This is a genomic window from Streptomyces panaciradicis (assembly GCF_023516615.1).
GTDB lineage: Bacteria > Actinomycetota > Actinomycetes > Streptomycetales > Streptomycetaceae > Streptomyces > Streptomyces panaciradicis.
On sequence record NZ_JAMGBF010000034.1, the window covers coordinates 1 to 55,290 of the forward strand.

The 55,290-nt window shown below is 72.6% G+C and carries 53 protein-coding genes, 1 tRNA gene and 2 pseudogenes (1 of these 56 only partly in view); 24 read left to right on the top strand and 32 right to left on the bottom strand.

Going from position 1 to position 55,290, the window contains the following annotated elements; genetic code table 11:
* The first annotated feature begins 196 nt into the window (after positions 1-196).
* Complete coding sequence (locus M8J74_RS13845; protein WP_249836676.1) at positions 197-934, top strand: TerD family protein; 738 nt, start codon at positions 197-199, stop codon at positions 932-934.
* Between the two features lie 21 nt (positions 935-955).
* On the opposite strand, the gene M8J74_RS13850 is transcribed toward M8J74_RS13845, so the two are convergent.
* Entirely contained in the window at positions 956-1,762 is an 807-nt protein-coding gene (locus M8J74_RS13850; protein ID WP_249836677.1) for a TerD family protein, read from the bottom strand.
* A 210-nt stretch (positions 1,763-1,972) separates the two neighbouring features.
* On the opposite strand from M8J74_RS13850, the gene M8J74_RS13855 reads away from it, so the two are divergent.
* From M8J74_RS13855 to M8J74_RS13865, 3 genes are read left to right on the top strand one after another with little or no spacing between them, the layout of a single operon-like run.
* Entirely contained in the window at positions 1,973-3,145 is a 1,173-nt protein-coding gene (locus M8J74_RS13855; protein ID WP_249836678.1) for an HpcH/HpaI aldolase/citrate lyase family protein, read from the top strand.
* A gap of 20 nt (positions 3,146-3,165) precedes the next feature.
* Positions 3,166-5,724 (top strand): phosphoribosyltransferase, encoded by a 2,559-nt coding sequence (locus M8J74_RS13860; protein ID WP_249836679.1) that lies wholly within the window; start codon positions 3,166-3,168, stop codon positions 5,722-5,724.
* Positions 5,724-6,539 (top strand): HAD family hydrolase, encoded by an 816-nt coding sequence (locus M8J74_RS13865; protein ID WP_249836680.1) that lies wholly within the window; start codon positions 5,724-5,726, stop codon positions 6,537-6,539. The genes M8J74_RS13860 and M8J74_RS13865 overlap by 1 nt, the downstream gene beginning before the upstream one ends.
* A 24-nt stretch (positions 6,540-6,563) precedes the next feature.
* Here M8J74_RS13865 and M8J74_RS13870 read toward each other — a convergent pair whose 3' ends face one another.
* Positions 6,564-6,779, bottom strand: a complete 216-nt coding sequence (locus M8J74_RS13870; protein WP_058925552.1) for an FmdB family zinc ribbon protein — start codon at positions 6,777-6,779, stop codon at positions 6,564-6,566.
* 150 nt (positions 6,780-6,929) lie between these two features.
* Here M8J74_RS13870 and M8J74_RS13875 point away from each other — a divergent pair, with 150 nt between their 5' ends.
* On the top strand, positions 6,930-8,981 hold the full coding sequence (locus M8J74_RS13875) for a transglycosylase domain-containing protein (protein WP_372500174.1): 2,052 nt from the start codon (positions 6,930-6,932) through the stop codon (positions 8,979-8,981).
* 47 nt (positions 8,982-9,028) lie between these two features.
* Positions 9,029-10,321: a polysaccharide deacetylase family protein gene (locus M8J74_RS13880; RefSeq protein WP_249836681.1), complete on the top strand. Its 1,293-nt coding sequence runs from the start codon at positions 9,029-9,031 to the stop codon at positions 10,319-10,321.
* Between the two features lie 43 nt (positions 10,322-10,364).
* Here the strand turns inward: M8J74_RS13880 and M8J74_RS13885 are convergent, their stop codons facing one another.
* A complete protein-coding gene (locus M8J74_RS13885; protein WP_249836682.1) occupies positions 10,365-11,744 on the bottom strand; it encodes a coiled-coil domain-containing protein in 1,380 nt (459 codons plus the stop codon).
* 81 nt (positions 11,745-11,825) lie between these two features.
* The gene (locus tag M8J74_RS13890; RefSeq protein WP_249836683.1) at positions 11,826-12,596 is read right to left on the bottom strand and encodes a DUF4097 family beta strand repeat-containing protein; all 771 of its coding nucleotides are present in this window, start codon (positions 12,594-12,596) and stop codon (positions 11,826-11,828) included.
* 176 nt (positions 12,597-12,772) lie between these two features.
* On the opposite strand from M8J74_RS13890, the gene M8J74_RS13895 reads away from it, so the two are divergent.
* Positions 12,773-12,844 (top strand) — tRNA-Val (locus tag M8J74_RS13895).
* Between the two features lie 42 nt (positions 12,845-12,886).
* On the opposite strand, the gene M8J74_RS13900 is transcribed toward M8J74_RS13895, so the two are convergent.
* Complete coding sequence (locus M8J74_RS13900) at positions 12,887-13,213, bottom strand: DUF8825 domain-containing protein (protein ID WP_249836684.1); 327 nt, start codon at positions 13,211-13,213, stop codon at positions 12,887-12,889.
* Positions 13,214-13,339: 126 nt separating this feature from the next.
* On the opposite strand from M8J74_RS13900, the gene M8J74_RS13905 reads away from it, so the two are divergent.
* A complete protein-coding gene (locus M8J74_RS13905) occupies positions 13,340-14,254 on the top strand; it encodes an aminoglycoside phosphotransferase family protein (RefSeq protein ID WP_249836685.1) in 915 nt (304 codons plus the stop codon).
* An 87-nt stretch (positions 14,255-14,341) separates the two neighbouring features.
* Entirely contained in the window at positions 14,342-14,815 is a 474-nt protein-coding gene (locus M8J74_RS13910) for a carboxymuconolactone decarboxylase family protein (RefSeq protein ID WP_249836686.1), read from the top strand.
* A 10-nt stretch (positions 14,816-14,825) separates the two neighbouring features.
* Here the strand turns inward: M8J74_RS13910 and M8J74_RS13915 are convergent, their stop codons facing one another.
* Positions 14,826-15,728: a ketopantoate reductase family protein gene (locus M8J74_RS13915; protein WP_249836687.1), complete on the bottom strand. Its 903-nt coding sequence runs from the start codon at positions 15,726-15,728 to the stop codon at positions 14,826-14,828.
* Between the two features lie 94 nt (positions 15,729-15,822).
* On the opposite strand from M8J74_RS13915, the gene M8J74_RS13920 reads away from it, so the two are divergent.
* Positions 15,823-16,047 (top strand): DUF2277 domain-containing protein, encoded by a 225-nt coding sequence (locus M8J74_RS13920; RefSeq protein WP_249836688.1) that lies wholly within the window; start codon positions 15,823-15,825, stop codon positions 16,045-16,047.
* 21 nt (positions 16,048-16,068) lie between these two features.
* Here the strand turns inward: M8J74_RS13920 and M8J74_RS13925 are convergent, their stop codons facing one another.
* The 4 genes from M8J74_RS13925 to M8J74_RS13940 all read right to left on the bottom strand — a co-directional run bounded on the left by M8J74_RS13925 (position 16,069) and on the right by M8J74_RS13940 (position 19,958).
* Positions 16,069-16,680, bottom strand: coding sequence for a DedA family protein (locus tag M8J74_RS13925; RefSeq protein WP_249836689.1), 612 nt, complete (start codon positions 16,678-16,680; stop codon positions 16,069-16,071).
* Positions 16,681-16,855: 175 nt separating this feature from the next.
* Positions 16,856-17,308 carry a DoxX family protein gene (locus M8J74_RS13930; protein ID WP_249836690.1) on the bottom strand — a complete coding sequence of 151 codons (453 nt, stop codon included), beginning with the start codon at positions 17,306-17,308 and terminating at the stop codon, positions 16,856-16,858.
* A 268-nt stretch (positions 17,309-17,576) separates the two neighbouring features.
* Positions 17,577-19,205, bottom strand: a complete 1,629-nt coding sequence (locus tag M8J74_RS13935; RefSeq protein ID WP_249836691.1) for an alkaline phosphatase D family protein — start codon at positions 19,203-19,205, stop codon at positions 17,577-17,579.
* A 108-nt stretch (positions 19,206-19,313) separates the two neighbouring features.
* Positions 19,314-19,958 carry an HNH endonuclease family protein gene (locus M8J74_RS13940; protein ID WP_058925564.1) on the bottom strand — a complete coding sequence of 215 codons (645 nt, stop codon included), beginning with the start codon at positions 19,956-19,958 and terminating at the stop codon, positions 19,314-19,316.
* A gap of 390 nt (positions 19,959-20,348) precedes the next feature.
* On the opposite strand from M8J74_RS13940, the gene M8J74_RS13945 reads away from it, so the two are divergent.
* Together M8J74_RS13945 and M8J74_RS13950 are read left to right on the top strand one after the other, a co-directional pair.
* The gene (locus M8J74_RS13945; protein WP_058925565.1) at positions 20,349-20,930 is read left to right on the top strand and encodes a TMEM165/GDT1 family protein; all 582 of its coding nucleotides are present in this window, start codon (positions 20,349-20,351) and stop codon (positions 20,928-20,930) included.
* Positions 20,931-21,100: 170 nt separating this feature from the next.
* Positions 21,101-21,769, top strand: coding sequence for an HAD-IA family hydrolase (locus M8J74_RS13950; RefSeq protein WP_249836692.1), 669 nt, complete (start codon positions 21,101-21,103; stop codon positions 21,767-21,769).
* Between the two features lie 624 nt (positions 21,770-22,393).
* Here the strand turns inward: M8J74_RS13950 and M8J74_RS13955 are convergent.
* Positions 22,394-23,314 carry a peptidoglycan-binding domain-containing protein gene (locus tag M8J74_RS13955; RefSeq protein WP_249836693.1) on the bottom strand — a complete coding sequence of 307 codons (921 nt, stop codon included), beginning with the start codon at positions 23,312-23,314 and terminating at the stop codon, positions 22,394-22,396.
* Positions 23,315-23,493: 179 nt separating this feature from the next.
* On the opposite strand from M8J74_RS13955, the gene M8J74_RS13960 reads away from it, so the two are divergent.
* Positions 23,494-25,539 (top strand): MDR family MFS transporter, encoded by a 2,046-nt coding sequence (locus M8J74_RS13960; RefSeq protein ID WP_249836694.1) that lies wholly within the window; start codon positions 23,494-23,496, stop codon positions 25,537-25,539.
* Positions 25,540-25,552: 13 nt separating this feature from the next.
* Here M8J74_RS13960 and M8J74_RS13965 read toward each other — a convergent pair whose 3' ends face one another.
* Positions 25,553-26,080 (bottom strand): GNAT family N-acetyltransferase, encoded by a 528-nt coding sequence (locus M8J74_RS13965; RefSeq protein ID WP_249836695.1) that lies wholly within the window; start codon positions 26,078-26,080, stop codon positions 25,553-25,555.
* A gap of 10 nt (positions 26,081-26,090) precedes the next feature.
* Positions 26,091-26,717 carry a dihydrofolate reductase family protein gene (locus M8J74_RS13970; RefSeq protein WP_249836696.1) on the bottom strand — a complete coding sequence of 209 codons (627 nt, stop codon included), beginning with the start codon at positions 26,715-26,717 and terminating at the stop codon, positions 26,091-26,093.
* Positions 26,718-26,887: 170 nt separating this feature from the next.
* Here M8J74_RS13970 and M8J74_RS13975 point away from each other — a divergent pair, with 170 nt between their 5' ends.
* Complete coding sequence (locus tag M8J74_RS13975; protein WP_249836697.1) at positions 26,888-27,586, top strand: hypothetical protein; 699 nt, start codon at positions 26,888-26,890, stop codon at positions 27,584-27,586.
* A 5-nt stretch (positions 27,587-27,591) separates the two neighbouring features.
* A complete protein-coding gene (locus M8J74_RS44825) occupies positions 27,592-28,425 on the top strand; it encodes a hypothetical protein (protein WP_308406047.1) in 834 nt (277 codons plus the stop codon).
* Between the two features lie 35 nt (positions 28,426-28,460).
* Here the strand turns inward: M8J74_RS44825 and M8J74_RS13990 are convergent, their stop codons facing one another.
* Entirely contained in the window at positions 28,461-28,889 is a 429-nt protein-coding gene (locus M8J74_RS13990) for a DnaJ family domain-containing protein (RefSeq protein WP_249836698.1), read from the bottom strand.
* An 80-nt stretch (positions 28,890-28,969) separates the two neighbouring features.
* Between M8J74_RS13990 and M8J74_RS13995 the strand changes: the two genes are divergently transcribed.
* Positions 28,970-29,362 carry an FHA domain-containing protein gene (locus tag M8J74_RS13995; protein ID WP_249836699.1) on the top strand — a complete coding sequence of 131 codons (393 nt, stop codon included), beginning with the start codon at positions 28,970-28,972 and terminating at the stop codon, positions 29,360-29,362.
* A gap of 34 nt (positions 29,363-29,396) precedes the next feature.
* On the opposite strand, the gene M8J74_RS14000 is transcribed toward M8J74_RS13995, so the two are convergent.
* Together M8J74_RS14000 and proP are read right to left on the bottom strand one after the other, a co-directional pair.
* A complete protein-coding gene (locus tag M8J74_RS14000) occupies positions 29,397-30,065 on the bottom strand; it encodes an O-methyltransferase (protein WP_249836700.1) in 669 nt (222 codons plus the stop codon).
* Positions 30,066-30,116: 51 nt separating this feature from the next.
* Positions 30,117-31,478, bottom strand: a complete 1,362-nt coding sequence (gene proP / locus M8J74_RS14005; RefSeq protein ID WP_249836701.1) for a glycine betaine/L-proline transporter ProP — start codon at positions 31,476-31,478, stop codon at positions 30,117-30,119.
* A 343-nt stretch (positions 31,479-31,821) separates the two neighbouring features.
* Here proP and M8J74_RS14010 point away from each other — a divergent pair, with 343 nt between their 5' ends.
* Positions 31,822-33,873 carry a bifunctional glycosyltransferase 87/phosphatase PAP2 family protein gene (locus M8J74_RS14010; protein ID WP_249836702.1) on the top strand — a complete coding sequence of 684 codons (2,052 nt, stop codon included), beginning with the start codon at positions 31,822-31,824 and terminating at the stop codon, positions 33,871-33,873.
* Between the two features lie 84 nt (positions 33,874-33,957).
* On the opposite strand, the gene M8J74_RS14015 is transcribed toward M8J74_RS14010, so the two are convergent.
* Entirely contained in the window at positions 33,958-35,193 is a 1,236-nt protein-coding gene (locus tag M8J74_RS14015; RefSeq protein WP_249836703.1) for a cytochrome P450, read from the bottom strand.
* Positions 35,194-35,426: 233 nt separating this feature from the next.
* On the opposite strand from M8J74_RS14015, the gene M8J74_RS14020 reads away from it, so the two are divergent.
* Complete coding sequence (locus M8J74_RS14020) at positions 35,427-36,596, top strand: steroid 3-ketoacyl-CoA thiolase (RefSeq protein WP_249836704.1); 1,170 nt, start codon at positions 35,427-35,429, stop codon at positions 36,594-36,596.
* Between the two features lie 43 nt (positions 36,597-36,639).
* Positions 36,640-36,879: a hypothetical protein gene (locus M8J74_RS14025; RefSeq protein WP_249836705.1), complete on the top strand. Its 240-nt coding sequence runs from the start codon at positions 36,640-36,642 to the stop codon at positions 36,877-36,879.
* 19 nt (positions 36,880-36,898) lie between these two features.
* On the opposite strand, the gene M8J74_RS14030 is transcribed toward M8J74_RS14025, so the two are convergent.
* Positions 36,899-37,576, bottom strand: coding sequence for a YoaK family protein (locus M8J74_RS14030; RefSeq protein ID WP_249836706.1), 678 nt, complete (start codon positions 37,574-37,576; stop codon positions 36,899-36,901).
* A 604-nt stretch (positions 37,577-38,180) separates the two neighbouring features.
* Between M8J74_RS14030 and M8J74_RS14035 the strand changes: the two are divergent.
* A pseudogene (locus M8J74_RS14035) lies at positions 38,181-39,311 on the top strand (alpha/beta hydrolase family protein); the annotation flags it as partial.
* Here M8J74_RS14035 and M8J74_RS14040 read toward each other — a convergent pair.
* The 11 genes and pseudogenes from M8J74_RS14040 to M8J74_RS14090 all read right to left on the bottom strand — a co-directional run bounded on the left by M8J74_RS14040 (position 39,280) and on the right by M8J74_RS14090 (position 49,880).
* On the bottom strand, positions 39,280-39,741 hold the full coding sequence (locus tag M8J74_RS14040; protein ID WP_249836707.1) for an iron chaperone: 462 nt from the start codon (positions 39,739-39,741) through the stop codon (positions 39,280-39,282). The pseudogene M8J74_RS14035 and the gene M8J74_RS14040 overlap by 32 nt on opposite strands.
* A 173-nt stretch (positions 39,742-39,914) precedes the next feature.
* Positions 39,915-40,334 (bottom strand): aggregation-promoting factor C-terminal-like domain-containing protein, encoded by a 420-nt coding sequence (locus M8J74_RS14045; protein WP_249836779.1) that lies wholly within the window; start codon positions 40,332-40,334, stop codon positions 39,915-39,917.
* A gap of 303 nt (positions 40,335-40,637) precedes the next feature.
* Positions 40,638-41,519, bottom strand: a complete 882-nt coding sequence (locus tag M8J74_RS14050; protein ID WP_249836780.1) for an ECF transporter S component — start codon at positions 41,517-41,519, stop codon at positions 40,638-40,640.
* Between the two features lie 248 nt (positions 41,520-41,767).
* Entirely contained in the window at positions 41,768-43,477 is a 1,710-nt protein-coding gene (locus tag M8J74_RS14055) for an ABC transporter ATP-binding protein (protein WP_249836708.1), read from the bottom strand.
* Entirely contained in the window at positions 43,474-44,628 is a 1,155-nt protein-coding gene (locus M8J74_RS14060) for a CbiQ family ECF transporter T component (protein WP_249836709.1), read from the bottom strand. The genes M8J74_RS14055 and M8J74_RS14060 overlap by 4 nt, the downstream gene beginning before the upstream one ends.
* Entirely contained in the window at positions 44,621-45,244 is a 624-nt protein-coding gene (locus tag M8J74_RS14065; RefSeq protein WP_249836710.1) for an SCO2322 family protein, read from the bottom strand. The genes M8J74_RS14060 and M8J74_RS14065 overlap by 8 nt, the downstream gene beginning before the upstream one ends.
* A complete protein-coding gene (locus tag M8J74_RS14070) occupies positions 45,241-46,482 on the bottom strand; it encodes an SCO2321 family membrane protein (RefSeq protein ID WP_249836711.1) in 1,242 nt (413 codons plus the stop codon). The genes M8J74_RS14065 and M8J74_RS14070 overlap by 4 nt, the downstream gene beginning before the upstream one ends.
* A 252-nt stretch (positions 46,483-46,734) precedes the next feature.
* Positions 46,735-47,739: a PP2C family protein-serine/threonine phosphatase gene (locus tag M8J74_RS14075; RefSeq protein WP_249836712.1), complete on the bottom strand. Its 1,005-nt coding sequence runs from the start codon at positions 47,737-47,739 to the stop codon at positions 46,735-46,737.
* Between the two features lie 248 nt (positions 47,740-47,987).
* Positions 47,988-48,365 (bottom strand): RidA family protein, encoded by a 378-nt coding sequence (locus M8J74_RS14080; RefSeq protein ID WP_372500180.1) that lies wholly within the window; start codon positions 48,363-48,365, stop codon positions 47,988-47,990.
* Positions 48,363-48,794 (bottom strand): annotated as a pseudogene (locus tag M8J74_RS14085) (nuclear transport factor 2 family protein); the annotation flags it as partial. The gene M8J74_RS14080 and the pseudogene M8J74_RS14085, both read right to left, overlap by 3 nt.
* 54 nt (positions 48,795-48,848) lie before the next feature.
* Entirely contained in the window at positions 48,849-49,880 is a 1,032-nt protein-coding gene (locus M8J74_RS14090; RefSeq protein WP_249836713.1) for a Strvi_7410 family MBL fold metallo-hydrolase, read from the bottom strand.
* Positions 49,881-49,965: 85 nt separating this feature from the next.
* Between M8J74_RS14090 and M8J74_RS14095 the strand changes: the two genes are divergently transcribed.
* The 3 genes from M8J74_RS14095 to M8J74_RS14105 are packed head-to-tail and all read left to right on the top strand — an operon-like array spanning position 49,966 to position 52,580.
* Entirely contained in the window at positions 49,966-51,423 is a 1,458-nt protein-coding gene (locus tag M8J74_RS14095; protein ID WP_249836714.1) for an aldehyde dehydrogenase, read from the top strand.
* A 6-nt stretch (positions 51,424-51,429) separates the two neighbouring features.
* Positions 51,430-51,663, top strand: a complete 234-nt coding sequence (locus M8J74_RS14100) for a ferredoxin (RefSeq protein ID WP_058925597.1) — start codon at positions 51,430-51,432, stop codon at positions 51,661-51,663.
* Between the two features lie 53 nt (positions 51,664-51,716).
* Positions 51,717-52,580, top strand: a complete 864-nt coding sequence (locus M8J74_RS14105; protein WP_249836715.1) for a tetratricopeptide repeat protein — start codon at positions 51,717-51,719, stop codon at positions 52,578-52,580.
* Between the two features lie 95 nt (positions 52,581-52,675).
* Here M8J74_RS14105 and M8J74_RS14110 read toward each other — a convergent pair whose 3' ends face one another.
* Positions 52,676-53,641 (bottom strand): LLM class flavin-dependent oxidoreductase, encoded by a 966-nt coding sequence (locus tag M8J74_RS14110; RefSeq protein ID WP_249836716.1) that lies wholly within the window; start codon positions 53,639-53,641, stop codon positions 52,676-52,678.
* A gap of 87 nt (positions 53,642-53,728) precedes the next feature.
* Between M8J74_RS14110 and M8J74_RS14115 the strand changes: the two genes are divergently transcribed.
* The gene (locus M8J74_RS14115) at positions 53,729-54,484 is read left to right on the top strand and encodes a helix-turn-helix domain-containing protein (RefSeq protein ID WP_249836717.1); all 756 of its coding nucleotides are present in this window, start codon (positions 53,729-53,731) and stop codon (positions 54,482-54,484) included.
* Here M8J74_RS14115 and M8J74_RS14120 read toward each other — a convergent pair.
* Positions 54,463-54,885, bottom strand: a complete 423-nt coding sequence (locus M8J74_RS14120) for a hypothetical protein (protein ID WP_249836718.1) — start codon at positions 54,883-54,885, stop codon at positions 54,463-54,465. The two genes, M8J74_RS14115 and M8J74_RS14120, sit on opposite strands and share 22 nt — an antisense overlap.
* A gap of 107 nt (positions 54,886-54,992) precedes the next feature.
* Positions 54,993-55,290: the 3' end of a TetR family transcriptional regulator gene (locus M8J74_RS14125; RefSeq protein ID WP_249836719.1), read on the bottom strand. 332 nt of this gene lie beyond the right edge of the window; only the last 298 of its 630 coding nucleotides appear in the window; its start codon lies beyond the right edge, outside the window; its stop codon occupies positions 54,993-54,995.

Below are 55,290 nucleotides of genomic sequence, written 5' to 3' on the forward strand. Positions count from 1 at the left end.
CCGCCGCAACCGCGCACTCGCGGAAGCGGAGGGAAAAGCCGAGGGCTCGGACGACAAGACTGAGGTCTCGTCCGGAGTGTGACGCGCCCTCGGGCGAGGAACGCTTTCAGCGGGGCGGCCGGTTGCCGGCCGCCCCGTCGGTCATGTCGGCCGGCCTCGGTGCGGCCGGTCGTTCCAGGGGAGACGTGGGGGCGGAATGGGATTCTTCGACGGCCTGCTGGGATCGCGCACGGCGGACTTCGACTCCGGCAGCGCGGCCACGAACTCCATCGAGCTGACCAAACGGCACCACCAGGTCTCCCTCACCAAGCAGGGAGCGGCGACCGGGCATCTGCGGGTCAACCTGAGCTGGCGGATGCGCACCTCCGACATAGGCGGCTCGCAGCGGGAGTCCCTGCTGCGGCACCCCTTCAAGGCGCTCAAGCCGCCGGAGGTCATGGGCCACAGCCAGAGCATGGTCAACGTCGACCTCGACCTGGGCTGCCTGTACGAGCTGACCGACGGCGCCAAGGGGGTCGTCCAGCCCCTCGGCGGCTACCTCGGCGACGTCAACGCCCCCCCGTACGTCAAGCTCAGCGGCGACGACCGGTTCGGGTCGGGCTCCGGCGAGGACATGTACATCAACCTCGACCACCGGGACGCCCTCAAGCGGCTGCTGGTGTTCGTGTACATCTACGACCAGACCCCGGCGTTCGACCGCACGCACGCGATCGTCACGCTCTACCCGAGCAACGGGCCCCGCATCGAGATCCACCTCGACGAGCGCCACCCGCAGGCCCGCTCGTGCGCGGTGGTGATGATCGAGAACGTCAAGGGCGAGCTCGTCGTCCGGCGCGAGGTGAAGTTCGTCTACGGGTTCCAGGCCGAGCTGGACCGCCTGTACGGGTGGGGCCTGCAGTGGGGGCGCGGCTACAAGGCGAAGGCCGAGCGCTGAGCGCCCCCGGTGGCGTTCCGCCTACCGCCCGATGAACTGCGGGCCCTGCGGCGGGAGCCGGAAGTCCGGGTTCGGGAGCGTGGTGACCTGGGGCGGATAGCCGTAGCCGGTCTGCGCGCCCGCCGTCGCCGGCGCGGGCTGCGGGTAGCCGTACGCCGGCTGGGTCGCGGGAGCCGGCTGCGGATAGCCGTAGGCCGGCTGGGACGGGACCGCCGTGGGCTGCTCCGGAGGCAGCGGCTGGGCGGGGGAGGTGGCCGCCGGCTGGGGCTGCGCGGTCTCCGGCTCCGACTCGTCGACCGAGATGCCGTAGTCCGTGGCCAGGCCCTTCAGGCCGTCCGCGTAGCCCTCACCGAGGGCGCGGAACTTCCACGTGTCGTCGCGGCGGTAGAGCTCGCCGCAGATCAGGGCCGTCTCACCGCCCGTCTCGGGCTTGATGTCGAAGGAGATCAGCGGCTCGCCGTCGGCGGTCCGGGCGTCGTACAGCAGGATGCGCAGCCCCGGGACGCGGCCGAAGGGGACGTCCTCCGCCGATGCGACCAGAAGAATCCGGCTGACATCGCTCTCGACTCCGGCGAGATCTGTCTGGATCGTGTCGGTGGGGCCGTCGGCGAGCCGCTTCTTGCCGAGCCACCAGATCTTCCCGGAGGGGTGCCGGGGCTGGTTGTAGAAGACGAAGTCCTCGTCGGAGCGCACACGACCGTCGGGACCGAGGAGCAGCGCCGAGGCGTCGACGTCCGGGACCCCCTGCCCGGGCGTCCAGCGCAGCACCGCCCGCACCGTGGTGGTCTCGAGCGGGACGTTCGACCCCTTCAGCATCGCGTGCGTCATGCGGTCATCCTGCCCTCTCGGTCCTGGTCACGACAACGCGGGGTGCGGGTCCCCGCGGGGCGTGCCGGTCATGTGCAAAATCGCCGTCGACATGGCCGAGTTACCAGAAGTTCATGCTCCACGGGAACCCCTGACACGGGTTTGTACGTACTATTACCGGCCACCTGTTTACCCAATCCACATCCTTGTCCGGCGTCACGGGGGAGTTCCATGCGTCATTTCGGGCACATCGCCCCGGAGGTGCGCGGGCGCCTCTTCCACCAGGAGCCGTGCGAGTTCGACACGGACTCCCCGGCCCGCACGCTCTCCGCGGCCCTCGGCGCCACGCTGTACAGCCCGGCCACCCGCCCGCGGCTCGCCGACGACATCGTCAAGCAGGCGGGCCTCGGCGTGGTCTCCATGGTGCTGTGCCTGGAGGACTCCATCGACGACGCGGACGTGGTGGCGGGCGAGGAGAATCTCGTACGCCAGTTCGCCGAGCTGGACGCGCGGGCCGCCGCGGGCGCCGGCCTGCCGCTGCTGTTCATCCGGGTGCGCACGCCGGAGCAGATCGCCGACCTGGTGCGGCGCCTCGGTGCGACGGTCCGGCTGCTGTCCGGGTTCGTCTTCCCGAAGTTCACCGAGGAGCGCGGCATCCCCTTCCTGGAGGCCCTCGCCGGCGCCGAGGCCGCGAGCGGGCGGCGGCTGTTCGGCATGCCGGTGCTGGAGACGCCGGAGCTGATGTACCGCGAGACGCGCGTGGACGCCCTGGAGAGCATCGCCCGCTCCGTGGAGAAGTACCGCGACCGCGTCCTCGCGCTGCGCCTGGGCGTGACCGACTTCTGCTCCTCCTACGGCCTGCGCCGGGCCCCCGACATGACCGCCTACGACGTCCAGATCATCGCCTCCGTGATCGCCGACGTGGTCAACATGCTCGGCCGGGCCGACGGCACCGGGTTCACCGTGACCGGGCCGGTGTGGGAGTACTTCCGCGTCCCGGAGCGCATGTTCAAGCCGCTGCTGCGCACCAGCCCCTTTCTGGAGGGGCAGGCCGTCGAACTGCGCGAGAGACTGATCGAGCACGCCATGGACGGTCTGCTGCGGGAGATCTCGCTCGACCAGGCCAACGGCCTGCTGGGCAAGACCTGCATCCACCCCACCCATGTCCTGCCGGTGCACGCGCTGTCCGTGGTCAGCCACGAGGAGTTCAGCGACGCCGCGGACATCCTGCGGCCCGAGCGGGGCGGCGGGGGAGTGCTCAGGTCGTCGTACACGAACAAGATGAACGAGGTGAAGCCGCACCGCGCCTGGGCCGAGCGGACCATGCTGCGGGCCGAGGTCTTCGGCGTCGCGCGCGAGGACGTCAGTTTCGTGGATCTGCTCGCCGCCGGCATACCCGGCTGAACCTCACCGACCAGGGAATCATGATCAACGCAGTGAACGACGGGCAGTGGTCCGGGACCTGGGTCGCCGAGCGGCTCGGGGTCGAACTCATGGGCGACGACGAGCTCACCGGGCTGCTGGGGCTGGCGCTGCGCCGCAACCCCAAGCGGGCCCATCTGCTCGTCTCCAACGTGCTCGGCAAGCACGTACCGCAGTCGCCCTCGGTGGTGTACGGCTACGGATTCGCCCTCGGGCGCCGGGTGCGGGAGCTGCTGGGCGCCGAGGAGGCGGGCGAGGCGGTGGTCCTCGGGTACGCGGAGACGGCGACGGGGCTGGGCCACTCCGTGGCGGACGGCATCGGCTCCGCCCCCTACCTGCACTCCACCCGCCGACCGGTGGCGGGCGTGGCGGCGGCGGGCGGCTTCGAGGAGTCCCACTCCCACGCCACCTCGCACCTCCTCCTGCCGGAGGACCCCGCGCTGCTGGCGGGGGACGGCCCCCTGGTCCTGGTCGACGACGAGTTCTCCACCGGCAACACGGTGCTCAACACCGTGCGGGATCTGCATGCCCGGTACCCGCGGCTCCGGTACGTCGTGGTCGCCCTGGTCGACATGCGGTCGGCGGCGGACGCGGGGCGGCTGGAGGCGTTCGCCGCGGAGATAGGCGCCAGGGTGGACCTGGTGGCGGCGGCGTCGGGGACGGTGCGGTTGCCGGAGGGGGTGCTGGAGAAGGGGCAGGCCCTTGTCGCGCGGTACGAGGCGGAGGGTGCGGCTGGGGGTACGGCGGGGGGTATTACGTCGACTGCGGGCGCGTCGGGGCTGGTCGCGCAGTTCCCCGCGCCCCTTGAGGGGCGCCCCGCTGAACGCCGTGAAGGGGCGCGGGGAACTGCGCGACCAGCCCCCACCCACCCGCACCCGGCCGTCAACCGAGTGGACCTCTTGTGGCCCCGTGACCTCCCCGACGGCGGCCGGCACGGGTTCACGCCCGCCCACCGGACCCGGCTCGACGCCGCACTCCCCGCCATGGCCGCCCGCCTCGCAGAGGCACTCCCACCCGGCGCCCGGCGCGTGCACGTCCTCGGGTTCGAGGAGCTGATGTACGCCCCCCTGCGCCTGGCCCGCGAGCTGGAACAGGTCGCCCAGGGCGTCGAGGTCCGCTACTCCACCACCACCCGCTCACCCGTCCTCGCCGTCGACGACCCCGGTTACGCGATACGCAGCCGGATCACCTTCCCCGCCCACGACGACCCGGCCGACGGCCCCGGCGAGCGCTACGCCTACAACGTCGCCGGCGCCGGCTTCGACGCGGTCGTCGCCGTGGTCGACTCGGCCGCGGACACCCCCGCACTGCACGCTCCCGACGGTCTGCTGGCCCAGCTCGCCGCCCACACCCCGCACGTACTGCTCGCGGTCGTGCCCTCGTACGTCCCCGAAAGGCCCTCCATGCTGCCCGAGCCCCTCCGCGGCCCCGCCTTCTCCTCGTACGCCCCCGAGGAGGTCGGCTGGCTGCTGCAGGACCTCTCGGAGGTGACGCTGGAGGCGCCGACCGAGGAGCGGGAGGAGGCCATTCAGAGCGGTGGCGCGCACTACGCGGAGTCGCTGCCGGTCGAGTACCAGCCCAGCGAGCAGTACCAGGAGCTGTTCCACGCGGCGCTGGAGTCGGCCGCCACCCGGATCGCGCAGGCCGTCGGCGCCGTCACCGAGCTCGTGCTCGCCGAACGCTCACCCCGCCCGGTCCTCGTCTCGCTCGCCCGCGCCGGCACCCCCGTCGGTGTGCTGATGCGCCGCTGGGCGCAGTTCCGGCACGGCCTCGACCTGCCGCACTACGCCGTCTCGATCGTCCGCGGCCGAGGCATCGACGCCAACGCCCTGCGCTGGCTGGCCGCCCACCACGACCCCGCCGACGTCGTGTTCGTCGACGGCTGGACCGGCAAGGGCGCCATCACCCGCGAACTCGCCGACGCCATCGAGGAGTTCGAGGCGTCCGACGGCATCACCGGCTTCGACCCGGAGATCGCGGTGCTCGCCGACCCGGGCTCGTGCGTACGGACGTACGGCACCCGGGAAGACTTCCTGATCCCCTCCGCCTGCCTCAACTCGACCGTCTCCGGCCTGATCTCCCGCACGGTCCTGCGCGCCGACCTGGTCGGCCCGCACGACTTCCACGGCGCCAAGTTCTACCGCGAACTCGCCGGCGCGGACGTCTCCGTGGACTTCCTCGACGCCGTCTCCGCCTGCTTCCCCGAGGTCACGGAGGCCGTCGACGCCCAGGCGAAGGAACTGCTGTCCGCCGACCGCGCGCCGACCTGGGAGGGCTGGGCGGCCGTGGAGCGGATCAGCGAGGAGTACGGCATCCACGACGTGAACCTCGTCAAGCCCGGCGTCGGCGAGACCACGCGGGTGCTGCTGCGCCGGGTGCCGTGGAAGATCCTGGCGCGGGCCGGGGCGGGCGCCGACCTGGACCACGTACGGCTGCTGGCCGGGCAGCGGGGGGTTCCCGTCGAGGAGGTCGGCGAACTGCCGTACACCTGCGTGGGGTTGATCCACCCCCGCTTCACCCGTGGTGCGACGGGCGCCGACGGCAAGGCGGTGAACGTCTGATGCCGGTGCTGGTGGCGAGCGACCTCGACCGTACGCTGATCTACTCCCCGGCGGCCCTCGCGCTGACCATGCCGGACGCACGGGCGCCCCGGCTGCTGTGCGTGGAGGTGCACGAGAGTAGACCGCTGTCGTTCATGACGGAGACGGCGGCCGCGCTGCTGACCGACCTCGGGGACGCGGCGGTGTTCGTGCCGACGACGACCCGGACCCGCAAGCAGTACCTGCGCATCAACCTGCCGGGCCCGGCGCCGAAGTACGCGATCTGCGCCAACGGCGGCCACCTGATGGTGGACGGCGTGTCCGACCTGGACTGGCACGCCCGCGTCACGGCCCGGCTCGCGGACGAGTGCGCGCCGCTGGACGAGGTGCGCGAGCACCTGCTGGTCAGTGCCGACCCGCTCTGGGTGCGCAAGCACCGCGTCGCGGAGGACCTCTTCGCCTACCTGGTCGTCGAGCGCGAGCTGCTGCCGGAGGAGTGGGTCAAGGACCTCGCGGTCTGGGCGGAGAACCGCGGCTGGACGGTGTCGTTGCAGGGGCGGAAGATCTACGCCGTCCCCAAGCCGCTGACGAAGAGCGCGGCGATGCGCGAGGTCGCCCGGCGCACCGGCGCGGAGCTGACGCTGGCCGCGGGCGACTCCCTGCTGGACGCCGACCTGCTGCTCGCGGCGGACCGGGGCTGGCGCCCGGGCCACGGCGAACTCGCGGAGGCGGCGTGGACGGCCCCGCAGATCGCGGCACTGCCCGAACGCGGCGTCCTGGCGGGGGAGCGCATCCTGCGGGAGTTCCTGAGGGCGACGCGCGGTGCGGAGTCCTGAGCGGCGCACCGCGCCTGGGGGCGGCTAGCCGCAGCACCCTCCGCCGCAGCATCCGCCCCCGCCGCCGGCGCCCTTGGACGCCGGTGCCGACGCCGTCCCGCCCACGGCCACGGTCGACAGCAGCTTCACCGTGTCGTCGTGGCCCGCGGGACAGGCGGCGGGGTCGGAGGAGCGGGCCATCGGCCGGCTGACTTCGAAGGTGTCGCCGCAGGTGCGGCAGCGGTAGTCATAGCGGGGCATGCCGAAAGGTTAGCGCTGGTTCCAGCTGGTTCCATATCCCGGGTGTGACTCAACTCTCAAGTCCACCATGTGCCCCTGTGGTCGATATGTGCTCGTTATTAACACAATCGCATGTGGAGAAGATGCGAAGATCATTGATATTTTTCGCCCGTGACCGGGACAGCGCAGCACAGTGGCCGGCCGGGTGACCACCGTCGGCCGCGCCGCCGCCGAGCCGCGCCCAAAAGCACCCCCTGGACGGAACTGGGCGAGCGCCTCCAGCCCGCCCTGCCCTTCCTGCGCCGGCTGCGCCCCGCCTACCCCCGCCCCGGCCGCATGGGCTGGCAGCGCTGGCTGCCCTCCTGGCGCCAGTGGCTCGGCGGCTTCCTCGGAGCCATCGGCCTGACCAGCCTCTTCCTGGTCATCGCCTACGCCGCCACGGACATACCCAAGAACCTCAACTCCTACGCCACCCAGCAGGACAACGTCTTCTACTGGTCCGACGGCACCCCCATGGCCCGCACCGGCTGGGTGCGCCGGCAGGCCATGCCGCTGAAGGACATACCCGAGGACGTCCGCTGGGCCGTGCTCGCCGCCGAGAACGAGAGCTTCTACTCCGACCCCGGCATCTCCCTCAAGGGCATCACCCGCGCCCTCTACCGCACCATCGGCAAGGGCGACACCGAGGGCGGCTCCACCATCACCCAGCAGTACGTCAAGAACGTGTACCTGACGCAGAACCAGACCGTCAGCCGCAAGTTCACCGAGGCGATGATCGCCCTCAAGCTCGACAACCGCATGAGCAAGGACCAGATCCTCGAGGGCTACCTCAACACCAGCTGGTTCGGCCGCGGCACCTACGGCATCCAGCGCGCCGCCCAGGCGTACTACGGCACCGACGTCTCCCACCTCAACGCCAGCCAGGGCGCCTTCCTCGCCTCGCTGCTCAAGGGCGCCGGCCTCTACGACCCCACCCTCTCCCCGGCCAACCACAAGCGGGCCGTGGAGCGCTGGTCGTGGATCCTCGACCGCATGGTCAAGATCGGCAAGCTGTCCCCGGCCGAACGCGCCACGTACAAGACGTTCCCCGAACCCCTCAAGACCGCCCGCGTCTACGACACCGGCAAGCAGAGCGACTACCTCGTCGAACTCGCCCAGCAGTACGCCAAGAAGTCCGCGAACATCTCGGACAAGCAGTTCGACCTCGGCGGCTACCAGATCTACACCACCTTCGACCGCAAGCGGGAGACCCGGCTCACCGACGCCGTCACCAAGGCCCGCAAGGAGGCGAAGAAGCAGGACCCCAAGGCCGCCAAGACCGTCCACTACGGCGCCGCCTCCGTCGCCACCGACGGACGGATACTGGCCGTCTACGGCGGCCCCGACCACCGTACGCAGGGCTACAACGAGTCCAACGCCACCACCGTCCCCGCCGGTTCGGCGTTCGTGCCCTTCGTCTACGCCGCCGGCCTGGAACACGGCATCCGCAAGACCCGCACCGGACCGACCACGACCGTCAGCCCGGAGACCGTCTACGACGGCGACGACGGCGCCGTCGTCACCACGCCCGAGGGGCCGTACTGGGACCGCAGCGGCAAACGCGTCCTCGCCCACAACGACGACGGCAAGTCCTACGGCCAGATCTCCCTCGGCAACGCCCTCGCCCAGGGCGTGAACGCGCCCTTCACCCAACTCGGCATGGACACCGGCCTGGACAAGGTGCGCCAGACCGCCGTGGCCGCCGGACTGCTCTCCTCCAGCCTCGGCGCCCAGGTGCCCGCGCTGGCCACGGGCAGCTCCACGCCCAGCGCCATCCGCATGGCCAGCGGATACGCCACCTTCGCCGCCGACGGCATGCACACCGAGCCGTACTCCGTCCGCCGCATCACCAAGAACGGCTCCAGGGTCCCCCTCGCCACGCCCACCGCCCACCGCGCGATCGGCGCCGAAGTCGCCAAGGACGTCTCCGCCGCGCTGACCAGCTCCCTGCTGCGCACCCACCCCACCGTCCCCGCGGTCCGGGCGGGCGGCATGGCCGGAATCGCCTCCGACGACAAGGCGGCCTGGTACACAGGCAACACCGACACCCTGTCCACCGCCGTCGTCGTCTACCGCATGGACCTCACCAAGTCCCTGGAGCCGCTCCCGCTCAAGGGCATCGCCGGCAGACCCACCGGCAGCGTCCCCTTCGCCGTGTGGTCCGGTGCCATGGGCTTCGACTGATCACCGAAGCCCGTACCACCGCCACTCCCCAGCAGAATGAGCACCGCATGAGCCGCACCGTGCAAGGAGCAAAAGCCAAGGGCCGCCGACGCAAAGAGCGCGCCCCGCGCCGCCCCGCCCGCCCCGAGGTCCTCACCCTCGCCGCCTTCCTCGTGGTGGCCTCCCTGGTCGCGGGCGCCCTCGCGCTCACCCGTCAGGACCACCCGCAGCCCGCCGCCTCCTCGCAGCGCTCCGCGAAGGCCAGGCCGAAGGCCGAACCCTCCTGGGACGGCAAGACCAAGGTCCTCGGCGACGGCTCCACCTCCTACACCGGACCGCAGAGCGGCCAGCTCAAGCCCGTCCCGCTCAAGCCCGGGGAGAAGCCGCCCCAGTTCGTCGTCTTCTCCTGGGACGGCGCCCTGGAGGGCAGCGACCACCTCTTCTCCCACTACCGCGAGCTGGCCGAGCAGTACGACGCCCACATGACCTTCTTCCTCACCGGCATCTACCTGCTGCCCAAGGAGAAGAAGACCCTCTACGAACCGCCGCTGCACAAGCCCGGAGCCGCGGCCATCGACTACCCCACCGACGAACACGTCCGCACCACCCTGGAGCAGCTCCGCCTCGCCTACAACGAGGGCAACGAGATCGGCACCCACTTCAACGGCCACTTCTGCGACAGCAAGACCAGCGGCAAGTACTGGACCACCGACGAGTGGAAGCAGGAGATCGACCAGTTCTACTCGCTCGTCGAGAAGTGGAAGACCAACACCGGCTTCAAGGACATCCCCGCCCTGCCCTTCGACTTCAAAAAGGAGGTCGTCGGCGGCCGCGCCCCGTGCCTGGAAGGCCAGAAGAACCTCCTGAAGGTCATCAAGAAGTACGGCTACCGCTACGACGCCTCCTCGCCCGGCGGCTTCCAGATATGGCCCACCAAGAACAACGGCATCTGGGACTTTCCCCTCCAGCTCCTGCCGTACCAGGGCGCCGACTACCAGGGCCTGTCCATGGACTTCAACTTCCTCTACAACCAGTCGGGCGGCGAGACCGACGGCAACCCCGCCGACTACCCCACCTGGGAACAGCAGACCGTCGCCTCCTACATGGACGGCTTCAACCGTGTCTACTACGGCAGCCGCGCCCCGCTGTTCATCGGCAACCACTTCGAGGACTGGAACGGCGGCATCTACATGAAGGCCGTCGACCAGGTCATCAAGAACGTCTGCAAGAAGAAGGGCGTCAAGTGCGTCTCCTTCAAGGAACTCGCCGACTGGCTCGACGTGCAGAAGCCCGAAACCCTCGCCGCCCTGCGCGCACTGGACCCCGCACAGTCCCCGGACTGGACGACGGTCGTGAAGTAGCCGGAACACCCGGCAAGCCGGGCGCCCGGCACGCAGCCCTCCGCTAGGACGCGGTACCGCGTTCCTCGCGGATCTGCGCGACCACCCTCGCCGCCGTACGGCGCACCGCCTCCGTCTCCGTGAGGAAGTGCCAGTAGTCGGGATGCCGGCCCTGCAGCGAGGCGATCGCCCGGTCCAGACGCGCCACCGAGTCGTCCAGCGGCCGCGCGTGCCGCGGATCGGGCGTCGACCGCCCCGACATCGCCAGCCGCTGCGCGTCCCGGATCGCGAACCGCGTCCGCTCCACCTCCGCTTGAGGATCCTTCTGCACCGCGTTCAGCCGCTGCAGCCGGTCCCGGGCCGCCGACACCGACTCGTCCGTCGTGTTCAGCAGCGCCCGCACCGTCGACAGCAGCGCCGTCGCGTCCGGCCAGCGCTGGGCGTCACGGGCCGCCTGCGCCTCCTTCAGCTTCGTCTCCGCCTGCCGGACGTTCTCCACCGCGTGCTCGGGCACCTGCTGCAGATCCTGCCAGCAGGCCGCCGAGAAACGCCGCCGCAGCTCGCTCAGCACCGGCTCCACCTGGCCGGCACGGGTCGTCAGCGCCTCCGCGCGGGTCCGCAGGGAGACCAGCCGGTGGTCGATCTCGGCCGCCTTCTCCGGCAGCCGCTCGGCCTCCACCCGGACCGCCTCGGCCTCCCGCGCCACCCGCTCGGCCCGCTCCAGCGTCTGCGGCACACCGTGCTGCCCCGCACCCTGGTTCAGCTTGGTCAGCTCCGGCGCGAGGGCCGCCAGCCGGGCGGCCAGATCGTCCGCCTTCAGCCCCGAACCCCGCACCGCGTCAAGGGCATTGGACGCGGCCAGCAGACCCTGACGGGCCCGCTCCACCGCCGGGGCCAGCCGCGCGAGCTGCGTCTCCGCCTTGCCCAGCAACGGCCCCAGACCCTCGGTGAAACGGTCCAGCTCCCGCTTGACGTTCGCCAGCTCGTCCTTGGCCCGGGTCAGCTCGGTACGCGCCTGCGCCGCGACCGACGCCTCCAGGTCGTCACGGTCCAGATCATGGGCGTCGACCGCGCTGATGTACCGCTGACTCGCCTCGTCGATACGGCGGCCCAGCGCCTCGAAGTCGGACACGGCCCGGCGCGCGGCCGGCGTGGAGTCCACCGCCGTGATCGTCTCGATCGAGATCCGCAGATCCCGCTGGGCGGTGTCCAGCTCGTAGAACGCGGCCGCCGCGGCGTCCTTGGCCGCCTGCGCCTCCGCCCGCTGCGACTCCGCCCGCCCGCCGAACCAGCGCCGGGTGCCCCCGCCGGCGAACGCCGCGGGCAGCGCGAGCGCGGCCACGAGCGGCAGGGCGAGCAGGGCGAGGGTGTCCGCGAACGCGTGGCGGTGGCGGTGTGCGCGCGGCACCGACGGCGAGTACGGCTGCGAAGGTGTCGCCGTCACATCCCTCTCCCGTGCTGTCATCCGTCCTGGCGGGTGCCCGATCTCATTCTCCCACCCGTAGAGGACGAACACACGGGCCGGTCAGTTCGCCGTGCGCACGGTCACTTTCCCGTCGTCGGAACGGGCCGCGACGACATGCGCACTGGAGTCGTCACGGGGCACCGACACCTCCACCGACCCGTCGCCCGTCCGCGCCCTCACCCGGTACGCCGCCTTCGGCACCGCGACCGTGACCGAGCCGTCGCCGCTGCGCGAGTCCACCAGGTCCGGTACGACGCCGAACTCCAGGTGCACCGACCCGTCGCCGGACGCCGCCCGCACCGTGCGCGAGTCGACCTCGGCGCGCACCGACCCGTCACCGGTGCGCAGCTCCAGCGGACCGGTGGAGTCGCCGACCCGCACGGAGCCGTCACCGGTGTGGATGCTCAGCGCGTCCCGGAAACCCCGCGCACGCACGCTCCCGTCCCCGTGCACGACCTTCACCGCCACCCCGCGCGGCACCTCGATCCGGTGCCTGGCCGAGCAGTCCGCGACGACGCCCGAGCACTTCACCCGCAGCACCAGCCGGTCGCCCCGCATCGACCACGTCACCTTCGGGCCCCCGCCGAAGGCGACCTTCCCCTGGAACCACCGGGTCACCTCCACCTTCCCGGCCGCGTTCCCGTCCGCGGCGACGATCTCCAGCGCCGAGTCGTCGGAGTCCACGGTCAGCGTCCGCCCGCCCAGCGCGAACGTCCGGTGATCGGGATGCCTGTCGTCCCCCGCCGACGCCCCACAGGCACTGGTCCCCCCGACGAGCACGACGGCGACGGCGGCGAGCGCCACCCGGGCGACATGACTTCGGCTGACCATCGAGAACTCCCCCTGAACCGACCCCACGAAGACCCCTCGACGCTAGGCGACCAAGCCCCCACCCGAAATCCGGCCCACCGGCGGACGGGGGGTGGGGTTAACCCCCGTGTCGAACTGGCGGCCGATACGGGTTTGCGGGGCACTGCCTCGGGCAAGGTAGGCTGTCGACTCGTCTCGGGTGCGTAGCTCAGGGGTAGAGCGCCTGCCTTACAAGCAGGATGTCGGCGGTTCGAAACCGTCCGCGCCCACCGTGTGAGGACCCCGGCCGTTGCGGCCGGGGTCCTTCTCGTTCAGTGCTCGTGGGCGTGCTTCAGGGTCGTGCGGGCGTCCACGCGGTCGCCGGCCGTGACCTCCGTCCAGAAGCGGTGGGTCGTGACGAAGACGGCGAGTTCGTGTTCGCGGCGGCGGAGCTTTTCGACCTCGGCCTGTTCGTCGGGTGTCCAGCCGGGGGAGGCGGGGCGCTCCACCTTGCGCCAGCCGCCGGTGTCACTGAATCCGTCCAGGGGCTCGACCGACCAGGGAAGGCGCTTGAGCAGGGCCGACAGCTCGGCCCGGACCTGATGCAGCTCCTCCTGACCGGCGAGGAGGTCACTCGGAAAGTCATAGGTCGTTGCCACGACACAATGCTACGCCTGTTCGATTTTGGGATGCGAGTGCGTTCGGGTGGTTCATGCGAACGGGGTGACCGCGCACGGCAGTTGCCGTTCGAGCGGCGCGTCGTGGCCCGGCTACCGTGGGCCCGCATGACGCACACCGAGATCGAGATCACCGCGGAGCTGGTCCGGGATCTGCTGTCCGATCAGCATCCGGACCTGGCGGATCTGCCCGTGCGGTTCGGCGCCCGTGGCTGGGACAACCAGCTGTGGCGGCTCGGCGACGACCTCGCCGTCCGGCTGCCGTGGGCGACGGAGTCCGCCGACGCGCTGCTGCGCAAGGAGCACGCCTGGCTTCCCGCGCTCGCCCCGCGGCTGCCCCTGCCGGTCCCCGTCCCGCAGCGCGTCGGCGAGCCCTCCGGGCGCTTCCCGCGGCCCTGGCTCGTCACCACCTGGGTGCCGGGAACGCCCGCCGACCGCGCCCCCGTCACGCGGGGCGCGGAGGCCGCCGACGCCCTGGCCGCCTTCCTGGACGCTCTGCACCGGCCCGCCCCGGACGGCGCGCCGTCCGGCCGCGACCGTGGTGGCCCGCTGTCCGGGAGCGCCGAGGGTTTCGCGGGAATGCTCGCGTCGGCCACCGGACTGGGGCTGCTCCCGGAGCCGGACGCCGTCCGCGCGGTCTGGGAGGACGCCGTCGCCGCGCCGGGGTGGCAGGGCCCGGCGTCCTGGCTTCACGCCGATCTTCATCCGGCCAACGTCCTCACCGGCGACGGCACCCTGTGCGGGGTGATCGACTTCGGCGACCTCTGCGCGGGCGACCCGGCCTGCGATCTCGCCGCCGCGTGGCTGCTGCTGCCGGACGGTGCCGTCGACCGCTTCCACGCCGGCTGCCGGTCGGCCGCCGACCCGGCGTCGCGCCGCCGTGCCCGAGGCTGGGCGGTGCTCAAGGCCCTCTCCTGCGCCCTCATCGGGGAGGCCGGAGTCCGCGGCCGCCCGGGCGGCAAGCCGGCCTGGGGCCCGCCCGCCCGCGCCGCGCTGCGACGACTCGTCGAGACGGCTGCCTGAGACCCTCGTCACTCCCGGCCGTGTCACAGGGGCCGGGAGCTTCTCGTCCCAGGGGTGTCAAGGTCAGCACGACACAAGGAGTGCATCGTGGAAGCTCGGTTGAATCTGATGGCGAGCCCGGTCGCGGCCAAGGCGCTGAAGCAGATCGTCGCCGCGAGCCATGCGCTGGGGGAGTCGGGACTGCCGTTCGCCACGCGGGAGTTCGTCAGTCTGCGGGCCAGCCAGATCAACGGCTGCGCCGGGTGCGTCGACATGCACACCAAGGAGCTCGCGCACGCGGGGGAGAGCGCCGTGCGCATCAACCTGGTCGCGGTGTGGCGGGAGGCCACCGTCTTCAGCGAGGCCGAGCGCGCCGCGCTGGAGCTGACCGAGGAGGGCACCCGGATCGCGGACGCGGCCGGCGGCGTCCCGGACGAGGTGTGGGAGAACGCCGCCAAGCACTACGACGAGGAGCAACTGGCCGCCCTGGTCGCGCAGATCGCCATCATCAACGCCTTCAACCGCGGCAATGTGATGACGCGGCAGCCCGCGGGCGATTACCAGGTCGGCCGGTACCGCTGAGCGCCCGCCGTCAGGCGTGTGCCCGCGTCAACTCCCGTACCACCCGCGCCGTCACCGGCACGCTCACCCCGTGCCGGTCGGCCGCCCGCAGCAACGCGCCGCCGATGGCGTCGAGTTCGAGGGGCCGGCCCGCCTCGGCGTCGCGCTGCATCGACGACTTGGTCTGCGGCGGGAAGGCGTCGTAGCGGGCCATCGCCTGCGCCGGGTCCGTCGGACCGCCGCAGGCCCGGCTCACGGCCGCCGTCTCCTGCACCAGGGCGGTCAGTTCGTCCCGGTGCCGGGTGCGTACGTCGCCCAGTGGGACGGCGTGCAGGGTGGTCAACAGGGCGAACGGTGCCAGGAACGACATCTTCGCCCACAGCGCGGCCGTCTCGTCGTCCAGCACGCGTGTGACCGGCCCGGCGGCCTCCAGGGCCAGGGCCAGGGCGCCGAGCCGCTCGCGGTCCACGCCCTCGCCGGTCAGGTCGATCTCGGCGAAGGGGCTGCCGTGTTCGATCACGCCCGGCGCGAGACGGGTCGACTCGACGCGGATGACGGCGGGGGCGACGAGACCGGGCCCGTACCGGGCACGCAGGGCGGCGGGGTGTTCAACGCCGTTCAGGAACGGCACGAGGAGGCCGTCGCCGAGGGCCTGCGGCGGGACGCGGTCGAGGGCGGCCTCCAGGGCGGTGTGCTTGACGGCGACCAGGCACGCGTCGACCGGCTCGCGCAGGACGGTGTCGGCCTCGACACGGGCCGTGAAGTCGCCGAACCTCCCGCTGCGCACCCGTACGCCGTCCTCGCGCAGCACCTGGACCGTCTCCTCGCCGGCCAGGCAGATCACGCGGTGGCCGGCGCGTGCCAGCAGGCCGGCGAGCAGGCCGCCGATGCCGCCGGGGCCCAGCACCGCCACGGTGAGTGCGTCGTTCGTCATGATGCTCGTGTTCCCTTCGCCGGTCGGCCCCACGACGGTGGCCGCCTCGGAACGGATCATCGCAGGAGCCCGGGAGTTGGGCGAGACTGTTTCCATGTGCCGGAGCATCAAGACACTTCGTCCGCCCGCGTTGCCCGAAGAGGCGACGGAGGAGGAGATCAGGGCCGCGGCCCTGCAGTTCGTGCGGAAGGTGTCCGGCTTCCGGGCGCCCGCCGCGCACAACAGGGAGGTGTTCGACCACGCCGTCGACGTGATCGCACAGGCCACGGCGGAGTTGCTGGACGGCCTCGAGGTGCGGGGTCAGCGGGCGAGCGCCTGAGGGACGGCGGGGGCGGCCGGTCTACGACGCCTTCACCGGCCGCCGCATGACGTACGCCGCCCCCGAGCCCGCCGCGAAGAGCGCCAGGACCGAGACGCCCGTGCCCAGCCAGGTCGCGCCGAGCCACTGGCCGCCGTAGTAGCCGAGGGCCACGCTGTAGGCGGCCCAGGTCAGGCCCGCGAGGGCCGACCAGGGCAGGAAGTCGCGGGCGCGGCGGTGGGCGGCGCCGGCGCCGAGGGAGACGACCGAGCGGCCGGCCGGGGCGAAGCGGGCGAGGATGACCAGGGCGCCGCCGCCCCGGGCGAGCGCGCCGCCGAGACGTTCCTGCGCGGCGGTCAGCCGGCGGGAGCGGGCGATGGCGCGGTCCAGGCGTTCGCCGCCCCGCCAGGCCAGCCGGTAGGCGACCAGGTCACCCAGGAGCGAGGCGAGGGCGGCGCACAGCGTCAGGGCGAGGATGTCCGGGACCTCGTGCGGTACCCGGCCGGTGGCCGAGCCCGCGGCCGCCGCGGTGGCGGCCGTGATGACCAGCACCCCGCTGGGCAGTACCGGCAGGAACACGTCCAGCAGCACCGACAGCGCCACCATGGCGTAGATCCAAGGGGTCCCGGTCAACGACCCCACACTCTCCAGCACCGCAGACTCCCCGTGAACTCCCCCGTGGACCACACCGTGCCGCGACGTCGCAGGGGAGCGGCAGGGCGGCCATCAACAGCCATACAGCGTACGCCCGTGGTGTGACGGGAGATTCATCGGGGGCACGTGGGATCGGCACGGGACGTTCACCCGGCTGCCGCCCCGCGTCGGTGTGTCAGGCGGTCACCGGCGTCTGCTCCGCGGCCCGCTCGTGCTGCGCGGTCGAGCGCCTGGCCAGCAGCCGGTCCAGGCCGAACGCGCCGGAGCCGGTGAAGACCAGCAGCAGGAAGGCCCAGCAGAAGAAGGCCGCGGGCTCGCCTCCGTTCTCGATGGGCCACAGGGCGTGCGGCTGGTGCACCTTGAAGTAGGCGTACGCCATCGAGCCGGAGGCGACGAAGGCCGCGGCGCGCGTGGCGAGCCCGAGCAGGACGAGGATGCCGCCGACGAGTTCGATGACGGCCGCGTACCAGGACGGCCAGGCGCCGGCCCGGACGGTGGCGCCGGTGCCGAACGCGCCGCCGAGGACGCCGAAGAGCGAGGCGGCGCCGTGGCAGGCGAAGAGCAGGCCGACGACCATGCGGAACAGGCCGAGGGCGTAGGGCTGGGCTGCGTCGAGACGAGCGGACATGTGGGGGGTGCTCCTTCGGTGTGGTCGCGACCTGTCGGGGACATGACAGGAAGGGGGAACGGCGGTACCGAACGAGCTTTTTACGGTAGGTCAGCCCCGATGATGTTGGAAGTTCAACATTGGCCAACGACTCCGCGCAGCTCTCCGCGCCGCCCGTGGCGTCGACGCACGTGGGAGCGCTCCCATATGATCGCGCACCCCCGAAAGTGTGTCCGAATCCGCTCCCTCCGGGCCCGCCACCACCGGCGGGACCCGCGGGATCTGCCGCTCAGGTGGGGCTGAGCCGGGACTCCTCCACCGTCGCCAGCACCCCTTGCTCCCGCGCCTGTTCGAGCCGCAGCCGCGCCGAACGGCCCTCCATCGTCAGCGTCATGAGCTGGTTGCCGAACCAGGGTCCACCGGTCTTGCGCCACTTGACGGGCACCGGCGCACACCGGCCGTGCCGCAGGAACCGGCGCCCCAGCACCCGGGCCGCCGCGCTCCAGCCGAACCGGAAGGCGACGCGGATCGCCCGCGGCACGGCGTTGTGCACGGGGGAGCAGGTCAGCTGCAGCACCCGGGCGTCCGGCCCGCCGCCCGCCAGCCACGAGGCCTCCGCCACGTACGCGTGGTGCACGTCGCCCGACAGGACGAGCACCGTCGAGGGCGCCCCCGCCCCCGAACCGGCCCGCGCGATCAGCTCGGCCAGCCCGGTGAAGGAGGCCGGGAAGGCCGCCCAGTGCTCCAGGTCCGCCCCCCGCCGCAGCTTCTCCCCGAACCGCGCCCAGCGCGCCCCCCGGTCCCCCCGGCACAGGGCGGCGCTCCACGCCTCGGCGTCGTGCACGAGGTGCGGCAGCAGCCAGGGCAGCGAGGTCCCGATCAGCAGATGGTCGTACGCCCCGGGGTCCAGCACCTGCTCGCGCAGCCACCGTTCCTCGCCCGGGTCGAGCATCGCCCGGTGCTCCTCGTCGAGGACGCGGGCCGCCCGCGAGTCCACCATCACCAGCCGGACCCGGCCGAAGTCGCGCCGGTAACTCCAGCGCACCGAGGCGGGGTCGACGTCGGCGCGGGAGGCGAAGGCGCGCAACTCGTCCGTCCCGTCGGGAAGTTCGCGTACGGCCGCGTAGAGCGGGTCGGCGGCGAGCTCGGCCGGCGAGAGGTTGCCCAGGTGCTGGTGGACCCAGTACGACATCAGGCCGCTCAGCAGCCGCTCCCGCCACCACGGAGTGGCCCGCATGTCCTCCACCCAGGCCGCGGAGGTGTTCCAGTCGTCGATGACGTCGTGGTCGTCGAAGATCATGCAGGTGGGCACGGTGGACAGCAGCCAGCGCACCTCGGGGTCGAGCCAGGACTCGTAGTAGAGGCGGGTGTACTCCTCGTAGTCCGCGACCTGGCTGCCCGGCGGGTCGCCGAGGTCGCGGCGGGCGGCGAGCCAGCGCTGCGTCGCCGGGGAGGTCTCGTCGGCGTAGACCTGGTCGCCCAGCAGCAGGAGCACGTCCGGGCGCTCGCCCTCGGGGTCGGCCGCCATCCGCAGGGCGAGCGTGTCGAGGGCGTCCGGGCCCACGGGGTCCGGCTCGTCGGCGGGCGGGGCGGCCCAGCGGCAGGAACCGAAGCCGACCTTGACCTCGTCGTCCTCGCGCGGGGCGCGGATCACGGAGGGCGGGAAGGGGGAGTCGGGCGGCGGCCACACGAGCGCGCCGTCGAGGTGGACGTCGTACGACGTCGTCGTGCCCGCGGTGAGGCCGGTGACCGGCACCAGGGCGTAGTGGTGGCCGGCGATCTGGAAGGTGGGGGCCTCGCCGCCGGAGCCGTCGGCGCAGCGCACCTCGGCGGTGCAGGGGCGGCTCGTCTCGACCCACACGGTCGCGGACGATCCGTCGGCATACCTCAGCAGTGGACCCAGGCGCAGTTCGGCCACGTACTCACGCTCCTCCGTCGCCCCGTACGGTACGGAACGACGGAGGTGAGGGGGGAGGTTCCGCGCGTAACGATCAGTCGTCGGATCGGCCGTCGGCCGGTCGTCGGATCAGCAGCCGGAGAGGTAGCTGGTGAGCGCCGACTTCTCGGCGGAGTCGACCGAGAGGTCGTAGTAGTACTTCACCTGGACCCAGGCGCGGACGTAGGTGCACACGTACGCGGACCGGGACGGCACCCAGGTGGCGGGGTCCTGGTCGCCCTTGGACTGGTTCACGTTGTCGGTGACGGCCAGCAGCTGCGGGCGGGTGATGTCGTTGGCGAAGGCCTGGCGCTGGGCGGTGGTCCACTTGCTCGCGCCGGAGTCCCAGGCCTCGGCGAGCGGCACGAGGTGGTCGATGTCCAGGTCGGAGGCGGCGGTCCAGGTCGCGCCGTCGTAGGGGGAGTACCAGCTGCCGCTGGTCGCGGCGCACGCGGAGTCGGTGACGACGTTCGTGCCGTCCCGCTTGAGGATGTACTCCCGGGTGTTGCAGGTGCCGCTGATCGTGATCCAGGTCGGGAAGAGGTCGCGGCTGTAGCCGGTGCGGTTCTCGGTCGCCACGGTGAGCGAGGCGAGGTAGCTGCGCGCGGTGGAGGCGCTGACCGGGGTCGGGAGGGCGGCGGAGGCGCTCGGGCCGTTCAGAAGCCCGACGGAGGCTATGAGTCCGGTAAGAGCCGCGAGTATGCTGAGCCGTCGACGCGCGTAGAACTTCGGCATGCGAACTCCCTTGTGGGGTGGGGGCGTTGGGTGCGAGCAGGGGAATGCTCCCGGCGCCGTGTTGCGTCAGAGTGTGCGTTCGGTAAGAAGCTAGTGACGCGTACATGACACGACAAGGTGTACGGCTGAACTTTCGCCCGCCGGCTCGTCGCGTACCATGGACGGCGCAGAAGGGGAGTAGCTCTTCGCCGGACCGTCGACATACTGCTCAGCTCGTCTGAGCCGGCGCCCGGAGGCGGGTCCCTCGTGGACCTCGCCAGCGAGACCTTCGGCAAAGCAGTGCACGCCCGTGCCGCACGGCACGGGCGCCATGTGTGCGCTGCCGTGCCGAGGTGTCGTGCGTGAAGGTTCAGCACTCTCGGTGGGGCAGCCCCGACCGATTGAGGAACCTTGATCAGCATCACCGTCCTGGCGCTCGTCTTCGGCGTCGTCTTCCTCGCGGAGCTTCCGGACAAGACCGCGCTCGCCGGACTCGTCCTCGGGGCGCGCTACCGCGCCTCCTACGTCTTCGCGGGCGTCGCGGCCGCGTTCCTGCTGCACGTCGTGCTCGCCGTGGCGGCGGGCAGTGTGCTGACGCTGCTGCCGCAGCGGCTCGTGCACGCCGTCACGGGCCTGCTCTTCCTGGGCGGCGCGGCGATGCTGCTGTTCGGCAAGGGGGACGGCGAGGAGGAGATCCGCAGGCCCGAGGACCAGTCCTTCTGGAAGGTCGCGGGCACCGGATTCATGCTCATCCTCGTCGCCGAGTTCGGTGACCTCACGCAGATCATGACGGCCAACCTCGCGGCCCGCTACGACGACCCGCTGTCCGTCGGGCTCGGTGCCGTGCTGGCGCTGTGGGCGGTGGCCGGGCTGGGCATCGTCGGCGGAAAGGCGCTGATGAGGCGGGTGCCGCTGAAGCTGATCACGAAGATCGCGGCGCTGCTGATGGCGGGGCTCGGGGTGTGGGGTCTGTGGGAGGCCGTGGCCGGGTGAGGCCGCGGGACGGGCGGCGGGCCGGCTGAACGGCCGGTGAACTCTTCGGGCATGCGGTGGCGGATGCCGGGCATGTTTTGTACCGTGGAGAAACAAAGTGGCTCCCGCCCGTTTTCCCTGACCGGCGGGCGGGGCCGCCTTGTTCCCCCCTTCCTGCCTTGGAGCTGCCGATGACGGTCACCGCCGTGCCCACCGTCCTGACCGCCCGCGCCCTCCTGCTGGACATGGACGGCACCCTCGTGAACTCCGACGCCGTCGTCGAACGGATCTGGCGTCGCTGGGCCGAGCGGCACGGGCTGGACGCGGACGAGGTCATGAAGGTGGTCCACGGGCGCCAGGGCTACGCCTCCATGGCCGTGCTGCTGCCCGACCGTCCCATGGAGCAGAACCACGCCGACAACGCGCGCATGCTCGCCGAGGAGACCGCCGACACCGACGGGGTCGTGGAGGTGCCCGGCGCGGCGAGGTTCCTGGCGTCCCTGGACGGGCTGCCGCACGCGCTGGTGACCTCGGCGGACGTGCCCCTCTCCACGGCCCGCATGGCCGCGGCGGGGCTGCCGCTGCCGCGCGTGCGCGTCACGGCGGAGAACGTCGGCGCGAGCAAGCCGGACCCCGAGGGCTTCCTCAAGGGCGCGGCGGAACTGGGCATCGCCCCGGCCGACTGCGTCGTCTTCGAGGACTCCGCCGCGGGGATCGCCGCCGGCCGGGCCGCCGGGATGCGGGTCGTGGGCGTGGGCCCGCGAGCCGACCTCCACGAGCCGGACATCGTCGTGCCCGACCTCACCCGGGTCCACATCGAGGCCACGACGGACGGCACGATCCGGATCTGCGTGCAGTGACGGAGCGGGGCGGGGCGCGCCGCGTCTGAGGCGCGCCGGGGTGCGTGGGTGTGGGCGAGGAGCGGCTGGGCCTGTTGCGCCTGGCCGTGGCCGGCAGCGTGTGTGCTGTCGCGTGTACGTCTCCGACCCGCACCGCGCCGGGCCGGATGTGCGGGTGGTGACGGGCTGAGGCTGGGGTGGCGCCGTGTCTGGGGTTCGCCGGGGTGCGCGGGTGTGGGCGAGGAGAGCGGTCGTGCCTGGCCGTGCCCGGCCGCGTGTGTGCTGTCGCTCGGATGTTTCCGACCCGCACCGGGCCGGGCCGGATGTGCGGGCGGTGACGGGCTGAGGCTGGGGTGGCGCCGTGTCTGGGGTTCGCCGGGGTGCGCGGGTGTGGGCGAGGAGAGCGGTCGTGCCTGGCCGTGCCCGGCCGCGTGTGTGCTGTCGCTCGGATGTTTCCGACCCGCACCGGGCCGGGCCGGATGTGCGGGCGGTGACGGCTGACGCCAGGGTGCGCGCGTCTGGGTGAGCGGAGGCTGGGCCTCTCGCGCCGTCGTCAGCAGCGTCCGGCAGTATGTGCCCTGTCACTCGGATGTTTCCGACCCGCACCGGGCCGGGACGGATTTCAGCTCGGGCGGGGTGTCGGGCTCAGGGTTCCGATGTCTCCGACTCCAGTCGGGAGCGGGTTTCGAGGTCGTAGACGCCGTACTGCTGGGGCTGGATGCCCCGGGCCTGCTGGTAGCGGGTGACCGCGTCCTCGACGCCCTCGTTGTAGTGGCCGGACGCCTTGCGCGTGTACAGGCCGAGCTGGGTCAGGCGCAGTTCCAGTTCCTTCACCTCGGGCCCGCTGTCGCCGCGGCGCAGGACCGGCGGGCGGGTGCGCTGATTGCTGCCCGCGCTGATCGTGTCGGTCACCGAGGCCGTGGGCGTCGGGCCGGCCGGACTCCGTGTGGGGGCCACGGAGGGCGACGGCGAGGCGCTCGTGGAGGCCGACGGGACCGAGGGGGAGGGTGTCGGGTTGGTGGGCGCCGGCGGCGGGACCGGCCGGCTCGCCGGGGCGGACGATTCGGCGGGCGGCCTCGGCGTGCTGCTCGTCGGTGGGGCCGGGACGCTCGCCCGGACGTCGTCCGGCAGCGCCGTGTGCCGCGGCGGAGGCTCGTACGAGAACAGCCCGACGGCCAGTCCCGCGGCGGCCACCACCGCCACCACGGCGCCGCCCGCGGCGAGCAGCACGGTGCGTGTGCGGGGGCCGCGGCGACCGGGGCGCCGCGCCGGGACCGCCGGAGCGGGAACGGCGGGCTCGGGGGGCGGTCCGGGCGGCCGCGTCGTCTCGAACGGGCGCAGATCCGGGCCGACCGTCCGTAACGGCATCGTCCCCTCCGTCGCCCCCTCCAGGTCGACGTACGGCCGGATCCGCAGCGGATCGAAGTCCTCCGCGGCCGCCGCCTGCGCCGTACGGGCCTCGCGCAGGGCGTCGGACGCCCGCCGCGCGCAGCCGCACGACGGCGTGTTGTCGCCGCCTCTGGGCGCTCCGCACTCCGGGCACGGGTGACCCTCGGGGTCTGTCACGTGTTCGTCCCTCCCCTCGCGCTCCCCTCGCGAACTCCAGAGATTATGCGGATCTCCTTCACCTCGCCTCCCACAGACCCCCGGAATCCCGGCTTCCGGGGACTCGACGGGCCATATCCGGTCACTCCGACCACGATGGGAGGTGCGTCGAGGACGCACAGCGACCGTTGGGAGGTCTCATGGCAGGGGATGCGAGCACGGTGACCCGGCATCGGCAGGAGGCGCAGGACCCGCACGTACCCGGGAACGTCCTCGTCTCGATCGGCGCCCTGCTCCTCGGGATGCTGCTCGCCGCGCTCGACCAGACCATCGTCTCGACGGCGCTGCCGACCATCGTCAGCGACCTCGGCGGTCTCGACCACCTGTCGTGGGTGGTGACCGCGTATCTGCTCGCCTCGACCGCCGCGACCCCGCTGTGGGGCAAACTCGGCGACCAGTACGGACGCAAGAGGCTGTTCCAGACCGCGATCGTGATCTTCCTCATCGGCTCCGCGCTGTGCGGCATGGCGCAGAACATGCCCGAGCTCATCGCCTTCCGGGCGATTCAGGGGCTCGGCGGCGGCGGGCTCATGGTGCTGTCGATGGCGATCGTCGGGGACGTCGTGCCACCGCGCGAACGCGGCCGCTACCAGGGGCTGTTCGGGGCCGTGTTCGGGGCGACCAGCGTCCTCGGGCCGCTGCTCGGCGGCCTGTTCACCGAACACCTCAGCTGGCGCTGGGTGTTCTACGTCAACCTCCCCGTCGGCGTGATCGCCCTCGCGGTGATCGCGGCCGTGCTGCGCATCCCGCGCAAGCAGACACGGCACGTCATCGACTACCTCGGTACGTTCCTGATCGCGGCCGTCGCCACCTGCCTGGTGCTCGTCGCCTCGCTGGGCGGGACGACCTGGGGGTGGGGCTCGGCGCAGATCGTCGGGCTGGCCGTGCTGGGCGTCGTCCTCGCCGTGGCGTTCGTGGCGGTGGAGCGGCGGGCCGCCGAACCCGTGCTGCCGCTGAAACTGTTCCGCATCCGGACGTTCACCCTGTCGGCGGTCATCAGCTTCATCGTCGGCTTCGCCATGTTCGGCGCGATGACCTACCTGCCGACGTTCCTGCAGGTCGTGCAGGGCGTCACGCCCACCATGTCCGGTGTGCACATGCTGCCCATGGTGTTCGGCCTGCTGCTGTCGTCCACGGGCTCCGGGCAGATCGTCAGCCGGACGGGACGCTGGAAGGTCTTCCCCGTCGCCGGGACGGCCGTCACCACGATCGGGCTGCTTCTGCTGCACCGGCTCGACGAGAACAGCTCCACGTTCGAGATGAGCGCCTACTTCTTCGTCTTCGGCCTCGGACTCGGCCTGGTCATGCAGGTGCTGGTGCTCATCGTGCAGAACGCCGTCTCCTACGAGGACCTCGGCGTCGCGACCTCCGGCGCGACCTTCTTCCGCTCCATCGGCGCCTCCTTCGGCGTGGCGATCTTCGGCACGGTCTTCGCGAGCCGCCTCGGCGACAAGCTGACGGCGGCGTTCAGCGGCGTGAAGCTGCCGGGAGGCGTCTCGGCCGACGCCCTCAAGTCCGACCCGCGCGGCATCGGCTCCCTCCCGCCCGCCCTGCGCGCGCCCGCCCTGCACGCGTACGCCTCCTCCATCACCGACGTCTTCCTGTACGCCGCCCCCGTCGCCCTCCTCGGCTTCGTCCTGGCCTGGTTCCTCAAGGAGGACCCGCTGCGCGCCTCGGTCACCGCGCCCGACGTCACCGAGACCCTCGCCAGCAACCCCGTCGAACGGTCCTCCTACGACGAGGTGTGCCGGGCGCTGTCCGTGCTCGGCACGCGCGAGGGGCGGCGCAAGGTGTACGAGGAGATCACCGAGCGGGCCGGCTACGACCTGCTGCCGGCGGCCAGTTGGCTGCTGCTGCGCATCCGGCGGTACGGCTGGGCCGAGCCCGCCGTGCTCGCCGAGCGCAGTTCCGTGCCGCTGAACGTCATCATCGAGGCCGCCCGGCAGGTGGAGGTGCGGCGCCTCGCGGTGCGGGAGGGGCCGGATCTGATGCTGACGGACAGCGGGCGGCGGGTCGCCGACCGGCTCGCCGAGGCCCGGGAGGAGTCGCTGGCGCGGCTCCTCGGGGACTGGTGGGGACCGGGGCGGCCCACGGACCTCGTGCAGTTGGTGCGCGAGCTGAACGGCGAGCTGTGCGGGTCGGAACGGGAGGAGCCGCACAAGGGCGTCGTGGAGGGCGCCGGTTGAGACAGGGCGCCCCTCAGGCCTCCGCCGTGGCCGGCACGTCGGCGGACCCCCGCCGCAGGTCCTTGCGGAACCAGTGCTCGGCGTACGGGTCGTCGTTGTGGCGTGCCGTCTCCTCGTAGCCGAGGCGGGCGTACAGGGCGCGCGCCGCCACCAGGTCGGAGCGGGTGTCCAGGATCAGCCGGTGGGCGCCCAGGGCGCGGGCGGCCTCCTCGGCGGCCCGCACCAGCAGGGGCGCGCCGCCCCGGCCCCGCATTCCCACGTGCACGAACACCCGGGTCAGCTCCGCGGTCTCCGCGTCCAGCAGGCGTACGCCCGCCGAGCCCGCCGGTTCCCCGGCGTAGCGGGCGACCAGCAGCGTGCCCGTGGGCGCGGCGAGTTCCGCGCCCGTGGTGGCGGCGATCTCGCGCTCCAGTTCGGCGGGGTCGGTGCGGCGGCCTTCGTGCAGCAGGTACCAGCGGTCGCTGACCTCCGTGTAGTACGCCCGCCACAGGGCCGCGGCCACGGGGGAGTCGTAGGGCTCCGGGGTGATGGTCCAGGTCATGGCCCCCATCTCAGGAGACGGAGCGGCGCGCCCGCAACCGGATATGCGTGACCTCCGGCGAGTCCAGCACCTGGGTCTTCTCCCACTCGATGTGCTGATCGCCCAGGTTGTCGAAGAGGCGGCGGCCGCCGCAGGCCAGGACCGGGACGACGTGCAGGAGCAGTTCGTCGAGCAGGCCCGCCCGGACGAACTGCTGGACCAGGTCCGCGCCGCCCGCCAGGGACACGTCCTTCTCGCCGGCGGCCTGCCGGGCCAGTTCCAGGGCGCGCTCGGGGCCCTCGGTGACGAAGTGGAACGTCGTGCCGCCCTTCTTCGGAACGGACGGGCGCGCGTGGTGGGTGACGACGAACACCGGCGCGTGGAACGGGGGCTCGTCGCCCCACGGGATCTCACCGGTGACGTACATGCCGTGGCCCATGACCACCGCGCCGGGCCGCCGGACGTGCTCGGCGACCAGATCGTCGTCCGGCCCGGTCAGGCCGCCCTCCATCCCCTGCATCCGGCGGAACGTCCGCAGCCCGTACACCCAGGAGTGCAGCCGCTCCCCGCCGATGCCCAGCGGATGCTCCCGGCCCGACTCCGGGCCCGCGATGTATCCGTCCAGCGACACGGCCAGTCGTGCGATGACCTCACCCATGACGATCCCCTTCGGTACGGGCACCCTCACGGTGCCTTCGACCGGACGTCGATCGGGGACGCGGGGGATCGACGTGGAGCGCGAAGGATTTTGACACCCGTTTACGCGGGGTGTTCCGGGTCACCCGTTCGGAGAACCGGCCCGTTGGGCCGATACAACGGAAGGCACCCATGTCCACAGGCATGATCATTGCTTTGATCGTGATCGTGGCGGCCGTGGTCGTTGTCGCGGCCGTCCTGATGAAGCGTGCGAAGGGCCCGCACGGCGGCCGGGACCTGAAGCGCCGCTTCGGGCCCGAATACGACCGTACGGTGGCCCGGCACGACGGGGACGCCAAGGCCGCCGAGCGCGAACTCACCGAGCGCGTGGAACGACACGGCTCGCTGCGTGAGCGGCCGCTCGACGCGAGCCGGCGGGAACAGTACGAGGCCCGCTGGACGGCCGCGCAGGAGCGGTTCGTCGACGCGCCCCGGGAGGCGGTCGCCGAGGCGGACCGCCTGATCGCGGAACTGGCCGCCGAGCGCGGCTTCCCGGACGGAGGCCAGTACGAGGAGCAGCTCGCCGCGCTCTCCGTCCACCACGCCCACCACGTCCACGGCTACCGGCACGTCCACCGCGTCGCCCGCGTCGGCGCGGGCGGGCAGGACGGCGACCGGTCCGACACGGAGGAGATGCGGGAGGCCATGGTCGAGGCCCGCGCGCTCTTCGAGGAGCTGACGTCCTCCACCCGGCACCGCGGCGCGAGCGCCGGGAGGGCCGAGCGGGGCGACGAGGTCGCCACCGACGGCGACATGCGCGCAGGCGGGCACCAGGAGAACCGCGGCCATCTGCCGTGGGCCGTCAACCGACGTCACGCGAAGGGGAGTTGAGCGACATGAAGGACGCTGTGACCGGCCCCGGCCCCGGAGCCAGGAGTTCTGAGGACGAGGACCGGACCAACCGCCGCACGATCACCCCGACACCCGCGGAGACCGAGCGGGAAGGCGGGCGCGGTCCCGCGGAGACGGGACGCGACAGCGAGGACGGCGCGGAGCGGCGCGTCGTGTCGCCCACGCCGCAAGAGACGACCGACGCCCGGACGGGCAGCGCGTACGACGGCACGGGCGCCGTGACGCACACCGGTGCGCCCACCCCCGGAACCGCCCGTTCCACCGCCGACCTGTCACCGGGCACGGACACCGGCACCACGGACACCGGTGCCACCAACACCGGTGCCACCAACACCGGCACCACGGACACCGGCACCACGGACACCGGTGCCACCAACACCGGTGCCACCAACACCGGCACCACGGACACCGGCACCACGGACACGGGTATCGGCGGGTCCCGCACACACACCGGTGGTACCGGTATCGGTGCCGGCGGGTCCGGCTCCCGTACCGGTGGCACGGCCGCCGGTGGCGCCGGCACCGGGACCCCGCTGCTCCCGCACGACGAGTGCGACAAGCTGGAGACGCGGCTGCGGCACGCCGTCGCCGGGTTCGTCGACGGGCCCCGGGACGCCGTTCAGGAGGCCGACCAGGTGCTGGAGGAGATCGCCGGGCGGTTCGCCGAGGCGGTGACCCGGCGGCGCCGGACCCTGCGCATGTCCTGGCAGGACGGCAAGTCCGGCGGCGCGGACGAGGCCGCGCGGACGGACACCGAACAGCTCAGGCTCGCCCTGAAGGACTACCGCGAGCTGGCCGAACGCCTGCTCCACGGCTGAGACGCGAGACGCCACGGTCACGAGGCCGAGGGGACCTAAGCGGTCTCCTCGGCCTTTCCGGTGGCCGTCCGCCGCGCGTGCCATTCCCGTACGACCTCTTCGACGTCGTACGGCTTCATCCCGAGCGGGGGCCCCGGCGGCGGCTTGAACATCATGTCGCGGATCCTGACGTTGACGTCCGTGATCAGCTTGCGCGCGATCCGCTCCGAAGGAGCCGCGTACGCCGCCGCGAGCGTGTCCTCGGCCTCCTTGCGCAGCGCGAGGGTCGGCGGCAGCACCGACAGGCCCTCGCGGGCCATCTTCTGCCTGATCCACCACAGTTCGTCGTACGTGGTGTCGGTGCCGGGCGGCAACGGCTTTCCCGCGCCCGCGAGTTCGGCGAACTCACCGCGTCTTTCGGCGTCAAGGATCTGCTTGTCCACCCAGGACTCGAACGGCACGCCGGGTGGCTTTCGCTCGGTCATGAGTCCATTGTGCCGGACGCCGCAGACCCGGGCGATTTATCATGCGGCCGCTGCATAAGGACACTTCAAGAGGAGCGCACGTGCTCGAACTGACCATGGCCACCGTCGCCGCGGCGGAAGAGGGGGCCACGGCCGGCATGCAGATGGCCGACGCGCCCAGCGAGCCCGGCGCCGTGCTGCGGGTGGGCCGGGACCGGGCGCTGTGCCGTCTGGTGACGCCCGAGGACTGGCTGTTCGTGTCCCGGGTGCATCTGGAGTTCCAGTGCGGCCCGGAGGGGGCCTGGCAGGTCACCTGGCTGCGCGGCTCCCAGGCCGACCCCTCCTCCGAGGTCCGGCTGGTGGTCGGCGAGTACGCCCAGCCCCTCGCCTACGGCGGCACGGTGACGCTGCCCAGAGGCGGCAACGGCGAGATCGTCGTCCGCGACCGCACCGCCCCGAGGAGCGTCAACGTCGGCTTCTACCACGAGTTCTAGGGCGACACCCGCCCTGGCGGGCCGGGCCCGGCGGCTACCGTACTCGGACGAGTGCGAAGCCGTCGTGGCCCTTGCCGCTGACCGTCTGGATCGCCGTGCCGCTCAGCCTCGGGTGGCCGCCGATCAGTTCGACGGTGGCGCGGACGCCCCGGATCTCCGGGTCGGTGCTCGCCGCGTCGGTGACCCGGCCGCGCCGTACGACGTTGTCGACGACGATCAGGCTGCCGGCGCGGGTCAGCCGCAGGGCCCACTCCACGTAGTGCGGGTGGTTGACCCGGTCGGCGTCGATGAAGACCAGGTCGAAGGGGGCCGGGTTCTCGTCGGCCAGCTTGGGCAGCGACTCCAGGGCCGGACCGACCCGCACCTCGACCAGCCGGTCCAGTCCGGCGCGGGCGATGTTGCGGACGGCGATCTCGGCGTTCCTCGCGCTGTACTCCAGGGAGACCAGGCGGCCGTCCTCGGGCAGGGCGCGGGCCAGCCAGATGGTGCTGTAGCCGCCCAGGGTGCCGATCTCCAGGACGGTGCGGGCGCCCTGGATCTCGGCGAGGAGCCGCAGGAACTTGCCCTGGGGCGCGGTGACGGCGACGTGCGGGAGGCCGGCCGCCTCACTGTCGCGCAGGGCCGCCCGAAGGGCTTCGTCGTCCTGCGCGAGGTGGGCGGTGAAGTAGTCGTCCACGTCGTGCCACAGCTGCGACTCGCTCATTCACGGTGCCCTTCGTGCGGCGCGGACGGGGACGGCGGTGTGCCCGGGTGCCTACTCTTCCACCGCAGGTGCGGAACCCGGCAGGGGTTTGCCCGCCGACTCGGCCATGAACCACACCGCGACGCCGCCGATCACGGCCGCCGCCATCATGTAGTAGGCGGGCATCATCATGTTCCCGGTGGCGCCGATGAGGGCGGTGACGACCAGCGGGGTGGTGCCGCCGAACAGGGACACCGACACGTTGAAGCCGATCGACAGGGAGCCGTAGCGGACCCGGGTCGGGAACAGGGCCGGCAGGGCGGCCGGCATCGCGGCCGTGAAGCACACCAGCAGCAGGCCGAGCGCGGCCATGCCGAGGCCGACGGCGGCCAGGCTGCCCTGGCGGATCAGCAGGATCGCGGGAATCGACAGGAACAGGAAGCCCGCGCAGCCCGCGGCGATCACCGGGCGGCGGCCGATCCGGTCGGTCAGGGCGCCCGCGAAGGGCTGGACGACCATCATCAGCACCATGACGCCGAGCACGACGAGCAGGCCGTGCGTCTCGTCGTAGTGGAGCTCACTGGTCAGATAGCTCGGCATGTACGACAGCAGCATGTAGTCGGTGACGTTGAAGACCAGCACCAGGCCCACGCACAGCAGCAGCGCCTTCCACTGACCGGTGATCATCTCGCGCAGCGGGACCCGCGGACGGGCGGACTCGCTCTTGGCGACCTCCGCCGCGAAGGCCGGGGTCTCCTCCAGGCGCATCCGCAGGTACAGGCCGATGACGCCCATCGGGCCGGCGATCAGGAAGGGGATGCGCCAGCCCCAGCTCAGCAGGTCGTCGGAGGACAGCAGGGCGGTCATCAGGGTGACCAGGCCCGCGCCGCCGATGTAACCGGCGAGCGTGCCGAACTCCAGCCAGCTGCCGAGGAAGCCGCGCCGCTTGTCGGGCGCGTACTCGGCGATGAAGGTGGACGCGCCCGCGTACTCGCCGCCGGTGGAGAAGCCCTGCACCAGGCGGGCCAGGAGCAGCAGCAGCGGCGCGCCGACGCCGATCGTGGCGTACGACGGGATCAGGCCGATGGCGAAGGTGCCCGCCGCCATCATGATCATGGTGAGGGCGAGGACCTTCTGCCGGCCGACGCGGTCGCCGAGCGGTCCGAAGACCATGCCGCCGAGCGGACGGACCAGGAAGGCCGCCGCGAAGGCGCCGAAGGTGGACAGCAGCTGGGCGGTGGGGTTGCCGGACGGGAAGAAGACCTTGCCCAGCGTCACCGCGATGTAGCTGTAGACACCGAAGTCGAACCACTCCATCGCGTTGCCCAGCGCGGCCGCCTGTACGGCGCGCCGGACGAGGGCGGGGTCGGTGGCGGTGGCATCGGAGCTGCGGGAGGTGCGTGCCGGGGGAGCTGAGACTGCGGCGGTCGCCAAGACTTCGCTCGCCTACCTTTCGACGGGGACAGGGACGCGGCCCGCCCGGCGACGGTGACGGGGGCCGAAAATCGACCATAGGTGCACTTGTCACCCTTACGTGTCGCACACAAGTCGTTGCACAGTGCACCTGAATGGGGTGTGTCCAGGCCCGTATGCCCGCCGGGAAGCGCTCCCGGCGGTGACTCGCTGTGATCCATCTCGCGTCCCATCCGGGCAACCGACCCCCCTGCGCACTATCGTCATTCAGACAAAAGGGGAAAGGACGTCAGGTGAAGCCGGAGTAGCCTGCGTCTCTCCAACGGGGGGCTCACAGGACACCGGGGCGGGAGGCCGACGGGGCGTGGCGAACGTGGAGCACAGGCGACCGGCGGGAGCTTACGGGGCGACGGCCTGCGGAGGCCGGCTGCGGGCGGCGCGCCTGGCGCTGTGGCTGTTCGCCGCCCTCCTCGCCGTCCGGCAGGTGGCCGTCGTCCTCGGTACACCCCGGGGCGAGCGGCTGACGGACCTGGAGACCTGGGTGGGTCCCGAAGGCGTCCTGCATGTGAAGGGCTCGCTGTACGACTCGACGCGGTTCACCGGTACCCCTTTCGGGGGACTCGTTCTCAAGCCGCTCACCAGGGCGGCCGAACAGGCACTCGGCTGGGGCTGGACCTTCGGCACCCTGCTCCTGGTCGCCGCGCTCGGCCTGGTCGCCGCCCGCGCCCTGCCCCAGCCGGTCAGCCGGCGCACCTCGCTGCTCGCCGCGCCGGTCGCGATCAGCCTGCTGATGCTGTCCCTGCCGGTGCGCAACGCGCTCTGGCTCGGCCAGATCAGCATCCTGCCGGTGCTGCTCGTCCTGGTGGGCTGCTTCGTCGTACGCGGGGAGCGCGCCAGCGGCGTGCTGATCGGGCTCGCCGCCGCCTTCCAGCCGACCATCCTGCTCTTCGCGCCCCTGCTGTGGTTCACCGGCCGGCGCCGGCCCGCCGTCGCCACCGGTGCCACGTTCGTCGCGCTGACCGCGCTGGCCTGGGCGGCGATGCCGCACGACTCGTACACCTACTGGGTGCACCACATGGCGGGCACCGGACTCGGCGGCAAGGCCGACGCCCTGGCCAACCAGTCCCTCCACGGCGCCCTGCTGCGCCTGGGGCTGACCGGACCGCTGGAGATCGGCCTGTTCTTCGCGCTGGCCACGGCCCTCGCCGTCGTCGGCGTCCGGCGGGCCGTCCACTACGCCCGCGACGGCCAGCTGCTCCTCGCCGTAGCCGTCACCGGCTGTACGGCGATCGCCGTGTCCCCGACCACCTGGCAGCACCAGCTGCTGTGGGTGCTGCTCGCGGTCGTCGGACGGGTCGGCAAGCGGGCCTCCGACCGGTACGTGTGGCCGGTCGCCGTCGTCCTGGTGATGACGCTGCCCGCGAAGATGATGCTGCCGAACATGGCGGCGATGGACCCCCTGCGCGACAACGTCGTCCTGCTCGCCGCCCTCGCCGCGGCCGCCGTCGTGCCGTTCCTGACCCGCACCTCGCCGGACTACCAGGCGCCGGTGGCGACCGAGTACGCCGAGCCGGTCCCGGCCCGTCTGCGGCACGTGCCACTGGTGCCCCGGCTGCGCCGCGTCCTCACCCGCCCCAACCTGCTGCTGGAGCTGCTGCTGATCCGCGTCACCTACGCGGCGTACCAGAGGGTCAGGCTCGCGGCGACCGGCGGTTCGAACGAGGCGGGGCGGGCCCGGGCCGAGCACCACGGCCACCAGATCCTCGACATCGAGCGGTTCCTGCACATCGACGTCGAGCACGCCGTCAACCACGCGGTGGCGAAGGTCGACTGGCTGCGGGGCTTCTACGACTTCTACTACGAGTCGTTCCACTTCGTCGTGCCGCTGACCGTGCTCGCCGTGCTGTACTGGCGCCGCCCGGCCGACTACCGCTGGGCGCGCTCGGCACTCGGCTTCGCCACCCTGCTCGCGCTCGTCGGCTTCTGGCTCTACCCGCTGGCGCCGCCGCGTCTGCTGCCCGGCCTGGGCATCATCGACACCGTCCACGGCGTCCAGGACTTCTCCAAGCCGAACTACGGCACCCTGACCGCGCTGACCAACCAGTACGCGGCGATGCCCTCGCTGCACTTCGGCTGGTCGCTGTGGTGCGGGGTGGTCATCGCGGTGATCGCGCCCCGGTGGTGGATGAAGGCGCTCGGCCTGCTGCACCCGTTCTTCACGGTCTCGGCGATCGTGGCGACCGGCAACCACTGGGTGCTGGACGCCGTGGGCGGCGCCGCGGTCGTGGGCGCGGGCTTCGGGCTGACATACCTGCTGCAGGGGCCGCGGGCGCGTGGGGCCGGGGTGCCGCCTGCCGGTGATCCGTCCCAGGAGACCGTTGCCGCCGGCCTCGGGGGAGGCAGAAGCGGGGCGTAGGGGGGATGCTCCTGCCTCCCTCGAGATCGGCGGGACGGGCCGGCGGCTCCGGGATGCCGCCGGCCCGAGCAGCCGGGAGACCGGTCAGCCCGTCTCGACCATCAGGTGCTTCACGCCGTTGATCCACGCCGAGCGCAGACGGTCGGGGTCGCCCGCCAGGGTGAGGCCGGGCAGGGCGTCGGCGATGGCGTTGAAGATGAGGTCGATCTCCAGGACCGCGAGGGACTTGCCCAGGCAGTAGTGGGGACCGCCGCCGCCGAAACCGAGGTGGGGGTTGGGGTCGCGCATGATGTCGAAGGTGTCGGGGTCGGTGAAGACCTCCGGGTCGTGGTTGGCGGCGGCGTAGAAGACGCCGACCCGGTCGCCCTTCCTGATCCGCTTCCCGCCCAGTTCGAGGTCCTGGGTGGCGGTGCGCTGGAAGGCGTTGACGGGGGTGGCCCAGCGGACGATCTCCTCGGCCGCCGTCTCGGGGCGCGTCCGCTTGTACAGCTCCCACTGGCCGGGGTGGGTGAGGAACGCGTGCATGCCGTGGGTGATGGCGTTGCGGGTGGTCTCGTTGCCGGCCACGGCCAGCATCAGCACGAAGAACCCGAACTCGTCGGAGTTGAGGTTGCCCTCGTCCTCGGCGGAGACCAGCGTGGTGACGATGTCCTTGGCCGGGCACGCCTTGCGGTCGGCGGCCATGTTCATGGCGTAGGCGATGAGTTCGGTGGCCGACTGGGCGCCGACCTCCTCGGTGATGGCGTACTCGGGATCGTCGTAGGCGATCATCTTGTTCGACCAGTCGAAGATCTTGGCCCGGTCGTCCTGCGGGATGCCGATGAGCTCCGCGATGGCCTGCAACGGCAGTTCGCAGGCGACCTCGGTGACGAAGTCGAAGGGCCCGGAGCGGCCGCGGGCCGAGCGGGCGATGGCGTGGGCCCGCTCGCGCAGCCGGTCCTCCAGCGCCCGGATGGCGCGCGGGGTGAAGATGCGCTGCACGATCTGGCGGACGCGCGTGTGCTCGGGCGGATCCATGTTCAGCAGGATCAGCCGCTGGGCGTCGATCGCGTCGCGCTCGATGTGCTCGTTGAAGCGGATGATCGCCGTGTTGAGGTACGAGGAGAACAGCTCGGGGTGCGTGGAGACGTACTTGACGTCGGCGTGCCGGGTCACGGCCCAGTAGCCCTCGTCCTGGAAGCCGGCGACGTTGCCCGGCTGGGAGACCCAGCGCACGGGCTCGGCCCGGCGCAGCTCGGCGAACTCCGGCAGGGGCACACGGGCTTGCAGCAGGTCGGGGTCGGTGAAGTCGAACCCGTCGGGCAGAGCTGGACAGGGCATGGGCGACTCACTCCAGCCGGTCTTCTGACGGTCCATCAGGTTTGCCGTGAAGGTAGTAACGGGTTCTACAAGGTGCAAGGGGTACGGCAGGCCCAATTGCTTGCACGGCTCTTGCGGTTGTGCGCGCCCTGTCAGCAGACTGCTGGCAGAACTAGAACACGTACTAGTTCAGCGTGGCGGGGCCGGCCGGGACGCCCCCGCGCCGCGCGGGTACCGGAGGAGAGGATCCCCCCATGGCCGCGGAACCCGTGATCGTCGAAGCCGTACGCACCCCCATCGGCAGGCGCGGCGGAGCGCTCGCCAACCTGCACCCCGCCTACCTCCTGGGCGAGACCTACCGTGAACTCCTCGGCCGCACCGGCATCCCCGCCGACGCCGTCGAACAGGTCGTGGGCGGCACCGTCACCCACGCCGGCGAACAGTCCATGAACCCCGCGCGCACGGCCTGGCTGGCCATGGGGCTGCCGTACGAGACGGCGGCGACGACGGTCGACTGCCAGTGCGGCTCCTCGCAGCAGGCCTCGCACATGACCGCCAACATGATCGCGGCCGGCGTCATCGACGTCGGCGTCAGCTGCGGTGTCGAGGCGATGTCCCGGGTCCCGCTGGGATCGGGGTCCAAGCACGGGCCCGGCAAGCCGTTCCCGGACGAGTGGAACGTGGACCTGCCCAACCAGTTCGAGGCGGCCGAGCGGATCGCGCGCCATCGCGGGCTGACCCGCGAGAACGTCGACTCGCTGGGACTGATCTCGCAGGAGCGGGCGGCCGTGGCGTGGGCGGAGGAGCGCTTCAAACGGGAGACCTTCGCCGTCCAGGTCCCGACCACCGAGGACGAGCAGCGCGCCGGACAGGGCATGTGGCGGCTCGTCGACCGGGACGAGGGCCTGCGCGACACCTCCATGGAGGCCCTGGCCGGCCTGAAGCCGGTGATGCCGACGGCCGTCCACACGGCCGGCAACTCCTCCCAGATCAGCGACGGCGCGTCCGCGATCATGTGGGCGTCCAAGCGGATGGCGCGGGCGCTGAAACTGCGGCCCAGGGCGCGGATCGTGGCCCAGGCGCTGGTCGGCGCCGACCCGCACTTCCACCTCGACGGCCCCATCGACGCGACCCGCGCGGTGCTGGGCAAGGCGGGCATGACACTGAAGGACATCGACCTCGTCGAGATCAACGAGGCCTTCGCGTCCGTGGTGTTGAGCTGGGCGCAGGTCTTCGGGCAGGACCTGGAGAAGGTCAACGTCAACGGCGGCGCGATCGCGCTCGGCCACCCCGTGGGCGCCACCGGGGCCCGGCTCATCACCACCGCTCTGCACGAACTGGAGCGCACGGACAAGGAGTTCGCGCTCATCACCATGTGCGCGGGTGGCGGGCTGGCCACCGGGACGATCATCCAGCGGCTGTAGAAAGTCTGTGGACAGCTGAGGTGCGGGCTGGTCGGATTGCCCGATGCTGATCAGTCTGATCCTCCGCGTCCTCCCCTTCTACGTCCGTGAGCCACTGGTCATCGCGATCTGCGCCTTCTTCGCCGGCCTGGCCTTCTACTGGTTCTTCATGGTGGGAGGCCTGTCCAGGGGCGGCATGGGGCTGCTGTTCCTCGCGGTCGGCACCCTGCGGTTCTTCGCCGCCAGGAAGGAGTGGAGATCCCGCCGGGCGGTGAAGGCGGGAGGTGTCAGCCCGCAGATGTGACGGGAGCGGCCGGGCGGTCCTACTCCCGACCCGAGGCCACCGCCGCCAGCACCCCCGCTCCCACCGCCGCCACCAGCAGCGGGATGCCCAGCCCGTGGTGGATCACCAGCCACGCGCCCAGGCAGGCGCCCGCCGCCATCGCGACCACCGAGGCCGTACGGCGGGGCGAGTGGGTGCCCTGGCCGCCGCCGGCGCGTGAGTCGGCGGCCAGGCCCGTCAGGGTCATGGTGAGGACCGTGGTCGTGAGGTCGGCGATGCCCAGCCGGCGGACCGTCGCGTTGCGCAGGCCCATCGCGAAGGCCGTGAGCGCGATCAGAGCGTAGACGGTGGCCGTCGCGTGCGGGGCGAGGAACGCCGTCAGCGCGGACACGCCCACCAGGGCCGCCTCCGCCGCCAGGATCAGCCGCGCCCAGGTGCGGCGCGAGCCGTCCGCCCGCCGTCGCGCGACCCGGCCTCCCGCCACCGCACCCGCGAGGAAGCAGGCCAGGGAGGTGGCCGTGTGCGGGATGGAGAAGCCGGGCGCACCGGCCGCGGCGAAGCCCAGCACGACCACGTTGCCGGTCATGTTCGCGGTGAAGACGTGCCCGAGGCCCAGATAGCTGACCGCGTCGATCAGTCCGCTGACCACCGTCAGCCCCAACAGGACGGGCACCAGCCGCAGTCCGCGGCTCTCGTGTCCGTCGTCGCTCTCACTCACAGGGTCTCCGGTCGTCCGCACGGGCAGGGTGCACCCAAGTCCACCATGGGCGCGGGGGACTCTCGGATGTCGGCGCGGCCCGCGCGCCCGTAGCGTTCGCGGCATGAGTGACGAGACACGCAAATCACCTGGAAAAGGCGCCGGTTGGCGCACGCGCCGAGGGCTCGCCGCGGCGGCCGCCCTCCTGCTCGCGGGGCTGGCGGTCGCGCCGGCGGCGGAGGCGGCGACGGCGGACGGGCAGCGGAGCGGGCGAACGGAGCGGGCCGGGTTCGGGGAGCGGGCCGGGTTCGAGGGGCGGGCTGGGTTCGGGGAGCGGGCCGGGTTCGGGGAGTCGGCCGGGCGTGTGGAGCGGGCCGGGTTCGAGGGGCGGGCTGGGTTCGGGGAGCGGGCCGGGTTCGGGGAGTCGGCCGGGCGTGTGGAGCGGGCCGGGTTCGGTGCGCGGGCCGGGTTCGAGTGGGCGGACGGGCGCGGGGAATCGGCGGGGCGCTGGGAGTCGGCCGGGCGAGGGGTGCAGGCCGGGCAAGAGGAGCGGGCTGGCCGAGTGCGGCGGGCCGGGCAAGAGGAGCGGGGCGGGCTGGGGCAGTGGAGCGGGCTCGGGGAGCTCTCCCGGCGCGGGGAGTTGCTCTCCGTCGTCCCCGTCGCCCGCCACGACGCCCAGGGGGTCCGGCGGTTCCTCGACGAGCGGGGCATCGCCGCCGACCCCGTGCGGTACGGCGTCCGCGCCTACCGGCTGACGTACCGGACCGTGGACCCGTACGGGAAACCGACCACCGCGACCGGGCTGCTCACCCTCCCCACCGGCGGGGCCCGTCGCCTCGACCTCGTCTCCGACACCCACGGCACCATGGTCAAGCGCAGCTACGCGCCCTCCGCGAGCGAGGACTTCGGCCGGGTGCCGTCGTATCTGAACGCGGGCGCGGGCCGCGCGGTCGCCGCGCCCGACTATCTGGGGCTGGGGGAGGGGCCGGGACCCCACCCCTACATGGACACCCGTTCCTCCGTCACCGCGTCCCTCGACATGCTGCGGGCCGCCCGGACGGCGGCAGGCCGGCTCGGACGGCCGCTGACGGGCGCGGTGTACGCCACCGGGTTCTCACAGGGCGGGCAGGTCGCGATGGCGCTCGGCAAGGCGCTGCGGGCGGGGGCGGACGGGCACTTCCGGCTGAAGGCCCTCGCACCGATCAGCGGCCCCTACGACCTGGAGGGCCAGGAGATGCCGGCCCTGTACGACGGGCGGGTCAACGACACCAGCGGCGTGCTGTACCTCTCCTACTGGCTGACGGCCCAGAACCGGCTGCACCCCCTCTACCGGGACCCGGCCGACGTCTTCCGCGCGCCCTACGCGGACCGTGTCGCCGCCCTCTTCGACGGAACGCACGAGGAGGAGGACGTGGTCCGCCGTCTGGCGCCCTCGGTGAAGCAGCTGCTCACGCCCGCCTTCTACGAGCGGATGCGGCACCCGGACGGCACGCTCCTCGCCGCGATCCGCGCGGCCGACCACACCTGCGACTGGAAACCGGACGTGCCGGTGCGGCTGTACGCGGGGGCGGCCGACACCGACGTGCCGATCGGGAACGCGGACAGCTGCGCCGCACGGCTGGCCGGGCACGGCGAGCCGGTGCCGGTGGTGAACCAGGGGGACGTCGACCACTTCGGATCGTTCGCCGTGTCGGCGCCCCAGGTGACGCGCTGGTTCGACGCGCTCAGCTCGCCGCCCGGCGCACGAGGTCGGTGATCCGGGCCTCGGTCTCGGGGGTGAGGGCGGTGACGGCGAAGGCGGTCGGCCACATGTCGCCGTCGTCGAGGTTGGCCGGGTCGTTGAAGCCGAGGGTGGAGTAGCGGGCCTTGAACTTGCCCGACGGCTGGAAGAAGCAGACGATCTTGCCGTTCCTGGCGTAGGCGGGCATGCCGTACCAGGTCTTCGGCGCCAGTTCGGGCGCGGCGGCCTTGACCAGGGCGTGGATGCCCTCGGCGAGGAGGCGGTCCTCCTCGGGCATCTCCGCGATCTTCGCCAGTACCTCCGCCTCCGGGTCCGCCTTCGCCTTCGAGGTGCGCGAGCCGCCGCGTGCGCTCGACTTCAGCTCCTTGGCGCGCTCCTTCATCGCGTCGCGCTCCTCGGCGGTGAAGCCGTCGTACTTCTCGTCGGTCTTCGCCTTCGTGGCCATGGCAGATCTCCTCCGTCGTGGGGCCGTCCCGCTGCCCTTTCATGCTAGGAAGCGGCACCGACTGGGCGCTTCTCGAAAACTGACCGATGGCCCGGTACGGCGGAAGGGCGCCTTCCGTGCCCGTCGGCACGGAAGGCGCCCTTCGCCCGTGATGCTGATGCCGGTGCTGCGGCTCAGTACCAGCCGTTGGCCTGCCAGAAGGACCAGGCGCCGGCCGGGCTGCCGTAGCGGGACTTCATGTAGTCCAGACCCCACTTGATCTGGGTCTTGGCGTTGGTCTTCCAGTCCGCGCCGGCGGAGGCCATCTTCGAGCCGGGCAGCGCCTGGACCAGGCCGTAGGCGCCGGAGGAGGAGTTGGTCGCGGTGACGTTCCAGCCGCTCTCGTGAGAGACGATGTTGCTGAAGGCGGCGTACTGCGCGGCGTTCGGGATCATCTGGTGCGCGATCGCCCTGGCCTCGGTGGCCGAGTCGGCGGTCGCCGCGTGCGCGGGGGCCGCGGTCAGCACCATGCCGGTGGTGGCGGCGGCCACGGCGACGCCGGCGAGAGCCTTCTTCGGGGACGAGATGCGGCGGGCGATGCGGGAGACGAGCACGGGAAACCTTTTCTTCGGGGACAGGGTGTCGGACACGGACCGGGTCCGGGGACCCGGGTCATGCGTCGGCGCCGAGGCCCTGAGGGCTCGTCGGCGCCGTGCGACGTCGTCCAGAGAAACAGGCTCGCGGGATGTCCGCAAAGACCCCTTTTACTAGTTGTGGCCGCATCTGGGGTGCGGGCGACGGTTGTGATCTGGCTCTCAAAGCGCAGGTCAGACGCCGTTATGTCGTGGGCATGGCGTCCGATATGCACTACTAGGTCGGATCGTGGGTGATGTGGGTCATGTGGGGCGGTTCACCGCTCAACGACCCTCGAATGTGACCGCGGTCTCGAAAGCCGCCCGCCGTGTGGCTCTGCGTAGCGCCTTGAGCACGGCCGGACCGAGGGTCAGGGTCAGTACGACGGTGACCACGGCCCGGCCCAGGTCCCAGCCCAGCGAGGTGGCCGCGCAGTACGCGAGGAACCGGGCGAGATTGGCCGGGACGGCGGCGTGCGGGTCGAAGGAGATGTTCGACGCCAGGGCGCCCATGAAGGGCCAGCCGGCCAGGTTCATGATCGTGCCGTAGGCGAAGGCGGCGAGGAAGCCGTAGGCGGCGAGCAGGGCCAGCTCGCCGCGGCCCCGCAGCCGGCCGGAGCCCGGAAGCAGCCCGGACCCCATCGTGAACCAGCCCATCGCCAGCATCTGGAACGGCATCCACGGACCGACCCCGCCCGTCAGCAGCGCCGACGCGAACATCGTCAGCGAGCCGAGGGTGAAGCCGAAGCCGGGACCCAGGACCCGCCCGCTGAGCACCATCAGGAAGAACATCGGCTCGATGCCCGCGGTCCCGGCCCCCAGCGGCCGCAGGGCGGCGCCGGTCGCGGCGAGCACGCCCAGCATGGCCACGGCCTTCGGACCGAGGCCCGACTCGGAGATCGTCGCCGCCACGACGGCGACGAGCAGCACCAGCAGCCCGGCGAACAGCCACGGGGCGTCCTGGGCATGCGCGGCGAGACCGGACCCCGGCGGGGCGAGAAAGGGCCAGCCGAAGGCCACGACGCCGACGGCACTGACGAGGGCGAGAGCGGCGAGCGAGCGGGGGCCGAGGCGGACGGCGGCGGCGCGGGGGGCAGGCGTGGCATGCGCGGTACGGGTGGCACGGGCGGCAGAGGTGGCAGAGGTGGCACGTGCGGACGGGGGCAGGGTGGCCGGGGCTGGGGTGGAGGGCCCAGGGACGGCCGGGCCGGGGGTGTCCGGGCCGGGGGTGTCCGGACCAGGGACGGTCGGGCCAGGGACGGTCGGGCCTGGGACGGCCGGGCCACGGGCGTCCGGGCCAGGGGTGGAGGGCCCAGGGACGGCCGGGCCAAAGGTGAGCCCAGGGGCGGCCGGGCCGGAGGTGGCCGGGGCTGGGGTGTCCGGCCCAGGGGCGGGCGAACCAGGGGTGTCCGGGGTCATGCGAGGGCCTCCCGTACCTGGGTGACCGTGAGCCATGGGTGGGGGGCGAGGATCTTTGTGACCTGGGGGGCGAAGGAGGGGGAGGAGACCACGACCTCCGCGGTCGGGCCGTCGGCGATCACCTCGCCCTCCGCGAGGAGGATCACGCGGTCGGCGAGTTCCGCGGCCAGTTCCACGTCGTGCGTCGCGAGGACGATCGCGTGACCGTCGGCCGCGAGGCCGCGCAGCAGGGTGACCAGGCGGCCCTTCGCGGCGTAGTCCAGCCCCCGGGTCGGCTCGTCGAGGAGCAGCAGCGGGGGACGGGCGGCCAGGACCACGGCCAGCGCGAGCGTGAGGCGCTGCCCCTCCGAGAGGTCGCGGGGGTGGGTGTCGTCGGGGACGCCGGGCAGCAGCCGGGACAGCAGCGCGCGGCAGCTGCCGGGGGCTGCCTGGGCGTCCCGGTCGGCCGCCGCGCACTCGGCGGCGACCGTGTCCGCGTAGAGGAGGTCGCGGGGTTCCTGCGGGACCAGGCCCACGTGGCGCACCAGGTCCCGGGGCGGGGTGCGGTGCGGGACGAGACCGCCGACGCGGACCGTGCCCGCGGTGGGCTCGACGAGGCCGACGAGGGTGTTGAGCAGGGTGGACTTCCCGGCGCCGTTGCGGCCCATCAGGGCGACGGTCTCACCGGCGGTGAGGGTGAGACCGACCTCGTGGAGCGCCTCGGTGTGCGCACGGCGGACGGTCAGGGCACGCACCTCGGCGGCGTGGCCGGACCCCGGAGCCGGTTCTGCCGTGACCTTGCGGCGGCCGGGGAACCAGCGCGGTCCGCGGGGGCGGGCGGGCGGCGGCGTCCCGTTCGTCTTCGGGCCGTGGGCCGCCTCGGCGGCGGGACCGGCGGCGCGGGGCGCGGGGCCGGTCAGCCGCTCGCGCAGTCCGGCCGCCCTGCGGCGGGCGTCCCTGACCGTCAGCGGCAGCGGGGACCAGCCCGCCAGCCGCCCCAGCTCCACCACCGGCGGACACACCGGGGACACGGCCATCATCTCCGCGGGCGCGCCCAGCAGCGGGGCCTCACCCGGGGCCGGCAGGACCGCCACGCGGTCGGCGTACTGGATGACGCGTTCCAGGCGGTGTTCCGCCATGAGGACGGTCGTGCCCAGGTCGTGGACCAGGCGCTGGAGGACCGCGAGGACCTCCTCGGCCGCCGCCGGGTCCAGGGCCGACGTCGGTTCGTCGAGGACCAGGACCTGCGGATGGGGAGTGAGGACCGAGCCGATGGCCACGCGCTGCCGCTGCCCGCCGGACAGGGTGGCGAGGGAACGGTCGCGGAGGTCGGAGAGACCGAGGAGATCCAGCGTCTCCTCGACCCGGCGGCGCATCACCGCCGGAGCCAGCCCCAACGACTCCATCCCATAGGCCAGTTCGTCCTCGACCGTGTCCGTCACGAAGTGGGAGAGCGGGTCCTGGCCCACCGTGCCCACCACGTCCGCCAGTTCGCGGGGCTTGTGGGTGCGGGTGTCGCGGCCCGCCACCGTGACCCGGCCGCGCAGGGTGCCGCCCGTGAAGTGGGGGACGAGGCCGCTGACGGTGTTGAGGAGGGTCGACTTGCCGGTGCCGGACGGGCCCACCAGCAGCACGAGTTCGCCCTCCGGGACCTCGAAGTCCACGCCCACGAGGGCGGGTTCGGCCGCCCCGTCGTAGGTCACCGAGACGTCCTCGAAGCGGATCACGACGGCTCCTTGGGAGTGGGGGCCACGAAGGCGGGCAGCACGGCGACGAGGACGGCCGCCGCCGGCCAGAGGGGCAGGGTCGGGGCCGTGAGCGGGACGACGGCGGGGGCCAGCGCGGCCGGGTCGGTCGCGGCGGCCAGCGTGAGCAGCGCGGCGGGCACGGCACCGGAGGCCGTCACCAGCCAGGCGCGCGCATCCCAGCGGTCGGGCCGGTACCGCGTGCGCGGACTGCGGCGACCGCCCAGGCGGAGACCGGCGAGGGACGCGGTGACGCCGGCGAGGAGAAGGGGCAGCCCGTAGGTGCCGGCCTCGGCGGTGAGCAGCCCGTACGTCCCCGCGCAGACGCCGAGCAGACCGCCGAGGGTGAGCGCGGTGGTCGTACGGCGCACGGGGGCGGGAACCTCGGCGGTGCGGCCGTAGCCTCGGGCGTCCATGGCCGCGGCGAGGGCCACGGACCGTTCCAGGGCGCCCTCCAGGACGGGCAGACCCACCTGGAGGAGACCGCGGACGCCGCTGTCGGGGCGGCCCCGCAACCGGCGGGCGGCGCGCAGACGCCGGACGTCGGCGATGAGGTGCGGCGCGAAGGTCAGGGCCACGACGACCGCCACGCCCGCCTCGTACAGCGCGCCGGGCAGGGACTTCAGCAGCCGGGCCGGGTGGGCGAGGGAGTTCGCCGCGCCCACGCAGATGAGCAGGGCGGCGAGCCGCAGGCCGTCGTAGAGGGCGAACAGCAGCGACTCGGCGGTGACCGCACCGCCCAGGCGGATGCCCTGCGCCCAGTGCGGGAGCGGGACTTCGGGCAGCGTCACCAGGGTGTGCGTGCCGGGGACGGGCGAGCCGAGGGCGACGGCGAAGACCAGACGGATGAGCAGAACGGCGAGCGCGAGCCGGAGGAAGGCGGTGTAGGAGCGGGCGTCGGGCGTTCGGGGACGGCAGGTGGAGACGACGTAGGCGGAGGCGGCGATCAGCAGGGCGAGGAGCAGCGGGTTGCCGGTCCGGGTGGCCGCGGTGCCGAGCGCGAGCGACCACAGCCACCAGGCACCAGGGTGCACGAGGGCACGCCGGCGCCGTGAACGGGGCGGGGGGACGTCCGCCGAGGCCCGCCGCCCCCCGCCCTGTGCGGACCGCTCAGGGCTGTGAAGGTCAGGCATGCCTGCGCCGTCGTGCCTGCCACGCCGCCGCGGCGCCCAGCAGCGCCACGGCCCCCGCACCCACGTACAGGCCCACCGACGGGCCGCTGCCGCCGCCGTCCGTGTGCTTGTCCTCGGCGGCCGACACCTGCTCGCCGCACCCCTTCGCCGGATACCCGGCGATCGCGCACAGCAGGGCGTTGGTGTCGTAGCGCAGGGGCCCCGCCACCGCGGCCAGGGCGTCCGCCGTCGTCGCGGCGGACGGCACCCGGGCGCACGCGGTGCGGCGCGCGGGAGGCCGCCCGGCGGACGGGGCGTCCTTCGCCGTACCGAAGTCGATGAGCAGGGCGATCCGCTTCTCGCCCCGCACCGCCGGAGTCCTCGCGCAGATCGTCGCGAAGGACGTCGTGCCGCGCGGCTTCGCCGCGTCCCCCGAGTCCTCGCTCACCGCGAAGCGGAAGCCCTGGACGTCGCCGTCGGAGGGGCGGGCGGTGGCGGGGCCCTGGGTGGCGTAGGTCCAGCGGCCGGAGTCGTACGTCCAGAAGGACCAGTAGCGGTAACCGGTCGCCCCGGCCGGTGCGGCGAGGCCCAGGGTGAGGAACAGGGTGGTGAGGACGAGGACCGCGCGGCGGGTCACCGCTGCCGCCTCCTGCCGCGCAGCATCAGAGCGAAGCCGATGAGGGCGCCGACGAGCAGGCCGCCGCCGACCGTCCAGGCGACCCCGAGGCCGCCCTTGTCCTTGCCGTCGGAGGCCTTGGTGTCGGAGGCCTTGGTGTCGTGCGGGCCGGCCGTCGCGTTGCCGTCGGCGCCCGCGGGGGCGGGGCCGGTGGCGTTGAGCTTGGCGACGAGGTCCACGCCGCCGAAGTCGTGGACGTCACCGCCCTGGGCCGTGGACGCGGCGAAGATCAGCTGGGCGTAGGCGCCGGGGCCGGCCTGGGCGGCCCAGCCGGCGGCGTGGGACTCCAGCCAGTGCAGCGGCTTCGCGGCCTGGGAGTTGAGACCCGCGGTGGACAGGGCGACGACCGCGTCGGCCGTGTTGCCGTAGTCGGGCTGGGGCTTGGCGCCGGGGAGGGCGGTGGTGAGGTGACCGCTCTTGGCGAGGGTCTTGGCGAGCCAGGCGGCGCCGTTGTCCGCGGCGGCCGCATCCTCGTGGCCGCCGCCGGGGTTCGTGCAGCCCGCGGGCGCGTGGGTGTCGTCCTGCCTGCTGCCCGCGACCGTCTCGCCGAGCACGCCCAGGACGGCCGCCGCGGTGGCGTCGGCGTTGGCCGCGAGCTTGCCCTTCTTGTCGGGCTGGTAGGCGAAGGCGCCCGCGTCCGGGCCGTCGCAGGGCAGTGCGAGACCGCGCAGGGCGTCGTAGGGGGACTTGCCGTCCTTGCGGAGGTCCGGCACCGTCACGCCGGCCTTGGTCAGGGCGCCGATCACGACGGACGTCGAGTTCGCGTCGCTGGCGCCGCCGGCGGTGAAGCCCCAGCCGCCGTCCTTGTTCTGCAGCGACTTCAGCCAGCCGACGGCCTTCTTGACCCCGCCGTCGTGGCCGCCGACCGCGGCCAGGGCCTGGACCGCGGCCGCCGTGCTGTTGGTGTCGGCCTTGCAGGGCGTGCCGGCGGAGGTGCGGTAGGCGGCGAAGGAGCCGTCGCCGCACTGCTGTCCGGCCAGCCAGGCCACGGCCGCGCCGGCCGGCTCGACGCCCACCGTGCGCTGCGCGAGCAGTGCGAGCGACTGGCGCCAGACGCCGTCGTAGGTCGGGTCGGAGGTGCCGTAGAGGCCGGCGGGCAGCGAGGCCGAGGGGGACGGCGAGGCGGCCACCGCGGGGGTCGCGCCGCCGAGTACGGCTATGGCGGCCAGTGCCGCGGCGGTGTGACGGATGACGGTCATGATCGGCTGCTGCCTCTCCCTGGGGAGCCGGAAAGCAGCACGGGACAGCCCCGGGCGGCTCGGCTCCGTATACCTCGACGGTGCCGTGTGGCGGCGGGGTGCCGGCACACCTGAGCCGGTCACGATCCGTGTGGGGCGCTCCGGCTGGCCGGTCCGGGACGGACCGGGTCACGGTTGCGGGTCAGCGCCGGATTCGCACCGGCTTTCCCCCGTACGGGTGTGTGATGACGACCCCGACACTGTACCCGCGGGTCAGGAGCACCCTGAGCGGTGGCTGTGCGTGACCGCCGTCACCGGCGCCGACGCCTGAGACGGCTGGCACAGCACCAGGGCCAGGTCGTCGGCGGGACGGGCGCCGGTATGGGCGACGAGACGGGCGTAGAGGTGGTCGAGGGCGTCGTCGGGGAGCGGTTCGCGCAACGCGCGGGCCGCCTCGGGGAGGAGGGGGAAGAGGGTGCCGTCCGGGGAGCGGGCCTCGGTGAGGCCGTCGGTGTAGAGCAGGAGCCGGTCACCGGGCTGGAGGCGGACCCGGTACTGGCGCGGGTCGGGGTTTAGCCCCAACGGCGGCACGGGCGCCAGGGGTTCGAGCAGCTCGACGCTCCGGCCGGCCCGGACCGGCGCCGGATGACCGCAGTTGACCAGGCGCACCTCGCCGGGCGCGAACTCGGCCAGTACGGCGGTGACGAAGTCCTCCGCCTCCAGCTGCGGGGCGAGCCGCTTGTCCAGGTCGGTGACGAGGGCGGGCAGATCGGGTGTCGTGTACGCCAGTTCGCGGAAGGCCGCGACGGTCGCCGCGGACAGCCGCAGCGCCTCCAGTCCGTGCCCGCGGACGTCGCCGACGAGCACCCGCAGGCCGTACGGCGTCGCCGCGGCGTCGTACACGTCGCCGCCGACGGCCGATTCTGCGGCGGCGCAGTGGTAGCGGGTGCAGACGTGGATGCCGACCAGGTCCCGGGAGATGGGCCGCAGGATCAGCTGCTGGGTGCTGCGGGCCACCTCACGGGCCTGCGCGAGGGCCGCCTCCAGCGAGGTGCGGTGCCGTGCCAGGCACGGGGCGACGGCACAGCCCAGCAGCAGGCCGCCGTACTCGGTGCCGAACCGCGCGGAGGCCAGGTCGCCGTCGCCGGCGCCCACGGCCAGACCGAGCGCCGCGGCGCAGCAGCAGACGAGCAGGGTGCGGCCGCGGCCCAGCCGCGCACTGGCCAGGAGCGGACCGAGCAGGAGCGGTGTGACCGGCATCGCGTGCATGGCGTTCATCGCGCTGTTCCTGTTCCCTCTCCGCTGCCCTCCCCGACGAGGTCCGAATATCCACCGTTCGTCGCATGCCGACGTGGACTTGAGCGCAACTCGTCGCAAAGTGCCGACAACTGCCCAGTCCCTGGGGTCTTTCTGTCGGGCCCGCGGGTCAGCCTTTCTGTCGGGCCCGTGGGTCAGCCTTTCTGTCGGGCCCGTGGGTCAGCCTTTCTGTCGGGCCCGTGGATCAGCCTTTCTGTCGGGCCCGTGGATCAGCCGACGACGGCCACCGCGTCCACCTCCACCAGCACCCCCTCCCGCACCAGGCGCGCCACCACCGTCGTCCGGGCCGGAAGCGGGTCGCAGTCGGCGAAGAACTCCCGGTAGACGGCGTTGAATTCGGCGAAGTGGGCGCGGTCGGCCAGGTAGCAGGTGCAGCGCACGATCGAGCGGCGGTCGCCGACCACGGCCTCGACGTTGGCGAGCACCCGGCGCGCCTGGTCGGCGAACGCCTCCGGCATCGCGTGGGTGACCGGGTGCAGGGGCCCCTGGCCGGAGGTGAACAGGAAGGGGCCGGTGCGCACGCCCTGCGACAGCGGCGGTTCGGTGCCGTCGGAGAAGCGGACGAAGGGCGCCGCGTCGGTGCGCACGCGCTGCGGGCCGCCGCCGAAGGGCAGCACGAGGGTGCGGGTGGCGAGCAGCCAGGTACCGTCGGCGGCCCTGCGGAAGCCGTCCTCGTAGTGGCCCACCTGGTACGGCGGCCCGGCGGGCAGGATGCCGCCCGGGTGCCCGTCCATGCGGTACGTCGTGAAGTACGAGGTCGCCGTCGCCGTGTCCGGACCGGTCACGGTGACCCGGATGTTGGACATCACCCGGCGCGAGAGCCGGTCGGCCGGACGGGCGCCGAAGTACGTCCGCAGCGCGTCCCGCCCCTCGATCCGCCGCCGCCCCTCCGGCCACCGCCAGACCCCGTCCTCGGTGAACAGCTCGGCCACGGCGGCCGGTTCACCGAGATCGAGACGGTGGACGAAGTCGAGGATCAGGCGCTCGCAGGCGCGCTCGGCGAGAAGGTTCTCCATGAACAGGTATTCATACGGGGTCGACGGCCGCCTGCGTCACCGTATTACTAGGCGTCATACAGCCACGTAGGTCACCGGATCGCTCCCCGGCACCGCCTCCGCCCGGCCCAGCTTCACCAGCCGCCGCAGATGGGCCTCCGCCTCCGAGACCGCGATGTTCCGTGATCCGTAGGGGATCTGCTCCCAGGGCCGGTTCCACTCCATGCGCTCGGCGAGCTGCCAAGGGGTGAGGGGCGCGGCGAGCAGGCCGAGAATCCCGGTGAGGCGCTCCTCATGATGGGCGAGCAACTCCCGCACACGGCCGGGCCCGTCGGTGAAGGCGTGCTGGTGGGCCGGGAGCACCTCGGCGGGGGCGAGCCGGCCGACGCGTTCGAGGGAGTCGAGGTAGTCGCCGAGCGGGTCGGTGACCGTGGCGTCGTCCGGGTCCTCGTAGAGGCCGATGTGCGGGGTGATCTCGGGAAGCAGGTGGTCCCCGGAGAACAGACGCCCGTGGCCCGGCAGCCGGGAGGGGTGCTCCTCCTCCAGGTGCAGGCAGACGTGGCCGGGGGTGTGCCCGGGCGTCCAGATCGCGCGCAGCCGCCGCCCCGGCAGGTCGAGCAGTTCGCCGGGGACGATCTCACGGTCGGGCAGGGCGGGCGAGAAGCCGGGCAGTGCGGTGGCGCGCGGGTCGGGGTCGCGCAGGGGAGCGATGTGCTCCTCCGGGGCGCCGGCGGCCATGAGCTTGGTGGTCATGTAGGTGAACCAGCGGCCGGGCCGGGTCTCACGGGTGCGCCGGACGATCGCCGTGTCGGCGGCATGCATCGCGATCCAGGCACCGGAGGCCTCGCGCACCTTGCCCGACAGGCCGTGGTGGTCGGGGTGGTGATGGGTGATCACGACACCGTGAATCTCCGAGACGTCGGTACCGCAGGCGCGCAGCCCCTCCGCCAGCACGGACCAGGCGTCCGGGTCGTCCCAGCCGGTGTCGATCAGGACGGGTCCCCGGCCGGTGTCGACGACGTACACCAGCGTGTGCCCGAGCGGGTTGTCCGGAATGGGCACCCGAACGGACCGTATCCCCCCGCCATGATCGAACGTCTCCGCCATCTGCCCTCCGCTCCACGGCCATTGCCCACTATAACTAGAACTGGTATCAGTTTCTGAAACACCGTCAGAAACGAGGGCAGTGGTGATGGCCGAGCTCTTGGAACACGGACAGCTGTTCATCGGAGGGGAACTGACCGATCCCCTGGGCAAGGACGTCATCGAGGTGATCTCGCCGCACACCGAGGAGGTCATCGGGCGGGTGCCGCACGCCTCGCGGGAGGACGTCGACCGGGCGGTGGTCGTGGCGCGCCGGGCCTTCGACGAGGGGCCCTGGCCGCGGATGTCGTTGGACGAGCGGATCGCGGTGGTCACGCGGATCAAGGACGCGATCGCCGTACGGCACGAGGAGATCGCCCGCGTGATCTCGTCCGAGAACGGGTCGCCGTACTCCTGGAGCGTCCTCGCGCAGGCCCTCGGCGCGATGATGGTGTGGGACGCGGCGATCACGGTCGCCCGGGACTTCACCTACGAGGAGCGGCGCGACGGCGTGCTCGGGAAGATCCTCGTGCGGCGCGAACCGGTCGGGGTCGTGGCGGCCGTCGTGCCCTGGAACGTCCCGCAGTTCGTGGCGGCGGCCAAGCTCGCGCCCGCCCTGCTCACCGGCTGCTCGGTGATCCTCAAACCGTCGCCCGAGTCGCCGCTGGACGCGTACATCCTGGCGGAGATCACCAAGGAGGCCGGGCTGCCGGAGGGCGTGCTGTCCGTGCTGCCCGCCGACCGGGAGGTCAGCGAGTACCTGGTCGGGCATCCCGGGATCGACAAGGTCTCCTTCACCGGATCGGTCGCCGCCGGCAAGCGCGTGATGGAGGTCGCCGCGCGCAACCTCACCCGCGTGACGCTGGAGTTGGGCGGCAAGTCGGCGGCCGTCGTGCTGCCGGACGCGGACGTGGCGACCACGGTCGCGGGGGTCGTACCGGCGGCCTGGATGAACAACGGCCAGGCGTGCGTGGCCCAGACCCGCATCCTGGTGCCGCGCTCCCGCTACGACGAGTTCGCCGAGGCGTTCTCCGCCGCGGCCGGCGCCCTCGTGGTCGGCGATCCGCTCGACCCGGCGACCCAGGTCGGCCCGCTCGTCGCGCAGCGCCAGCAGCGCCGCAACCTCGACTACATCCGCATCGGCCAGGAGGAGGGCGCCAAGATCCTCACGGGCGGCGGGCGTCCGGCGGGCCTGGAGCGGGGCTGGTACGTGGAGCCCACGCTCTTCGGCGACGTCGACAACTCGATGCGGATCGCGCGGGAGGAGATCTTCGGCCCGGTCATCTGCCTGCTGCCCTACGGCGACGAGTCCGAGGCCCTGAAGATCGCCAACGACTCGGACTACGGACTGAGCGGCAGCGTGTGGACGGCGGACGTCGGCCACGGCATCGAGGTGGCACGGCAGGTGCGGACGGGGACGTACTCGGTGAACACCTTCAGCCTCGACATGCTGGGCCCGTTCGGCGGCTACAAGAACAGCGGTCTGGGGCGGGAGTTCGGGCCCGAGGGCTACGGGGAGTACCTGGAGCACAAGATGATCCACCTGCCGGCCGGCTGGGAGGGCTGAGCGCTCATGGGGGACCGCTGGCACGTCGAGGTCGACCGTTCCGTGTGCATCGGCTCGGCCCAGTGCGTCCACCGGGCCGAGGGCGCCTTCCGGCTGGACTCCGCGATGCAGTCCCATCCGGTGGAGCCGGAGACGGACGCCAACGAGCGGGTGCTGGAGGCCGCGGAGAATTGTCCGGTGGAGGCCATCGTGATCACGCTGACAGGGAGCGGGGAGGCGGTGTTCCCGCCCGAGGAGTGAGGGTTACGCTCCAGCGGTCGTCGTAGGAACGATCAACGAGCGGGGCGGGACACGTGCGCAAGGCCGAGGCCAAGGAGCTGATCCGACAGGCGGGCGAGGCGTGGGAGGCCGGGGAGTGGCTGCGCGCCGCGGACCTCTACGAGCGGGTGCTCGGCCAGTTCCCGGACGTCGGGCCGAGCGCGGTGTGGTGGTACGACGCCGCGCTCGCCCACAAGTTCCTGCGCAACTGGGCGAAGGCGTACGAGCTCGGGCGCGAGGCCGCCGCCCGTGCCCCGCGCGGCGAGGGCGATCCCGCCTACTGGAACCTCGGCATCGCGGCGACGATCCAGCGCGACTGGGCGACCGCCCGCGACGCCTGGGCCGGTTTCGGCATCGAACTCCCGGACGGCGAGGGCGAGATCACGGGTTCCTTCGGGCACGCGTGCGTCCGGCTCGACACCGGCGGCGAGCGCGAGGTCGTGTGGATCGAGCGGCTGTGCCCGACGCGGGGACGGGTGGTCAACGTGCCCGTCACGGGCGGTCGGCGGTACGGCGAGATCGTCGTGCACGACGGTGAGCCCAAGGGGGAGCGGATCGTCGACGGCACGACCTACCCCGTCTTCGACGAGCTGCTGCTGTTCGAGGCCTCCGAGCTGCCCACCCTGGAGGTCACCGTGGCGGCCGGCGAGCCGGACGATCTGCGGGCCCTGCTGGAGCTGTTCGGCGAGCACGGCTACGGCGCCGAACCCGCGAGCAGCGTCCGCATGCTCTGCGCCTGCTGCAGCGAGGGCACCCATCAGCAGGAGCGGAGCGTCCCGGCGGGCGCCCAGACGGTGTCCCTGGCGGCCCCGGAGGAGGACGCGCGGAAGCTGCTCGCGCGATGGGCGGAGGAAGCGGCTGTCGGACGCAGTTGGAGTGGGCTGGCGCCGGTCGGCTGAGGCTTCGGGTGAGGGTCCGGACGGGGTTCTCGAACAGCCCCTCGCACACCCCCCCAACGCCCCCCCCACGCCCCCCGGCACACCCCCGCGGGCCTTCAGCCCCGTGCCGTGAAGGCCGCCTGCCCGCGCAGGGCGGGGACGAGTTCCGCCACCCGTTCCAGCTGCTCGCGCTGGGAGCGCAGGTCGAGGGTGGCGAGCCGGAGGACGAGGTGGCGGGCGCCGGCGGTCACGTACCGCTCCAGTTGGCGGGCGACGTGCTCGGTGGGGCCCGCGACGAGCGCCTGGATCTTCTCCAGCTCCTCGAGCGGCATGCCGTACACGGTCCGGGCGTAGTCCTCCAGGGCGTGGCGGCCGCCGGAGGCGTCCGCGCCGACGTGGACCGTGACGAAGAGCGCCGGGGTGACGTCCCCGGCCGTCCGTCCGGCGCCGGCCGCGGCCCGGTGGACGGCGGCGAGGCCGGACGCGTAGTCGGCCGGGTCGGGCGGGTAGGGCAGCCAGCCGTCGTACAGGCGGCCGGTGCGATCCAGCGCCGCGGGTGCCGCGCCGCCGAGCCAGACGGGCGGCCCGCCGGGCCGCGACGGACGGGTGGCGGGTGGGATGCCGGTGACGTGGATCAGGTCGCCGTGGAAGGAGTCGGCGCCGTTCCACACCGCCCGCCACAGCGCGACGGTTTCGTCGAGGCGGGCGAAGCGGCGGGGCCAGGGCACCTCGGACAGGTCGTAGAGGGGGCGCCCGAAGCGGCCGGGGAAGCCCGCGCCGACGGTCACGACGAGCCGGCCGCCGGACAGCAGGTCGACCGAGGCCAGGGACTGCGCCGCCTGGACCGGCCGGCGCAGGAACGGCAGCAGCGCGGCCGTCCCCAGGGTCACCGCCCCGGTCACCGGCGCGAGCGCGGCCAGCATGGTCAGCGCCTCGATGCGGGGGCTGATCAGGGAGTCGTTGACGAAGAGCGAGGAGAACCCCAGGTCCTCGGCCCGGCGGCCGAAGGCGATCAGCTCGCGCGGGTCGCCGTCCGCGCCCCACTGCGCGGTCGAGGTCGGAAGCAGTACGCCGATGTCCATGCCGCAGATGCTCACGCCCGGCGGGACACGGCGACAATTCCCCGCGGGGAATGGCCCGGTGTCCCGCGCCCCGGGTACAACGGGGCCGTGGACTTCCCCAGCGCCCTGCGCGAACGCCGGACCCGCCGTCGTATCAGCCAGCTCGACCTGGCGCTGAAGGCGGGCACCACCCAGCGGCACCTCAGCTTCATCGAGTCCGGCAGGTCCGTGCCCGGGCGGAACATGGTCGTACGGCTGGCCGAGTCGCTGGAACTGCCGCTGCGGGAGCGCAACGAACTGCTGCTCGCCGCCGGGTACGCGCCCGCCTACGCGGAGAGCTCGCTCGACGACCCCGTGCTGGCCCCCGCCCGTGCCGCGATCGAGCACATCCTGCGCGGACACGAGCCGTATCCGGCGGTCGTGGTGGACCGGCGCGGTGACCTGGTCGCGGCCAACGGCGCGTTCGGCCTGATCACCGAGGGAGCGGCCGCCGAGCTGGTGGCCCCGGGGGCCAACGCCTACCGTCTCGCGCTGCACCCCGACGGACTCGCTCCCCGCATCCGCAACCTCGCCGAATGGGCACGGCACATCCTGGTACGGCTCGACCACCTGCCGGAGCTGCGCGCCGAACTGGCTTCATACGTACCGGAGTTGGAGCCGTCGGCGGGTCAGCTCGGCTTCGCGGTGCCGTTGCGTCTGGCGTCGTCGTACGGCGAACTGCGCCTGATGACGACCGTCACGACCTTCGCGACGGCCGTCGACGTGACGCTCGCCGAGCTGAAGCTGGAGGCGTTCCTGCCGGCCGACCCGGCGACCGCCGACGCGTTGCGCCGGGCGGCCGCTCAGGCGCCCGGGAACATGTAGTCGGTGCGGATCAGGCCGTCGTCGTCGAGTACGAGGACGTCCAGGCCGCCGCCCATCACGTCCCCGGTCGCGGTGGACACCGCCTCCCAGCCCAACTTGACCGTCTCGCGCAGCCGTACGGCGTCGCCACGGGCCCGGAAGGTGAACCCCTCCTTCTCGACGAACCGTTCGTGGCTGCGGGCCACCCGGTTCTCGATGGCGTCGTGACCGTGGGCCTCCAGGGTGCTGTGACCGAAGCCCAGCCCCGCCGCGATCTCCCGGATCTCCACCGGCGGCTGGAGGATGTGGACGCCGTCCCGCGCCCACAGCCCCTCGATCGCCGCGCGCCGTTCGGCGGCGTCCGCCACGTTCCACTGCGCGATGTAGCGCCGGGCCAGATCCTGTGGATCGATCTCCCTCATGTGCCTCTCCTCGCCGACCGGTTCGCTTCGCATCGATCCTGCGGCGAGCGGTGTCCGCCGCCAATTCCCGCCGGGGAATGGCCGCATGAGGGCCGATGGCGCGGGCCCTACGGCTCCTGGTGCGGATCGGTCAGGTCGATCAGGCGGCACACCGTCTCGATGTCGATCTTCACCTGGGCGATCGACGCCCGGCCCGAGAGCCAGGTGATCAGCGCCGAGTGCCAGGTGTGCTCGATGACCCGGACCGCGGAGAGCTGTTCGGGCGTCGGGTCGGCCTGCCCCATCGCGTCCAGGATGATCACCGTCGTCTGACGGGAGACCTGGTCGACCTCCGGCGAGACGCTGCGGTCGGCGAAGGTGAGCGCGCGGACCATGGCGTCGGCCAGGTGCGGCTCGCGCTGCAGC

What these genes read in the sequence shown, in the direction of transcription:
- M8J74_RS13845 (WP_249836676.1), top strand. Translation starts at nt 197, where the DNA reads ATGGGATTCTTCGACGGCCTGCTGGGATCGCGCACGGCGGACTTCGAC.
- M8J74_RS13850 (WP_249836677.1), bottom strand. Translation starts at nt 1,762, where the DNA reads ATGACGCACGCGATGCTGAAGGGGTCGAACGTCCCGCTCGAGACCACC.
- M8J74_RS13855 (WP_249836678.1), top strand. Translation starts at nt 1,973, where the DNA reads ATGCGTCATTTCGGGCACATCGCCCCGGAGGTGCGCGGGCGCCTCTTC.
- M8J74_RS13860 (WP_249836679.1), top strand. Translation starts at nt 3,166, where the DNA reads ATGATCAACGCAGTGAACGACGGGCAGTGGTCCGGGACCTGGGTCGCC.
- M8J74_RS13865 (WP_249836680.1), top strand. Translation starts at nt 5,724, where the DNA reads ATGCCGGTGCTGGTGGCGAGCGACCTCGACCGTACGCTGATCTACTCC.
- M8J74_RS13870 (WP_058925552.1), bottom strand. Translation starts at nt 6,779, where the DNA reads ATGCCCCGCTATGACTACCGCTGCCGCACCTGCGGCGACACCTTCGAA.
- M8J74_RS13880 (WP_249836681.1), top strand. Translation starts at nt 9,029, where the DNA reads ATGAGCCGCACCGTGCAAGGAGCAAAAGCCAAGGGCCGCCGACGCAAA.
- M8J74_RS13890 (WP_249836683.1), bottom strand. Translation starts at nt 12,596, where the DNA reads ATGGTCAGCCGAAGTCATGTCGCCCGGGTGGCGCTCGCCGCCGTCGCC.
- M8J74_RS13905 (WP_249836685.1), top strand. Translation starts at nt 13,340, where the DNA reads ATGACGCACACCGAGATCGAGATCACCGCGGAGCTGGTCCGGGATCTG.
- M8J74_RS13915 (WP_249836687.1), bottom strand. Translation starts at nt 15,728, where the DNA reads ATGACGAACGACGCACTCACCGTGGCGGTGCTGGGCCCCGGCGGCATC.
- M8J74_RS13920 (WP_249836688.1), top strand. Translation starts at nt 15,823, where the DNA reads ATGTGCCGGAGCATCAAGACACTTCGTCCGCCCGCGTTGCCCGAAGAG.
- M8J74_RS13930 (WP_249836690.1), bottom strand. Translation starts at nt 17,308, where the DNA reads ATGTCCGCTCGTCTCGACGCAGCCCAGCCCTACGCCCTCGGCCTGTTC.
- M8J74_RS13940 (WP_058925564.1), bottom strand. Translation starts at nt 19,958, where the DNA reads ATGCCGAAGTTCTACGCGCGTCGACGGCTCAGCATACTCGCGGCTCTT.
- M8J74_RS13950 (WP_249836692.1), top strand. Translation starts at nt 21,101, where the DNA reads ATGACGGTCACCGCCGTGCCCACCGTCCTGACCGCCCGCGCCCTCCTG.
- M8J74_RS13960 (WP_249836694.1), top strand. Translation starts at nt 23,494, where the DNA reads ATGGCAGGGGATGCGAGCACGGTGACCCGGCATCGGCAGGAGGCGCAG.
- M8J74_RS13965 (WP_249836695.1), bottom strand. Translation starts at nt 26,080, where the DNA reads ATGACCTGGACCATCACCCCGGAGCCCTACGACTCCCCCGTGGCCGCG.
- M8J74_RS13970 (WP_249836696.1), bottom strand. Translation starts at nt 26,717, where the DNA reads ATGGGTGAGGTCATCGCACGACTGGCCGTGTCGCTGGACGGATACATC.
- M8J74_RS13975 (WP_249836697.1), top strand. Translation starts at nt 26,888, where the DNA reads ATGTCCACAGGCATGATCATTGCTTTGATCGTGATCGTGGCGGCCGTG.
- M8J74_RS44825 (WP_308406047.1), top strand. Translation starts at nt 27,592, where the DNA reads ATGAAGGACGCTGTGACCGGCCCCGGCCCCGGAGCCAGGAGTTCTGAG.
- M8J74_RS13990 (WP_249836698.1), bottom strand. Translation starts at nt 28,889, where the DNA reads ATGACCGAGCGAAAGCCACCCGGCGTGCCGTTCGAGTCCTGGGTGGAC.
- M8J74_RS14000 (WP_249836700.1), bottom strand. Translation starts at nt 30,065, where the DNA reads ATGAGCGAGTCGCAGCTGTGGCACGACGTGGACGACTACTTCACCGCC.
- M8J74_RS14015 (WP_249836703.1), bottom strand. Translation starts at nt 35,193, where the DNA reads ATGCCCTGTCCAGCTCTGCCCGACGGGTTCGACTTCACCGACCCCGAC.
- M8J74_RS14020 (WP_249836704.1), top strand. Translation starts at nt 35,427, where the DNA reads ATGGCCGCGGAACCCGTGATCGTCGAAGCCGTACGCACCCCCATCGGC.
- M8J74_RS14025 (WP_249836705.1), top strand. Translation starts at nt 36,640, where the DNA reads ATGCTGATCAGTCTGATCCTCCGCGTCCTCCCCTTCTACGTCCGTGAG.
- M8J74_RS14040 (WP_249836707.1), bottom strand. Translation starts at nt 39,741, where the DNA reads ATGGCCACGAAGGCGAAGACCGACGAGAAGTACGACGGCTTCACCGCC.
- M8J74_RS14060 (WP_249836709.1), bottom strand. Translation starts at nt 44,628, where the DNA reads ATGCCTGACCTTCACAGCCCTGAGCGGTCCGCACAGGGCGGGGGGCGG.
- M8J74_RS14070 (WP_249836711.1), bottom strand. Translation starts at nt 46,482, where the DNA reads ATGACCGTCATCCGTCACACCGCCGCGGCACTGGCCGCCATAGCCGTA.
- M8J74_RS14075 (WP_249836712.1), bottom strand. Translation starts at nt 47,739, where the DNA reads ATGAACGCCATGCACGCGATGCCGGTCACACCGCTCCTGCTCGGTCCG.
- M8J74_RS14090 (WP_249836713.1), bottom strand. Translation starts at nt 49,880, where the DNA reads ATGGCGGAGACGTTCGATCATGGCGGGGGGATACGGTCCGTTCGGGTG.
- M8J74_RS14095 (WP_249836714.1), top strand. Translation starts at nt 49,966, where the DNA reads ATGGCCGAGCTCTTGGAACACGGACAGCTGTTCATCGGAGGGGAACTG.
- M8J74_RS14100 (WP_058925597.1), top strand. Translation starts at nt 51,430, where the DNA reads ATGGGGGACCGCTGGCACGTCGAGGTCGACCGTTCCGTGTGCATCGGC.
- M8J74_RS14110 (WP_249836716.1), bottom strand. Translation starts at nt 53,641, where the DNA reads ATGGACATCGGCGTACTGCTTCCGACCTCGACCGCGCAGTGGGGCGCG.
- M8J74_RS14120 (WP_249836718.1), bottom strand. Translation starts at nt 54,885, where the DNA reads ATGAGGGAGATCGATCCACAGGATCTGGCCCGGCGCTACATCGCGCAG.